Annotated in this window: 47 protein-coding genes and 1 pseudogene (1 of these 48 cut by a window edge); 33 read left to right on the top strand and 15 right to left on the bottom strand. The window is 73.3% G+C overall.

The window, feature by feature from the left end:
• The 3 genes from fxsB to fxsT form a co-directional block, all read left to right on the top strand.
• Positions 1–700, top strand: the 3' end of a protein-coding gene (gene fxsB / locus ABZZ38_RS18625; RefSeq protein WP_356740929.1) for a radical SAM/SPASM protein FxsB, inactivated metallohydrolase extension form. The gene continues 1,553 nt to the left of window position 1, outside the view; only the last 700 of its 2,253 coding nucleotides appear in the window; its start codon lies beyond the left edge, outside the window; the stop codon is at positions 698–700.
• 90 nt (positions 701–790) lie between these two features.
• Complete coding sequence (locus tag ABZZ38_RS18620) at positions 791–2,149, top strand: TIR-like protein FxsC (RefSeq protein ID WP_356740927.1); 1,359 nt, start codon at positions 791–793, stop codon at positions 2,147–2,149.
• Positions 2,133–6,065 (top strand): FxSxx-COOH system tetratricopeptide repeat protein, encoded by a 3,933-nt coding sequence (gene fxsT, locus ABZZ38_RS18615; protein WP_356740925.1) that lies wholly within the window; start codon positions 2,133–2,135, stop codon positions 6,063–6,065. The genes ABZZ38_RS18620 and fxsT overlap by 17 nt, the downstream gene beginning before the upstream one ends.
• 28 nt (positions 6,066–6,093) lie before the next feature.
• Here the strand turns inward: fxsT and ABZZ38_RS18610 are convergent, their stop codons facing one another.
• On the bottom strand, positions 6,094–6,960 hold the full coding sequence (locus ABZZ38_RS18610; RefSeq protein ID WP_356740923.1) for an alpha/beta fold hydrolase: 867 nt from the start codon (positions 6,958–6,960) through the stop codon (positions 6,094–6,096).
• A 245-nt stretch (positions 6,961–7,205) separates the two neighbouring features.
• Here ABZZ38_RS18610 and ABZZ38_RS18605 point away from each other — a divergent pair, with 245 nt between their 5' ends.
• Positions 7,206–8,291, top strand: a complete 1,086-nt coding sequence (locus ABZZ38_RS18605; RefSeq protein WP_356740921.1) for a S1 family peptidase — start codon at positions 7,206–7,208, stop codon at positions 8,289–8,291.
• Positions 8,292–8,339: 48 nt separating this feature from the next.
• Here the strand turns inward: ABZZ38_RS18605 and ABZZ38_RS18600 are convergent, their stop codons facing one another.
• Positions 8,340–9,341: a DUF3533 domain-containing protein gene (locus ABZZ38_RS18600; RefSeq protein WP_356740919.1), complete on the bottom strand. Its 1,002-nt coding sequence runs from the start codon at positions 9,339–9,341 to the stop codon at positions 8,340–8,342.
• Positions 9,342–9,525: 184 nt separating this feature from the next.
• On the opposite strand from ABZZ38_RS18600, the gene ABZZ38_RS18595 reads away from it, so the two are divergent.
• The 4 genes from ABZZ38_RS18595 to ABZZ38_RS18580 all read left to right on the top strand — a co-directional run bounded on the left by ABZZ38_RS18595 (position 9,526) and on the right by ABZZ38_RS18580 (position 15,235).
• Positions 9,526–12,963, top strand: a complete 3,438-nt coding sequence (locus ABZZ38_RS18595) for a DNA polymerase III subunit alpha (protein WP_356740917.1) — start codon at positions 9,526–9,528, stop codon at positions 12,961–12,963.
• On the top strand, positions 12,960–13,934 hold the full coding sequence (locus ABZZ38_RS18590) for a hypothetical protein (protein ID WP_356740916.1): 975 nt from the start codon (positions 12,960–12,962) through the stop codon (positions 13,932–13,934). The genes ABZZ38_RS18595 and ABZZ38_RS18590 overlap by 4 nt, the downstream gene beginning before the upstream one ends.
• 173 nt (positions 13,935–14,107) lie before the next feature.
• A complete protein-coding gene (locus ABZZ38_RS18585) occupies positions 14,108–15,010 on the top strand; it encodes an alpha/beta fold hydrolase (RefSeq protein WP_356740914.1) in 903 nt (300 codons plus the stop codon).
• Positions 15,011–15,109: 99 nt separating this feature from the next.
• Entirely contained in the window at positions 15,110–15,235 is a 126-nt protein-coding gene (locus ABZZ38_RS18580; RefSeq protein ID WP_356740912.1) for a hypothetical protein, read from the top strand.
• Positions 15,236–15,276: 41 nt separating this feature from the next.
• On the opposite strand, the gene ABZZ38_RS18575 is transcribed toward ABZZ38_RS18580, so the two are convergent.
• Positions 15,277–16,308: a lytic polysaccharide monooxygenase gene (locus tag ABZZ38_RS18575; protein WP_356740910.1), complete on the bottom strand. Its 1,032-nt coding sequence runs from the start codon at positions 16,306–16,308 to the stop codon at positions 15,277–15,279.
• 304 nt (positions 16,309–16,612) lie between these two features.
• Here ABZZ38_RS18575 and ABZZ38_RS18570 point away from each other — a divergent pair, with 304 nt between their 5' ends.
• Positions 16,613–17,044: an SMI1/KNR4 family protein gene (locus tag ABZZ38_RS18570; RefSeq protein WP_356740907.1), complete on the top strand. Its 432-nt coding sequence runs from the start codon at positions 16,613–16,615 to the stop codon at positions 17,042–17,044.
• A 121-nt stretch (positions 17,045–17,165) separates the two neighbouring features.
• Here ABZZ38_RS18570 and ABZZ38_RS18565 read toward each other — a convergent pair whose 3' ends face one another.
• A complete protein-coding gene (locus ABZZ38_RS18565) occupies positions 17,166–17,840 on the bottom strand; it encodes a response regulator (RefSeq protein WP_356740903.1) in 675 nt (224 codons plus the stop codon).
• A 121-nt stretch (positions 17,841–17,961) separates the two neighbouring features.
• On the opposite strand from ABZZ38_RS18565, the gene ABZZ38_RS18560 reads away from it, so the two are divergent.
• Genes ABZZ38_RS18560 through ABZZ38_RS18545 form a run of 4 tightly spaced genes read left to right on the top strand, consistent with a single transcriptional unit; the run spans position 17,962 to position 21,453 of the window.
• Positions 17,962–18,945 carry a tripartite tricarboxylate transporter substrate binding protein gene (locus tag ABZZ38_RS18560; RefSeq protein ID WP_356740901.1) on the top strand — a complete coding sequence of 328 codons (984 nt, stop codon included), beginning with the start codon at positions 17,962–17,964 and terminating at the stop codon, positions 18,943–18,945.
• Positions 18,942–19,511 carry a tripartite tricarboxylate transporter TctB family protein gene (locus ABZZ38_RS18555; RefSeq protein ID WP_356740899.1) on the top strand — a complete coding sequence of 190 codons (570 nt, stop codon included), beginning with the start codon at positions 18,942–18,944 and terminating at the stop codon, positions 19,509–19,511. The genes ABZZ38_RS18560 and ABZZ38_RS18555 overlap by 4 nt, the downstream gene beginning before the upstream one ends.
• Positions 19,511–21,007, top strand: coding sequence for a tripartite tricarboxylate transporter permease (locus ABZZ38_RS18550; RefSeq protein ID WP_356740897.1), 1,497 nt, complete (start codon positions 19,511–19,513; stop codon positions 21,005–21,007). The genes ABZZ38_RS18555 and ABZZ38_RS18550 overlap by 1 nt, the downstream gene beginning before the upstream one ends.
• Complete coding sequence (locus tag ABZZ38_RS18545) at positions 21,004–21,453, top strand: GNAT family N-acetyltransferase (RefSeq protein WP_356740895.1); 450 nt, start codon at positions 21,004–21,006, stop codon at positions 21,451–21,453. Before ABZZ38_RS18550 ends, ABZZ38_RS18545 begins: the two co-directional genes overlap by 4 nt.
• Here the strand turns inward: ABZZ38_RS18545 and ABZZ38_RS18540 are convergent.
• On the bottom strand, positions 21,432–21,929 hold the full coding sequence (locus ABZZ38_RS18540; protein ID WP_356740893.1) for a DUF402 domain-containing protein: 498 nt from the start codon (positions 21,927–21,929) through the stop codon (positions 21,432–21,434). The two genes, ABZZ38_RS18545 and ABZZ38_RS18540, sit on opposite strands and share 22 nt — an antisense overlap.
• Complete coding sequence (locus tag ABZZ38_RS18535) at positions 21,910–22,833, bottom strand: GNAT family N-acetyltransferase (protein ID WP_356740890.1); 924 nt, start codon at positions 22,831–22,833, stop codon at positions 21,910–21,912. The genes ABZZ38_RS18540 and ABZZ38_RS18535 overlap by 20 nt, the downstream gene beginning before the upstream one ends.
• Positions 22,834–22,905: 72 nt before the next feature.
• On the opposite strand from ABZZ38_RS18535, the gene ABZZ38_RS18530 reads away from it, so the two are divergent.
• Entirely contained in the window at positions 22,906–23,298 is a 393-nt protein-coding gene (locus tag ABZZ38_RS18530; protein ID WP_356740887.1) for a GntR family transcriptional regulator, read from the top strand.
• Between the two features lie 255 nt (positions 23,299–23,553).
• Positions 23,554–23,946 carry an SDR family oxidoreductase gene (locus tag ABZZ38_RS18525; RefSeq protein WP_356740885.1) on the top strand — a complete coding sequence of 131 codons (393 nt, stop codon included), beginning with the start codon at positions 23,554–23,556 and terminating at the stop codon, positions 23,944–23,946.
• A gap of 31 nt (positions 23,947–23,977) precedes the next feature.
• On the opposite strand, the gene ABZZ38_RS18520 is transcribed toward ABZZ38_RS18525, so the two are convergent.
• Positions 23,978–25,087, bottom strand: coding sequence for a DUF5925 domain-containing protein (locus ABZZ38_RS18520; protein ID WP_356740883.1), 1,110 nt, complete (start codon positions 25,085–25,087; stop codon positions 23,978–23,980).
• A 576-nt stretch (positions 25,088–25,663) separates the two neighbouring features.
• Between ABZZ38_RS18520 and ABZZ38_RS18515 the strand changes: the two genes are divergently transcribed.
• Positions 25,664–26,473 carry an SGNH/GDSL hydrolase family protein gene (locus ABZZ38_RS18515; RefSeq protein WP_356740881.1) on the top strand — a complete coding sequence of 270 codons (810 nt, stop codon included), beginning with the start codon at positions 25,664–25,666 and terminating at the stop codon, positions 26,471–26,473.
• On the opposite strand, the gene ABZZ38_RS18510 is transcribed toward ABZZ38_RS18515, so the two are convergent.
• Positions 26,457–28,064: a protein kinase gene (locus ABZZ38_RS18510; RefSeq protein ID WP_356740879.1), complete on the bottom strand. Its 1,608-nt coding sequence runs from the start codon at positions 28,062–28,064 to the stop codon at positions 26,457–26,459. The two genes, ABZZ38_RS18515 and ABZZ38_RS18510, sit on opposite strands and share 17 nt — an antisense overlap.
• A gap of 226 nt (positions 28,065–28,290) precedes the next feature.
• On the opposite strand from ABZZ38_RS18510, the gene ABZZ38_RS18505 reads away from it, so the two are divergent.
• Complete coding sequence (locus ABZZ38_RS18505; RefSeq protein WP_356740877.1) at positions 28,291–28,554, top strand: hypothetical protein; 264 nt, start codon at positions 28,291–28,293, stop codon at positions 28,552–28,554.
• A gap of 662 nt (positions 28,555–29,216) precedes the next feature.
• Here ABZZ38_RS18505 and ABZZ38_RS18500 read toward each other — a convergent pair.
• From ABZZ38_RS18500 to hmgA, 4 genes are all read right to left on the bottom strand, one after another.
• Entirely contained in the window at positions 29,217–30,413 is a 1,197-nt protein-coding gene (locus ABZZ38_RS18500) for a CaiB/BaiF CoA-transferase family protein (protein ID WP_356740875.1), read from the bottom strand.
• 82 nt (positions 30,414–30,495) lie between these two features.
• Positions 30,496–31,725 carry a type ISP restriction/modification enzyme gene (locus ABZZ38_RS18495; protein ID WP_356740873.1) on the bottom strand — a complete coding sequence of 410 codons (1,230 nt, stop codon included), beginning with the start codon at positions 31,723–31,725 and terminating at the stop codon, positions 30,496–30,498.
• 14 nt (positions 31,726–31,739) lie between these two features.
• On the bottom strand, positions 31,740–32,489 hold the full coding sequence (locus tag ABZZ38_RS18490; protein ID WP_356740871.1) for a GntR family transcriptional regulator: 750 nt from the start codon (positions 32,487–32,489) through the stop codon (positions 31,740–31,742).
• Between the two features lie 22 nt (positions 32,490–32,511).
• Positions 32,512–33,834: a homogentisate 1,2-dioxygenase gene (hmgA, locus tag ABZZ38_RS18485; protein WP_356740869.1), complete on the bottom strand. Its 1,323-nt coding sequence runs from the start codon at positions 33,832–33,834 to the stop codon at positions 32,512–32,514.
• A gap of 156 nt (positions 33,835–33,990) precedes the next feature.
• Between hmgA and ABZZ38_RS18480 the strand changes: the two are divergent.
• From ABZZ38_RS18480 to ABZZ38_RS18450, 7 genes and pseudogenes are all read left to right on the top strand, one after another.
• Positions 33,991–35,982, top strand: a pseudogene (locus tag ABZZ38_RS18480) (right-handed parallel beta-helix repeat-containing protein); the annotation flags it as partial.
• 342 nt (positions 35,983–36,324) lie between these two features.
• Entirely contained in the window at positions 36,325–37,104 is a 780-nt protein-coding gene (locus ABZZ38_RS18475) for a hypothetical protein (protein WP_356740993.1), read from the top strand.
• Positions 37,101–38,369 (top strand): hypothetical protein, encoded by a 1,269-nt coding sequence (locus ABZZ38_RS18470; protein ID WP_356740867.1) that lies wholly within the window; start codon positions 37,101–37,103, stop codon positions 38,367–38,369. Before ABZZ38_RS18475 ends, ABZZ38_RS18470 begins: the two co-directional genes overlap by 4 nt.
• A 42-nt stretch (positions 38,370–38,411) precedes the next feature.
• The gene (locus ABZZ38_RS18465; protein WP_356740991.1) at positions 38,412–39,032 is read left to right on the top strand and encodes a TetR/AcrR family transcriptional regulator; all 621 of its coding nucleotides are present in this window, start codon (positions 38,412–38,414) and stop codon (positions 39,030–39,032) included.
• A 250-nt stretch (positions 39,033–39,282) separates the two neighbouring features.
• Positions 39,283–41,496 carry a molybdopterin oxidoreductase family protein gene (locus ABZZ38_RS18460; RefSeq protein WP_356740865.1) on the top strand — a complete coding sequence of 738 codons (2,214 nt, stop codon included), beginning with the start codon at positions 39,283–39,285 and terminating at the stop codon, positions 41,494–41,496.
• 123 nt (positions 41,497–41,619) lie between these two features.
• A complete protein-coding gene (locus tag ABZZ38_RS18455) occupies positions 41,620–43,008 on the top strand; it encodes a CitMHS family transporter (protein ID WP_356740863.1) in 1,389 nt (462 codons plus the stop codon).
• A 1-nt stretch (position 43,009) separates the two neighbouring features.
• Positions 43,010–44,323 carry an MFS transporter gene (locus ABZZ38_RS18450; protein WP_356740860.1) on the top strand — a complete coding sequence of 438 codons (1,314 nt, stop codon included), beginning with the start codon at positions 43,010–43,012 and terminating at the stop codon, positions 44,321–44,323.
• Here ABZZ38_RS18450 and ABZZ38_RS18445 read toward each other — a convergent pair.
• Entirely contained in the window at positions 44,308–44,934 is a 627-nt protein-coding gene (locus ABZZ38_RS18445) for a TetR/AcrR family transcriptional regulator C-terminal domain-containing protein (protein ID WP_356740855.1), read from the bottom strand. The genes ABZZ38_RS18450 and ABZZ38_RS18445 overlap by 16 nt on opposite strands.
• A 136-nt stretch (positions 44,935–45,070) precedes the next feature.
• Here ABZZ38_RS18445 and ABZZ38_RS18440 point away from each other — a divergent pair, with 136 nt between their 5' ends.
• From ABZZ38_RS18440 to ABZZ38_RS18415, 6 genes are all read left to right on the top strand, one after another.
• A complete protein-coding gene (locus ABZZ38_RS18440; RefSeq protein WP_356740853.1) occupies positions 45,071–46,540 on the top strand; it encodes an APC family permease in 1,470 nt (489 codons plus the stop codon).
• A gap of 11 nt (positions 46,541–46,551) precedes the next feature.
• Positions 46,552–48,132: an amidohydrolase gene (locus ABZZ38_RS18435; RefSeq protein ID WP_356740849.1), complete on the top strand. Its 1,581-nt coding sequence runs from the start codon at positions 46,552–46,554 to the stop codon at positions 48,130–48,132.
• A gap of 141 nt (positions 48,133–48,273) precedes the next feature.
• On the top strand, positions 48,274–48,759 hold the full coding sequence (locus ABZZ38_RS18430; protein ID WP_356740847.1) for a DUF3574 domain-containing protein: 486 nt from the start codon (positions 48,274–48,276) through the stop codon (positions 48,757–48,759).
• Positions 48,760–48,932: 173 nt separating this feature from the next.
• Positions 48,933–50,330, top strand: coding sequence for an aldehyde dehydrogenase family protein (locus ABZZ38_RS18425; protein ID WP_356740845.1), 1,398 nt, complete (start codon positions 48,933–48,935; stop codon positions 50,328–50,330).
• A gap of 17 nt (positions 50,331–50,347) precedes the next feature.
• Positions 50,348–51,427 (top strand): Zn-dependent alcohol dehydrogenase, encoded by a 1,080-nt coding sequence (locus ABZZ38_RS18420; RefSeq protein ID WP_356740843.1) that lies wholly within the window; start codon positions 50,348–50,350, stop codon positions 51,425–51,427.
• Positions 51,428–51,670: 243 nt separating this feature from the next.
• Positions 51,671–53,011: an MFS transporter gene (locus tag ABZZ38_RS18415; RefSeq protein WP_356740841.1), complete on the top strand. Its 1,341-nt coding sequence runs from the start codon at positions 51,671–51,673 to the stop codon at positions 53,009–53,011.
• Here ABZZ38_RS18415 and ABZZ38_RS18410 read toward each other — a convergent pair.
• Both ABZZ38_RS18410 and ABZZ38_RS18405 read right to left on the bottom strand, forming a co-directional pair.
• Positions 52,977–53,945 (bottom strand): DMT family transporter, encoded by a 969-nt coding sequence (locus ABZZ38_RS18410; protein WP_356740839.1) that lies wholly within the window; start codon positions 53,943–53,945, stop codon positions 52,977–52,979. The two genes, ABZZ38_RS18415 and ABZZ38_RS18410, sit on opposite strands and share 35 nt — an antisense overlap.
• Positions 53,946–54,058: 113 nt before the next feature.
• Positions 54,059–54,727: a TetR/AcrR family transcriptional regulator gene (locus ABZZ38_RS18405; RefSeq protein ID WP_356740837.1), complete on the bottom strand. Its 669-nt coding sequence runs from the start codon at positions 54,725–54,727 to the stop codon at positions 54,059–54,061.
• 65 nt (positions 54,728–54,792) lie between these two features.
• On the opposite strand from ABZZ38_RS18405, the gene ABZZ38_RS18400 reads away from it, so the two are divergent.
• From ABZZ38_RS18400 to ABZZ38_RS18390, 3 genes are all read left to right on the top strand, one after another.
• Complete coding sequence (locus ABZZ38_RS18400; RefSeq protein ID WP_356740835.1) at positions 54,793–55,944, top strand: acyl-CoA dehydrogenase family protein; 1,152 nt, start codon at positions 54,793–54,795, stop codon at positions 55,942–55,944.
• A gap of 75 nt (positions 55,945–56,019) precedes the next feature.
• The gene (locus ABZZ38_RS18395) at positions 56,020–56,307 is read left to right on the top strand and encodes a YiaA/YiaB family inner membrane protein (protein ID WP_356740833.1); all 288 of its coding nucleotides are present in this window, start codon (positions 56,020–56,022) and stop codon (positions 56,305–56,307) included.
• Between the two features lie 81 nt (positions 56,308–56,388).
• Positions 56,389–57,015, top strand: a complete 627-nt coding sequence (locus ABZZ38_RS18390) for a TetR/AcrR family transcriptional regulator (protein WP_356740831.1) — start codon at positions 56,389–56,391, stop codon at positions 57,013–57,015.
• Positions 57,016–57,094: the final 79 nt, after the last annotated feature.

Raw genomic sequence — 57,094 nt, 5'->3', positions numbered from 1 at the left:
CGAAGGCGGCGAGCGGCGCGTCGAACGGCTCGACCAGGAGGGCCCCGGCTGGCGGCCCGTCCGCCGGCACACCCCGACCGGCTGGGCGCTCGACGACCTCGACCCGTACCGCGACCGCTTCCGCACCCCCGCCACCGGCCGGCTCGCCGGCGCCGACGCGGCCGACTGGACCGACCGCCTCGACCACGCCGGGCGGCTGCTGCGGCACGCCGTACCCGAGCAGGCCGCCGAGGCCGCCGCGCACCTGACCACCCTGACGCCGCTCACCGGGACGGCGCCCGGCGTGGGCCGGCACGGATACGGCGCGCTCGGCCTGCCGCTGCGGGGCGGCGCGGACGACCTGGCGCGGGCGCTGCTGCGCGGCTTCCGGCGCGCGAAGCTGCGGGCGCTGCTCGACGTGACGGACCTGTACGCGCAGGACGGCGCCTGGAGCCATCCCGCCCCCTGGCAGGACGCGCCGGTTCCGGTCTCGGAGCTGCTGGCCGGGGCGTACGAGCGCGTGGGGCTCGCGGCGTACGAAGCGGGCCGCGGCGCCCGCCACGACTCCCGCCATGACTCCTGCGCCGAGCACGCCGAGCGGGCCCTGCGGCGGCTCGAAGACGCCGCCGAACTGACCGTCACCGGCAAGCTGCTGGTCGCCCGATTGCGCGAGGAACTCTGCCGATCAAGGAAATCGTCCGCCATCCTGACGTATGGATGACCGAAAAGCGGCGTTGATTGACTGAACGCCATGGGGGCGGAGCGAACCTGCTCCGGAATGATTAATTCGCTCGTATCCTGCACATCCCTGATGCGAGTGTTCACACAGGACGGGGGTCGCGTGCACGCGTCACCGCACCAGCGAGACGATCGGCCGTACTTCTTCCTGAGTTACGCGCACACGCCGAGGTACGGAGCCGGCGGCCCGGATCCCGACATGTGGGTCGAGCGGTTGTTCCGCGATTTATGCGGCCACGTCATGGCCATGACCGACCTTCCCGCCGGTGCCGAGGCCGGCTTCATGGACCGGGAGATACGCTCCGGCGAAGGCTGGTCGGAGCGGCTGGGCGAAACCCTCGCCACCTGCCGGGTCTTCGTCCCGCTGTTCTCGCCGCGCTATTTCGCCAGCGAGATGTGCGGCAAGGAGTGGTACGCCTTCGAGCAGCGCGCGATCTACCACTACGCCAAACACAACAGACCCGCCGACGCCATCGTGCCCGCCCTGTGGGTCCCCGTCCCGCCCGAACAACTCCCCGGCCCCGCCGAGCGGCTGCAGTTCAACCACCGCGCCCTCGGCGACCGCTATGTCACCGACGGGCTGTACGGCCTGATCAAACTGCGGATATTCGCCGAGGAGTACGAGCGGGCCGTCTACGAACTCGCCAAGCGCATCGTCGCCGTCGCCGACGCCACCGCCATGGGCCCGGGCCGCCCCCTCGACTACCGCCAGGCCCCCAGCGCCTTCGGCCCCCCCGGCGCCGGTCCCCGCCCCATCCAGGTCACCGTCGCCGCGCCGACCCGGCACGACCTCCCCGAAGGCCGTTCCCCCGAGTACTACGGCGACATGCCGCAGGACTGGAACCCGTACCACCCCGACTCCGCCCGGCCCCTGGCCTACGTCGCCCAGGACCTGGTCCGCGCGCTCAACTACCAGGCCACGGTCGTCTCCTTCGACCACGACACCGGGCCGCTGGACGCCAAGCAGACCCCCACCCGGCCCGAGATACTCCTCGTCGACCGGTGGGCGCTGCGGGACGCGGACCGCCGGGAACGGCTCGCCGCCTTCGACGCCGAGCACCGGCCGTGGACCAGCATCGTCGTCCCGCGCAACCCGCTGGACCACCAGAGCCGCGCCGCCGACGTCGAGCTGGCCGAGACGCTGGAGGCGACCATGCCCGTCAAGATGGGCCAGAGCCGGCCCGCCGGCCGGGCCGCCGCCCGCGGCGTACCGAGCATGGAGGCGTTCGGCCAGATCCTGCCGCAGGTGATGGAGGCCGCCGCGCAGCAGTACCTCAAGCACGCCGCCGTGTACCCGCCGGCGGGCGGCCGGCACACCGAACGGCCGCGGCTGCGCGGCCCCATGGCCACCGAGTACGCCACCACGCACTTCATCCCCGAGACGCACGAGATCGCGCCCGATGCGGAGGACTTGGATGACCGCCAGTCGTGACGGACGCATCGTCACCTTCTACTCGTACAAGGGTGGTACGGGACGGACGATGGCCCTGGCCAACACGGCCTGGATTCTCGCCGCGAACGGCAAGCGGGTCCTGGCCGTCGACTGGGACCTGGAGGCCCCCGGCCTGCACCGCTTCTTCCACCCCTTCCTCGACCCCTCCACCCTCGGCGCCACCACCGGCGTCATCGACCTGATCACCGAGTACGCGTGGGCCGCGACCAGCCCCGTGCGGCGGCCCGACGACTGGCACCGCGACTACGCGCGCGTCCAGCCCCACGCCGTCTCCCTCACCCCCGAGACGCTCGGCTGGCAGTTCCCCGACGGCGGCACCCTCGACTTCGTCTCCGCGGGCCGGCAGAACCGCGAGTACTCGGCGACCGTCTCCACCTTCGACTGGGACAACTTCTACGACCGGCTCGGCGGCGGGCACTTCTTCGACGCCCTGCGCGACGACATGAAGGCCACCTACGACTACGTCCTCATCGACAGCCGCACCGGCCTCAGCGACATCGCCGACATCTGCACCGTCCACCTGCCCGACGCACTGGTCGACTGCTTCACCCTCAGCGACCAGTCCATGGACGGCGCCGCCGCCGTCGCCCGGCAGATCGACGAACGGTACGGTGGCCGGGGAATCCGGATCTTCCCCGTACCGATGCGGATCGACGAGGGCGAGAAGGAGAAGGCCGACGCCGGGCGGGCGCTGGCCCGGCTGAAGTTCGACGGCTTCCCCAGCGGGATGACGGGGGAGGAGCTGGTCGCGTACTGGGGGGCCGTGGAGATCCCCTACCGGCCGTACTACGCCTACGAGGAGACCCTCGCCACCTTCGGCGACGACGCCGGCATCGCCAACTCACTGCTGTCCGCCTTCGAACGGCTCACCGCCGTCATCACGGACGGGGACGTCACCGCCATGCCCGCGGTGAACGAGGACGTACGGCTGCGGATCCGCGACGCCTTCACCCGGCGCCGCCCCGCCCTGCCCGCCGACCTGTTCCTGTCGTACGTCGCCGAGAACCGCATGTGGGCCGACTGGATCGAGTCCGTCCTCACCCGGGCCGGCTTCCGCGTCGTACCGCGCGACGTCTCCGCCGACCCGGCGGGCTCCGGCGGCGACACGCTCCAGGCCGTCGAGAACGCCGCCCGCACGGTGGTCCTCCTCTCCAGCGCGTACCTCAAGTCGGCCCGCGCCGTCGACGTGTGGGAACGGGCCGCGGCCGAGGAGCCGGGCGGCGGGCGGCGCCACCTGCTGCCGGTGCGCGTCGGTGACGTACGGCTCACCACGCCGTACATCGACCGCAACCCCGTCGACCTCTTCCGGCTCGACGAGACGCACGCCACCTCCGCGCTGCTGCGCGCTCTGGACCGGCCGGTCAACCTCAACGAAGGGGTACCGCCCGGCCCCCGCTTCCCCGGCACCGTGCCCAGGATCTGGAACGCGCCGCCCCGCAACCCCGGCTTCACCGGCCGGTCCGTGGTGCTGGAGCGGATGCGCGACCAGCTCGGCGGCGGCATGGCCGTCGTGCTGCCCCAGCCGCAGACGCTGTACGGGCTGGGTGGCGTCGGCAAGACGCAGGTGGCGCTGGAGTACGTGCACCGCTTCATGGCCGACTACGACCTGGTGTGGTGGATGTCCGCCGAGCAGACCGACGACGTCATCGCCTCGCTGGCCGAGCTCGCCGTCCGGCTCGGCGCCCAGGGCGGCGAGGACATGGCCACCGCCTCGCAGGAGGCCGTCGACCTGCTGCGGCGCGGGGTGCCGTCCAACCGCTGGCTGCTCGTCTTCGACAACGCCGACGACCCCGACCAGCTGAAGCGGTTCTTCCCGACCGGCGGACACATCCTGGTCACCTCCAGGAACCAGACCTGGTCGCAGTACGGCGACTCCCTGCCCGTCGACGTCTTCCTGCGCGAGGAGTCCATCGAGCACCTCCAGCGCCGCGCCAAGGGCCTCAGCGCCCAGGACGCCGACCGGGTCGCCGACGCCGTCGGTGACCTGCCCCTGGCCGTCGAACAGGCGGCGGCCTGGATCGCCGAGACGGCCACGCCCGTCTCCGCCTACCTCGAACAGCTGGAGCAGGCCGCCGCGCGAACCCTGGCCCTCAACCAGCCCGCCGGATACCCCGAGCCGGTCGCCGCGACCTGGAACGTCTCCATCGAACGCCTCCAGGAACGCTCACCGGCCGCCGTGCGGCTGCTCCAGCTGTGCGCGTTCTTCGCCCCCGAGCCGATCCACGCCAACCTGCTCTACAGCAAGGAGATGATCGAGGCGCTCAAACCCTATGACGCCTCCCTCCAGGAGAAGCTGGTGCTGGGCCGCGTGATCCGGGAGATCGGCCGGTTCGCGCTGGCCAAGGTCGACCAGGTCTCCAACTCCATCCAGGTCCACCGGCTCGTGCAGGCCGTCATCCGCGCCCAGCTGACGGAGGAGGAACAGCGGGAGGCCCGGCACGCCGTCCACCGGATCCTGGCCGGCGCCCGCCCGGACGACGACGAGCCGATCGACAACCCGGAGACCTGGCCCCGGTTCGCCACGATCTGGCCGCACCTGGGTCCTTCCGAGGCGCGGTTCTGCAAGGAACCGGAGACCCGGCGCCTGCTGATCGACCGGGTGCGCTACCTGTGGAAGCGCGGCGACTGGCAGACCGCGTGGAGCCTGGGCGGCGACCTGCGCGAGGCGTGGAAGGAGACACTGGGCGACCACGACCTCCAGTACCTGTACCTGCGGTTCCACCTGTCGAACATCCTGCGCTCGCAGGGGCGTTACGTCGAGGCCAGGGAGCTCGACGAGGTCACGCTGGAGCGGCAGCGGGACGTGCTCGGCGCGTCCCACCCGCACACGTACATGACGACCAGCGGCCTGGCCATGGACCTCGGCACCCTCGGTGAGTACGGCAGGGCCATGGAGCTGGCGACCGAGGCCCACGAGGGCTTCAGCCAGATCTTCCACGAGGCCCACCCGCGGACCCTGGCCGCCGCCAACAACCTGGCGCTGAACATGCGCATGGTCGGGCAGTACGCGCGGGCCCGCGAGATCGACCAGGAGGTCTTCGACCGGCGCACCGAGGTCCTCGGCCCCGAGCACCCGTACACCCTGTCCTCCGCCACCTCCCTCGCCCGCGACCTGCGGGAGGTCGGGCGGTACGAGGACTCCGTGACGCTGCTCAGCCGCACGTACGACATCTACAAGAACACCCTCGGACGCGCCTTCCCCGGCACCCTCGCCGCCGCCAAGAGCCTCGCCGTGTCGCTGCGCAGGGCCGGGCAGCTGGAGGACGCGCGGCGCCTCACCACGGCCACCCGCAACCGGTACCGCGCCAAGTACACCTCGGCCAACCCCGACTCCCTCGCCTGCGACCTCAACCTGGCGGCGGACCTGTACGCGACCGGCGAGCCCGTCGCGGCCCGGGAACTGGCGCAGGAAGTCGTCGACCAGTACATGAAGGTGCCGGGGGAGCGGCACCCGTACACCCTCGCCGCGCTCAACAACCTCGGCATCTACCAGTGGGGCTGCGGGCTGCCGGAGAGCGCGGAGCAGACGCTGCGGGGCGCGCTACGGGTCCTGCGCGAGGTCCTCGGCGACCGCCATCCGCACGTGCTGTTCTGCACCGTCAACCTGGCCAACGCCAAGGCGGACCTGGGCGAACTGGAGGAGGCCCTCGCCATCGAACGGCGCGCGGTGGGCGCGCTGCGCGAGGTACTGGGCGGCCACCACCCGGAAATACTGGCCATCGCGTCCAACATGTCCGTCACGCTCGGCGCGCTCGGGCGCAAGGACGAGGCGGCCCAGCTGCGGGCGGAGACCGCCGAGGAGCTCGCGCGGCAACTGGGCGACGAGCACGCGCTGACCCGCCTGGCCCGCGACGAACGCCGCGTCCACCGGGACCTGGAGCCGCTGGCCGTGTGAGGTGCGGCCCGGTTCGCCCTGATTCGCTTCAGCTCTCCAGCAGCCAGGTCAGGGCGCGGGGCAGGGCGTGCAGGGCGTCGAAGTGCGCGGCGGACGGTTCCAGGACGGCCAGCGCGCCCGGGATGCGTTCGGCGAGCCAGCGGGAGTGGCCGACCGGCGAGAAGACGTCCTGCTCGCCGTGCCAGAGCAGCACCTCGCCCCGGATGTCCGCCGGGTCGAAGCCCCAGGGGCTGCAGAAGGCCAGCGCGTCGTCGATCCAGCCGTACGCGGATGTGCGCAGCGCCTCCTGGTAGTTGCGGAGCAGCATCGAGCGGACGCCCGCGTCCGCGACGACCATCCGGTCGGAGGCGGTCAGCTCCCGGCGCAGGTCGTCGAGGAGCCGTACCGGGTCCTTGCGGATCTCGTCGGCGCGCGGGGTGAGGCGGGCGGCGACGCCCTCGGGGTCGAGGGTCGCGGCCGTGTACTCGACGACGTTGGAGGCGGCCATGCCCTCGAACCAGTCCAGTCCGTCCGCGTCCCGCGGCGCCAGGGTCACCAGCGCCGCCGTACGCGTCACCCGCTCCGGCATCAGCGCCGCGCAGGCCAGTGCGTGCGGGGCGCCGCCGGAGCGGCCGACCACCGCGAAGCGCTCCAGCCCGAGGGCGTCGGCTATCGCCGTGACGTCCTGGACGACATCGGCCACGCTGCGGCCCGGCAACCGGTCCGAACCGCCGTAACCGGGGCGGTCGTACGCGATCAGCTGCATGCCGCGCTGGTAGAGCACCATGCCGCGAGGGGCCGGGCCGAGCCTGCTGCCGGGAGTGCCGTGCATCAGGAAGACCGGACGACCCTGCGGGTCCCCCAGGCGCTCCACCATCAGATGGCGCCCGTCCGCCGTACGCACGCGACGTCGCAAGCCCCCCGCCTCCTTCGCCGTATGCCGTGTGCCACCGGACTGATGATTACCCATCAGTGGGGGTGCGCAGGGGTCGGTTTGTCGTCTTACCGGCGTGCGAATCCCGGGGGCGCACGGTGAAGGTCGCGTGCGCGTCCCCAAGTCGACCTTGTGAGCTACCCGTCGGTAGCGGAATAGTGGTCGCACCATCCTCCGTATCAGGTCACCCCACTTGTCCTGGTACGGCCCCCCACAGGAGGTCCAAGTTGAAGCATCGGCGCATACCCAAAAGGCGTGCGGCACTCGCCGGCGGGGCAGCGGTCGCCCTGCTGGGCGCGGGAGTCACCCTTCAGACAGCCAATGCGAGCGACGACGTTCCGCGGTTCGAGGTGAAGGCGCTGTCGGCGACGGCGGCCGGTGACCTGGCCTCGACGCTCGGCGAGAAACTCGGCGGCGACGCGGCCGGCGCGTACTACGACGTGAAGTCCCGGACGCTCGTGGTCAACGTGGTGGACGAGGCCGCGGCCGACTCCGTACGCGAGGCCGGCGGCCGGGCCAGAGTCGTCGAGAACACCCTGGCGGAGCTGAGCGACGCCCGGCGCACGCTGAAGGAGCGGGCGACCATCCCGGGCACGTCCTGGGCCGTCGACCCGGTGACCAACAAGGTGGTCGTCACGGCCGACGGCACCGTCAAGGGTGCGGCGTGGGGTGAACTGACCGAGGTGGTGAAGGGGCTGGGATCGAAGGCGGAGCTGAAGCGCGCCTCGGGTGAGTTCCGGCCGTTCCTCGCCGGTGGCGACGCCATCCACAGCGGGGGCGGGCGCTGCTCGCTCGGCTTCAACGTGGTGAAGGACGGGCAGCCGCACTTCATCACCGCGGGCCACTGCGGCGAGGCGGGCAGCCAGTGGTCCGAGACCCGGGGCGGCCCGGCGGTCGGCGTGATGGTCGACTCGCGGTTCCCGGGCAACGACTTCGCGCTGGTCAAGTACGTGGCCGACACCCCGCATCCGAGCGAGGTCAACCTCTACGGCGGCGGCGCGCAGCCGATCACCAAGGCGGGCGAGGCCACCGTCGGCATGAAGGTGACCCGCAGCGGCTCGACGACCCGGGTCCACGACGGCGAGGTCACCGGCCTCGACGCCACCGTGAACTACGGCAACGGCCAGATCGTCGAGGGACTCATCCAGACGACGGTCTGCGCGGAGCCCGGTGACAGCGGCGGGTCGCTCTTCGCGGGTGACACCGCCATCGGTCTGACCTCGGGCGGCAGCGGCGACTGCACGTCGGGCGGTACGACCTTCTTCCAGCCGGTGCCGGAGGCGCTGACGGCCTTCGGGGCGCAGATCGGCTGAGGTTGCGGCAGGCCCCGGACCGCCTCCTGACGGTGGTCCGGGGCTTCGTCACGTCGTCTTCGGCTTCCGCGCCGAGGACGCCACCAGCGTGATCACGGTGCCGATCACCGCCCAGACGGAGAGCACCTGCATCGCTCCGGAGATCGCGTTCCCCCGGAAGTACGCGATCGACCGCGCCGCCCACGTGCCCGCGCCCGGCGGCAGGCCCGGCCCGATCGTCCGCCAGAAGTCGGGCAGCATCGGGCCGGGGAAGGCGCCGCCGGCGCTCGGGTTGCCCGCGATCACGATCAGCAGCACGGCCAGGCCGATGCCCACGACACCGGTGAGCGCCTGGAGGGCGAGCGTGGCCGCGCCGACCGCGAAGACCACCAGGGCGCCCAGGCCCCACAAGGCGGCGACGCTGCCCGGCAGGGCGCCGAGGACCGGACCGACGATGATCGCGCCGCCCAGCCCGCCGGCGATCCCGGAGAGCGCGATGACGCCGAGCCGGATGATCGCCCGCTGGGGGTTCGAGGGCCGCGAGCCCGCGCTGATCGCGAGGATCGACGCGCAGAGGTAGCCGCCCACGCACCATCCGACGACGAGGTAGAACGCGGACAGGCCGTTGAAGTCCCCGCGCGAGGCCGGGGCCACGTCCACCGTCCGCACCGTCCGCCGCTGGGCCCGCTCGACCTCGGCGGTGATCCTGGTCAGGGCGGTGGCGAGGGCGGTGCCGCCGCCGGAGGCGACCAGCAGGGTGTCGGTCGCGCCCCCGGGGTCGACGAGCAGGGCGCCGTCGATCTCCCGGTCCACGATCTGCCGCCGCGCCTCGGCCGCGTCGCGGACCACGCGTGGGTCGAACGGGTCGCCGGGCAGCTTCGCCAGCCGGTCGGCGGCCTGCGCGGCGGCCGGGCCGGGGGCCACCACGCCGAAGGGCACGTCCCGGGGTTTCGGATGGTGCAGGGCGCCCACATAGGAGGCGATGAACAGCAGTTGCAGGGCGAGGACGCCGATGACCAGCAGCGCGGCCCTGGGCGTGACGGCGTTCTTGACCTCGTCGGCGAACTTCATGCCCCCACGGTCCGGGGCGGCCCCTGGCGCCGCAGGTGGGGTGCGGCCGAATGGCGGACGCGGAAGGAGGCGGGCGGACGCGGGCGGACGCGCACCGTGTCGTACAGGCGTGTCGTACAGACGTTCGAACTTGGTCTATGGTGGGAGAGGGGGAGGTGAGACCGGATTGATCCAGGAGGTGCGGGTGCCAGGGTTCACGCATCTGCACACCGTTTCGGGCTTCTCCCTGCGGTACGGGGCCTCGCACCCGGAGCGGCTGGCGGCGCGCGCCGCCGAGCGCGGCATGGACGCCGTCGCCCTGACCGACCGCGACACCGTCGCGGGCGCGGTCCGCTTCGCCACGGCCTGCGCCGAGGAAGGCGTCCGCCCCCTGTTCGGCGTCGACCTCGCGGTCGGCGAGCGGGCACGCGGGGAAGCCCCCACGGAGCGGCGCCGCACCCCCGTGCGCGGCGGCGCCTTCGTCGACGAGTCCGCGCCCCGGGCGGTCTTCCTGGCCCGCTCCCGGGAGGGCTGGGCCACCCTGTGCCGGCTGATCACCGCCGCGCACGCGCAGGGGGCGCGGGGGAGCGGCGGCCCGCTGCTGCCCTGGACGGACAACCACGGTGACGGCGTGACCGTCCTCCTCGGGCCCGACTCCGAGATCGGCCGCGCCCTCGCCGCCGGCCGCCCCGACCGCGCCGCCCGGCTCCTCGCCCCCTGGCGCGAGACCCACGGCGACGCCCTGCGCCTGGAGGTCGTCCACCACGGCCGCACCGGCACCGGGCCCGGCTCCCTGCGGCACGCCGCCCGCACCCTCGGCTTCGCCGCCGAGCAGGGCGTACGCGCCGTGCTGACCAACGCCGTGCGGTACGCCGACCCCGGCCAGGGCCCGGTCGCCGACGTCCTCGACGCCGCCCGCCGCCTGGTCCCCATCGACCCGCGCAAGGGCCTCGACAGCGGTGAGCGCTGGCTCAAGGACCCGGCCGCGATGGTGGCCGGCGCCGAGCGGATCGCCGAGGCGGCCGGGTTCCGCCGCGACACCGCCCACCGGCTCCTCGCCATGACCGAGGAGACCGCCGCCGCGTGCCTCGTCGACCCCGAGGACGACCTGGGCATCGGCACCGTCCACTTCCCCGAGGCGCACCTGGTCGGCGCGGACCGGCGCACCGCCGAGCGGGTGCTGCGCTCGCGCTGCGCCGCCGGGATGGTGCTGCGCGGCCACGACCGCAAGCGGGCGTACTGGCTCCGCCTGGAGGACGAGCTGCGCACCATCGAGCGGCTCGGCTTCGCCACGTACTTCCTCACCGTCGCCCAGGTCGTCGACGACACCCGGGACATGGGCATCCGGGTCACCGCGCGCGGCTCCGGCGCCGGGTCCCTGGTCAACCACGTCCTCGGCATCGCCCACGCCGACCCCGTCGAGCAGGACCTGCTGATGGAGCGCTTCCTGTCGGTGCGGCGGCCCGCGCTGCCCGACATCGACATCGACGTGGAGTCCGCGCGCCGCCTGGAGGTCTACCGCGCGATCCTCGGCCGCTTCGGCCCCGAGCGGGTCGCCGCCGTCGCCATGCCCGAGACGTACCGGGTCCGCCACGCGGTGCGGGACGTGGGCGCCGCCCTGTCCATGGACCCGGCGGAGATCGACCGGATCGCCAAGTCCTTCCCGCACATCCGCGCCCGGGACGCCCGCGCGGCGCTCGACGAACTGCCCGAGCTGCGCGCGCTCGCGGGGGAGAAGGAGAGGTACGGGAAGCTGTGGGAGCTGGTCGAGGCGCTGGACGCGCTGCCGCGCGGCGTCGCCATGCACCCGTGCGGGGTGCTGCTCTCGGACTCCTCACTCCCGAGACGTACGCCGGTGGTGCCGACCAGCGGCGAGAGCTTCCCGATGTCCCAGTTCGACAAGGACGACGTGGAGGAGCTCGGGCTGCTCAAGCTGGATGTGCTCGGGGTGCGGATGCAGTCGGCGATGGCGCACGCGGTCGCCGAGATCGAGCGCGCGAGCGGCGAGGTCGTCGACATCGACGACCCGGAGCGGGTGCGGCCCGGTGACCCCGCCACGTACGCGCTCATCCGCTCCGCCGAGACGCTCGGCTGCTTCCAGATCGAGTCGCCGGGCCAGCGCGACCTGGTCGGGCGGCTCCAGCCGTCCACCTTCCACGATCTGGTCGTCGACATCTCGCTCTTCCGGCCGGGGCCGGTCGCGGCCGACATGGTCCGGCCGTTCATCGAGGCCCGCCACGGCCGGGCGCCCGTCCGCTACCCGCATCCCGACCTGGAGGACGCGCTGAGGGAGACGTACGGGGTCGTCGTCTTCCACGAGCAGATCATCAAGATCCTCGACATCATGACCGGCTGCGGCCGGGACGAGGCCGACGCGGTGCGGCGCGGACTGTCCGACCCGGAGTCGCAGGGCCGCATCAAGGTCTGGTTCGCGCTCCACGCGAAGGCGAAGGGGTACGCGGACGACGTGGTCGCGCGGACCTGGGAGATCGTCGAGGCGTTCGGCAGCTACGGCTTCTGCAAGGCGCACGCCGTGGCCTTCGCCGTACCGACGTACCAGTCGGCGTGGCTGAAGGCGCATCACCCGGCCGCCTTCTACGCCGGGTTGCTCACCCACGACCCCGGCATGTACCCGAAGCGGCTGCTGCTGGCGGACGCGCGGCGGCGCGGGGTGCCGGTGCTGCCGGTGGATGTGAACCGGTCGGCGGTCGCACACCGGATCGAACTGGTGTCCGGTTCCTTGGGGGAGTGGGGGCTGCGGCTCGCCCTCTCCGACGTCCACGGCATCAGCGAGGCCGAGGCGGCGCGGATCGAGGCGGGGCAGCCGTACGCCTCACTGCTGGACTTCTGGGAGCGGGCCCGCCCCAGTCGCCCCGTCGCCGAACGGCTCGCCCAGGTCGGCGCACTCGACGCGTTCGGCGGCAACCGGCGCGACCTGCTGCTGCACCTCGCCGAACTCCACCGCGTCCAGCGGGGGTCCGGCTCGTACGGCGACCAGCTGCCGCTCGCGGGCGGCCGGCGGGCGGCGCCCATCGGGCTGCCCGACCTCAACGACGCCGAACGGCTCAGCGCCGAGCTGGGCGTGCTGTCCATGGACGCCTCCCGCAACCTGATGAGCGATCACCACGCCTTCCTGGCCGAGCTGGGCGTGGTCTCCGCGCAGCGGCTGCGGGCCGCCCGGCACGGGCAGACCGTGCTGGTCGCGGGCGCCAAGGCGGCCACCCAGACCCCGCCCATCCGGTCCGGCAAGCGGGTCGTCTTCACCACGCTCGACGACGGCACCGGCCTGGTCGACCTGGCCTTCTTCGACGACAGCCACGAGCGGTGCGCGCACACCGTCTTCCACTCCTGGCTGCTGCTGGTGCGCGGTGTGGTGCAGCGGCGCGGACCGCGCAGCGTCAGCGTGGTCGGCTCGGCCGCCTGGAACCTCGCCGAGCTGGTGGAGCTGCGGCGCGAGGGCGGCCTGGACGCGGTGGCGGCACGGCTCGCGGAGCCGACGGCCGTCTCGTCGTCCGACAGCGGGCGCCGGATCACGATGCCCACCGGCTACGAGATGAACCCCTGGGCGGATCTGCGCCCGGCGGGTGAGGGAATGGCGGTGCCGAAGAAGTTGTGGCACCAAAGTCAGGGGAGCGCGGGATGATCCTCTACGTACGATTCCGGCTCGAACCCACTCCTGAAAGAGGAGGGGCTGAGGCGCTGCTTCCTCAACTCGTCGCCCTGCTCGGCGAGTTCACCCCGGTCGTCGAGGCGGCCCCACCGGACGCCGCACTCGTCGACGTACGCGGCGCCGTGCGGTACTTCGGGCGGGGCCCCGCCGAACTGGCCGCCGTGATCCGGGTCAGGGCGCTCGCCCTGTACGGCGTGGAGTGCGCCATCGGCGCCGGGCCCAACCCGATGCTCGCCCGCATGGCGGCGCGGGACGCGGCACCCGGCACGACCCTGGTGGTGGAGGACGCCGACGCGTTCCTGCGCGACAAGCCGGTCGCGGCCCTGTACGGCGTCGGCCCGGCCACCGCGCGCACCCTCTGCGCGTACGGCCTCGACTCCGTCGGGCGCCTCGCCGCCGCACCGCTCGCCGTGGTCCAGCGGATCGTGGGCGCGCGGGCGGGGCGCGAGCTGTGGGAGCGGGCGCGGGGCGTCGACCGTACGACCGTCGTGCCGAACGCCGCGTCCCGGTCGGTCGCCGCCGAACGGGCCTTCGACCGTGACGAGCTGGACCAGGACCGGCAGCGGCGCGCCCTGCTGTCGCTCGCCGGGGAGCTGGGCGCGCGGATGCGCGGCGAGCACCAGGTGTGCCGCTCGCTGACCCTCACCGTGCGGTACGCGGACCGGACCTCCACCATCCGGACCCGTACCCTGCGCGAACCGTCCGCCCACTCGGCCGACCTGGCCGCCCTCGCGTACGCCCTGCACGAGGCGCTCGGGTTGCAGCGCGCCCGGGTGCGGGGCGTCGGGCTGCGCGCGGAGGGGCTGATGCCCGCCGAACGGGCCGCGCACCAGCTCTCCCTGGACCCGGCGGACGAGAAGGCGCGGCGGCTGGAGGCGGTGGCGGACCGGGCACGGGCGAGGTTCGGCCCGGGGGTGATCGGCCCCGGCTCGCTGGCGGCATAGCGCCATTGACGCGACGTCAATTTTTACCGTCGCGTAACTTCCCTCCTCTCGATACCCGTGCGTAACTTGGCATGAACGCGGCAATTCTTGGCCGCGTCCCCCGCAGTGGTCCGGGCCACGGGGCGTCCACCGCCGGCGCCCACCCATTCCTTGAGCCGCAGGGAGACCACTCGATGCTGCCCTCACGTATACGGCGCGCGCTCAGAGCGACGGCCGTACTGCTCCTGACCGCCGCCGCGACCCTCGCCCCCGCCGGCACCGCCGCGGCCGGCTCCCCCGAGCGCCCGGCTTCGCTCGAACAGGGGGCACCCCCGACCAGCAGCGGCTGGAACGACTACTCCTGCAAGCCGTCCGCCGCCCACCCCCGCCCCGTCGTCCTCGTCCACGGAACCTTCGGCAATTCCGTCGACAACTGGCTCGCCCTCGCGCCCTACCTCGTCAGACGCGGCTACTGCGTCTTCTCCCTCGACTACGGGCAACTGCCCGGCGTGCCGTTCTTCCACGGCCTCGGCCCCCTCGCGAAGTCCGCCGAGCAACTCGACGCGTACGTCGACAAGGTCCTCGCCGCGACCGGCGCCCCCGAGGCCGACCTGGTCGGGCACTCCCAGGGCGGCATGATGCCCCGCCACTACCTCAAGTTCCTCGGCGGCGCCGACAAGGTGAACGCCCTCGTCGGCATCGCCCCCGACAACCACGGCACCACCCTGCTCGGCCTCACCAAGCTGCTGCCGTACTTCCCCGGAGCGGGCGACCTGCTGAACGAGAAGACCCCCGGCCTCGCCGACCAGGTGGCCGGCTCCCCGTTCCTGCGGAAGCTCAACGAGGGCGGCGACACCGTCCCCGGCGTGCGCTACACGGTCATCGCCACCAAGTACGACGAGGTCGTCACCCCGTACCGCTCGCAGTTCCTCGACGGCCCGGGCGTCCGAAACGTGCTCCTTCAGGACTTGTGCCCTCTGGACTTCTCCGAGCATGTGGGGATAGGCCTGTTCGACCGGATCGCGTACCACGAGGTGGTGAACGCGCTCGACCCGGCGCACGCGACGCCCACCACGTGCGCGTCGGTCGTCAACTGAGGGGTGCTGAGGGGTGAGCCCGTGAAGTCCAGCTCCCCGCTCCTCGCTGACACAAGGACATGTGGCTGCTCTTCGCTCGAACCGAGCGGGGTCGACCACATGATCCCGCGCGATCACGGACCGCGGCCCGGTGAGGTGTTCACCGGGCGGGACCTCGACGGCGTCGCGGACGTGGACACACGGCTACGGCTGATCCACGGCCGGATCATGCCGACCTCGACATGACGATGCCGGGGCCCGCCCGGCGGGCCCCGGCGTGCCGGTCGTCAGCGAGCGGACCTGCGGCGGGACGCGCCGAACAGCACCGCGGCGCCCAGGGCCAGGACGGCCGCGCCACCGACCGCGAGGTAGGGGGCCGTGCCGTCGCCGCCGGTCTCGGCGAGGTTGTCGCCACCCGCGGCCGACGCGGGCGACGGGGCGCCGTTCACCTCGGGCGCGTTGGCCTCGGAAACGGCGCCCTCCGCGGCCGGGGTCTCCGCGGCGGGGGCGTCGGAAGCGGGGGCCGCCGGCGCGGACCCCTCCGCGGCGGGCGGCTGCTCCGCGTGGTCATCGCCGCCGTGGCCGCCGTGGTCGACCGTCGACTCGTCCGCACCGTCCGCGATCTGCTGATCCGAGGGCGCCGACGCGACCGGGGCGGGGGCACCGCCACCCGCCGTACCGTTGTCCTTGCCGAACACCACGTCGGAGCAGGTGTAGAAGGCCTCGGGCGAGTCGGAGCGCTGCCAGATCGAGTAGATCAGGTGCCGGCCGGACCTGTCGGGCACGACCCCGTCGAAGACGTACTCACCGTTCCGCAGCTTCGGGTCGGTGACCTTCACGAACGGCTTCGCCTCCAGGTCCGACCACTTCAGCGGCTTGGACGGGTCGTAGCCGTCCTTGGTGATGTACAGCTCCCAGGAGCCCTTGTGCGGGGCGGTCGCCTTGTAGCGGAAGGTGTGGTTGCCGGACGCGAGCCGCGAGGACGGCCAGTCGCCGCGGGGCAGGTCGAGCCCCTTGTACTTGTCGCGGTTGGCGCTGCACAGCTTGCCGTCCGGGATCAGCCGCTGGTGCTTCCCGGCGGCGTTGGCGATGTTGACCTCGTTCCAGTCGTAGAACGCCTGCGGCCCGCTCGCCGCGACCGCCGCCTTGCAGGCCGCCGAGTCCGGGCTCTCCGGCCCCTCGGCGTAACAGGCGGACACCCGGCTGACCGGGTCCGTCATCGTCCCGTGCGCGGCGGCCGGAGCGGCGGCCAGTCCGGTCAGCGCGAGCGGCGCGATGCCCAGGGCGACGGCGGCGGCTGCCGTACGGCGAGCAGTCATCGTGACGTTCTCCTTCAAGGGGAAAAGCGGTGTGGGGGGTGGCTCCGGAACCCGGCCACGGACGGGCGGCGCAGCCCCCCGAGAGCTCGGCGCCGACAGCCCGGCCCGGTCCGGTGATCAGCAAACTAGCCTCTCGAAACCCCGAAATCCCCTGCTGGGAGCGGTCGATGGTGATCCTTATGCTCCCGTTAAGGAGGTCCTAAGAGGGGCCTCAGGAAGGGCGCCCCCGACTGGCTCCTGACTTCGCCGGCTCCGGGCGCCTGAGCTCCGGGGGCTGTCGGCCCCTGCCGCCCAAGCTGCCGTCATGTGGAAAGAAGCGGCTGCCGGAGCCTTGCCGGACGTGGAGTTCCGGCCACCCGTTGACGTGGCGGCGTTGGCTGAGGCGGAGCGGCGCCTGGGCCGATGCCTTCCCCCGCAGTTGACCGCGCTGCTGATGGAGACCGACGGGATGGCCGGTGAGTACGGGACCGGCGTCGTGTGGTCTCTGGACCGGGTCGTGGAGCAGAACCTGCTGTACCGGGCCCCCGGTACGTTCCGGGACCTGTACATGCCCTTTGATCCGCTGCTGTTCTTCGGCGACAACGGCGGCGGCGACCAGTTCGCCTTCGTGGTCACGCCCGAGCGTCCCGATGTCTTCGTCTGGGACCACGAGACCGACAGCCGGCTGTGGGTCGCCCGGGAGCTGGAGGACTACCTGCGTCGTTCCCTCGCGGGCGATGACGACTGGTGGCGGTAGCCGAGCGTGCCCGCAAGCCGGTCGGCCGGTCCGGGGACCTCGTACCGGTCGTGCGGGGTGCCGCCCGCGCGGGTTCGAAAGCCGTGACGTCCTGGACGCCGCCCTTTCGAAGGGGCCGCTCCTAACCAGCCCCCCGCACCCGGTAGCGGCGCTCCGGGCGGCCCGTGCCGCCGTAGCGCAGGGTCACCTCCGCGCGGCCCGTCGCCGCGAAGTACTCGAGGTAGCGGCGGGCGCTCACGCGTGAGAGGGAGCCGGCCTGCGCGCACTCCGTGGCCGACAGGCCCGAGGGGTGGGCCCGCAGGATGCGGTCGACCAGGTCGGCGGTGTGGGGCGCGAGGCCCTTGGGGAGGTCGCGGGAGCCCGGGGGGCGGGTGCCGAAGATCTGGTCGACGTCCTCCTGGCGCGCCTCCTCCAGCGCGTCGAGGCGGGTGCGCAGCGACGCCGCGTGCAGCAGTTGCTCCCGCAGCGCCGCCTGGTTGAACGGCTTGATCAGATAGTGCAGGGCGCCGGCGCGCAGCGCCGAGCGGACCGTGCCCGCGTCCCGGGCGGCCGTGATGAACAGCGCGTCGGCGCCGTGCCCCGCCTCGCGCAGGGCGCGCAGCACCCCGATCCCGTCCATGTCGGGCAGATAGATGTCCAGCAGCAGCAGATCGGGGCTCAGCGCCTCCGCCGCGCGCAGCGCTTCCGCGCCGCTGTGCGCCACCCCGACGACCGTGAAACCGTCCACCGCGGACACATAGCGGCTGTGCAGCTTGGCGACCATGAAGTCGTCGTCCACCACCAGCACTCTCGTCACGGCGACACGCTAGGTCGCGACCACAACGACCACAACGTCCGTTGATTGCGGAAGGGAGACAGCTTCTTAACGCACGGGCAACATGTGGGCCACTTCACAGTCCGTACGAAAGGCGGCACACGTGCGAGTGCGCACACCCCTCGCCCTGCTCGGGGCGGCGCTGCTGGTGCTCGTGGGGCCACCGCTGCTCACCCCGGGCAGCGGCTCCGAGGCCGGCACCCGGATCCCCGGTCTGCGCTTCATGGTGCCCAACACCCCCGGTGGCGGGTACGACATCACGGCCCGCACCGCGGCCAGGAACGCCGAGGACGCGGGCCTCACCCACTCCATCGAGGTCTTCAACCTGCCCGGCGCCGGCGGCACCGTCGGCCTGACCCGGCTCGTCGGCGAGCACGGCAACGGCAAGCTGGCCATGTCGATGGGCCTCGGCGTCGTCGGAGCCGTACACACCAACAAGACCCCCAAGACCCTCGCCGACACCACCCCGATCGCCCGGCTCACCGAGGAGCAGGACATCGTCGTCGTCGCCGAGGACTCCCCGTACAGAACCATCCAGGACCTGCTGGCGGCCTGGCGGAAGAACCCCGCCAAGCTGCCGGTCGGCGGCGGATCGTCACCCGGCGGGCCCGACCACCTGGCGCCCATGCTCATGGCGCAGGCCGCCGGCATCGCCCCGAAATCGGTGAACTACATTCCGTTCGACGGCGGCGGCGAACTGCTCGCCTCCATCCTCGGCAACAAGGTCGCCTTCGGCGTCTCCGGCGTCGGCGAGTACCTCGACCAGATCAAGGCGGGCGAGCTGCGGCTCCTCGCCGTCACCGGCCCGAAGCGCGTACCGGGACTGGACGCACCGACCCTCCGTGAGGCCGGCCTGGACACCGACTTCACCAACTGGCGCGGCATCGTCGCCCCGCCCGGCCTCTCCGCCGCCGAACGCGACAAGCTCATCGGCCTCGTCGAGCGGTTGCACGAGTCGAAGCAGTGGCGGGACTCCCTGAGGAGGAACGGCTGGGACGACGCCTTCCTCTCCGGCGAGGCGTTCGGGGACTTCCTCGACGAGCAGGACCGGCGTGTCGAGTCCGTACTGAAGGAGCTGGGACTGTGAACACCCCCACGCCCTCGAAGGATTCGGCCTCCTCGAAGGGTCCCGCCGCCTCGGATCGTTCCGCACCCTTCACGCGTTCCCGGCCGCGCGACCACTCCGAACTCGGCGTCAGCCTCCTGCTGCTCGTCATCGGCGTGCTGGTCCTCACGGACGCCCTGACGATGACCGTCGAGATCACCCAGCGCGGACCCGTCGGCCCGAGGACCGTCCCGGTCGTCGTCGGCGCCGGGCTCCTGCTCGTCGCCGCCCTCCTCGCCGTCGACGTCCTGCGCGGCGGCCGTGGCGAAGCCGAGGGCGGCGAGGACGTCGACCTGTCCGAGCCGGCCGACTGGCGCACGGTACTGCTGCTCGCCGGAGTCTTCCTCGCCAACGCGGTCCTCATCGGCCCGCTCGGCTTCCCGGTCTCCGGCGCGCTGCTCTTCTGGGGCTCCGCGTACGCGCTCGGCAGCCGCCGCGCCGACCGCGACCCGCTGATCGCGGCAGTCCTCTCCCTCGTCACCTACGTCGTCTTCAACAACCTGCTCGGTGTCCCGCTCCCCGGTGGCCCGCTGATGGGAGTGCTCTGATGGATGCCTTCACCTCCCTCCTCGACGGCTTCGGCACCGCCCTCACCCCCATCAACCTCCTGTGGGCGGCGATAGGCGTCCTGCTCGGCACGGCCATCGGCGTGCTGCCCGGCATCGGGCCGGCCATGGCGGTCGCGCTGCTGCTGCCGGTGACGTACGGGCTGGAGCCGACCGGTGCGTTCATCATGTTCGCGGGCATCTACTACGGCGCGATGTTCGGCGGCTCCACCACCTCGATCCTCCTCAACACCCCGGGGGAGAGCGCGGCCGTCGTCGCCGCCATCGAGGGCAACCCGATGGCCAGGACCGGGCGCGGCGCGCAGGCGCTCGCCGCCGCGGCCGGCGGCCACTTCGTGGGCGGCGTGATCGGCACGGTCCTGCTGGTGGCGCTCGCCCCGACCGTCGCCGCCCTCGCGGTGGACATCGGAGCGCCCGACTACTTCGCCCTCATGGTGCTGGCCTTCATCGCGGTGACCTCGGTGCTGGGTTCGTCCAGGATCCGGGGACTGGCCTCGCTGCTGATCGGCCTCACCCTGGGCCTGGTCGGCCTGGACGGCATGACCGGCCGGCAGCGGCTCACCTTCGGCTCGCTCCAGCTCGCCGACGGCATCGACGTCGTCATCGTCGCCGTCGGCCTCTTCGCCATCGGTGAGGCGTTGTGGGTCGCCGCCCACCTGCGGCGCGCGAGCGGGGACGCGATCCCCGTCGGGCGGCCCTGGCTCGGCAGGGACGACCTCAGGCGCGCCTGGAAGCCGTGGCTGCGCGGCCCCCTCGTCGGCTTCCCGTTCGGCGCGATCCCGGCCGGCGGCGCGGAGATCCCCACGTTCCTGTCGTACGTCATGGAGAAGCGGCTCTCCCGGCACAAGGACCAGTTCGGGCGCGGCGCCATCGAGGGCGTCGCCGGGCCCGAGTCGGCCGCCTCCGCCTCCGCGGCCGGCACCCTCGTCTCGATGCTCACCCTGGGCCTGCCCACGACGGCCGTCGCCGCCGTGATGCTCGCCGCCTTCCAGCAGTATGGCATCCAGCCGGGACCGCTGCTCTTCGCACGCGAACCCGACCTGGTGTGGGGCCTGATCGCCTCCCTCTTCGTCGGCATGGTGCTGCTCCTGGCGCTGAACCTGCCGCTGGCACCCCTGTGGGCGAAGCTGCTGCGCGTCCCACGGCCGTACCTCTACGCGGGAATCCTGTTCTTCGCGGCGGTCGGCGCGTACGCGGTCGGCGGCGACCCCCTCGACCTGGTCATCCTGCTGATCATCGGCCTCATCGGGTTCGGCATGCGGCGCTACGGCCTGCCGGTGCTGCCCGCCGTCATCGGGGTCATCCTCGGCCCGGCCGCCGAGCAGCAACTGCGCCGCGCGCTGCAGATCAGCGACGGCAGCCCGACGGGGCTCGTCAACACCCCGTTCAGCTTGAGCGTGTACGCCGTGGTCGCGCTCCTGCTGGCCTGGCCCCTGCTGAGGAAGGTGATCGTCCGCCGCCGTAACGTGTCGGCATGACAGACGATCCGATCCGCCTCGCCACCGCCGATGACGTCCCCCGGGTGAAGACCGTGGTCGACGCGGCCTACCACCGCTACATCGCGCGGATGGGCCGCGTACCGGGCCCGATGAGGGCCGACCACGCGGCGGACGTGGCGGCGGGGAAGGTGTTCGTGACAGGCGACCCGGTGGTCGGCCTCGTGGTCCTCAGGACCGAGGCCGACCACCTGTACCTCGACAACATCGCCGTCCACCCGGACGCCCAGGGCGCGGGCGTGGGCCGCCGCCTGCTCTCCTTCGTGGAGGAGCGGGCCCACGAGCTCGGCCTGCCCGAGGTGCGGCTGCTGACGCACGCGCTGATGCGCGAGAACCGAGCGATGTACGCACGGTACGGCTACGAGGTCGACGAGCGGCGCACGGCGGACGACGGCGAGCGCGTCCACTACCGCAAGGCGGTCTGCTGATCCGCACCCGGCAGGCGCCTCTCGCGGGCGAGGGCCTCCAAAGCGTCCAGCGCCTCGCGGGCCGCCGCCGCGGCCGCCGGGTCCCGTTGCGCGAGCCCGCTCGCCTCGAACTCGTCCTCGTCCAGGCGGAGTACCTCCCGGCCGTCCGCCGACACCCACAGGTCGAGATCCAGGTCCTCCACGACGACCTCGGAACCCTCCACGGACGCGGGCCGGGTGACGTCGCAGTACCAGCCCTTGAGCACGCCGTCCCCGGTCCGGACCTCCTTCACCGCGTACCACCGGTCACGCCAGTAGTGCTCCGTGAGGACATCACCCGGCTCGAAGCGCACGAACCCGAAGTCCCGCACTCCGTCCGCCGCCCAGGGCGCGCGCACGGTCAGGCGCGTCCCGTCGTCCGTGACCACCACGGCCGGGTAACGGATCTTCGTACGCCCCGCCTTGACGAGGCGGATGTCAACCGAGCGTCCGGACATGCCGTACCTCCGTCGCGCACACCTGGTACCCGAACCACGCGTTGATCGCCAGCATCGGGCCGTTCTCCGCGTCGTTGTTGGTGAACGCGTCCGTGTAACCGGCGGCGCGGGCCCGGCGCAGCGAGTCCGTCTTGGCCAGCTTCGCCAGGCCCCGGCCCCGGTACGCGCGCAGGGTGCCGGTCATGCCCGACAGATAGCGCGTCCCGCCGTCCGTGTGGGCGGCGGTGAAGGCCGCCACCCGGCCGTCGACCGTCACGACCGTGGTCAGGTCACGGTCGAGGAGCGGGTTGTTCCAGGTGTTGGCCAGCCAGTCCCCGTAGTCGTCCAGCGCGGCACCGATGTCGCTCGGCTCGTCCGCCGTCACCTCCGCGTCCGCCTCGAACATCGGCCTCGGATCGGCGGCGTAGTCGGCGGCGGTGCGCAGTGCGACGCCCGGCGGGAGGGTCCCGGGCGGCTCCGGCAGGGTGCCACCGGCCAGGTCGAGCCGCTGGAAGTGCGCGGAGCGGGTGGGCCGGTAGCCGCGCTTGACCGCGAAGGCCCGGAAATCCGGCTCGTCCAGCACCCAGGCGTACACGCTCTTCGCGCCCCCGGCCGCGAGGTGCTCCTCGGCGGTACGCAGCAGCAGGCCGCCCGCGCCGTGCCCGCGGTGGTCGGGGTGGACCTGCGGGTTGGCGTACGACCGCCCGGGTGTCTCGGACTCGTGGGCGATGCCCACATGGGCCGTACCGACGATCTCGCCGTCCTTCTCGGCTATCAACAGCCGGTACTTCGCGGCCGGGTTGGCCGATGCGACACGGGAGAGGACGGCCCGCTCCGTCGTCACCTCGAAGGGCAGCGCGGCGCGCCGTGCCCGGGTCACGGCCTCGGCGTCCTCGGGACGGAAGTCACGCACCATCACAGTCATGGGGACGTACGGTACGCGCGGACCGCCGTGACCGCCTCCCCATTTCTCCGCGGCGTGCGGGACAATCGGCCCGTGACCTTGAAGATCTCCATCGACGCGGGGTCGTCGACCGCTCCGTACGAACAACTGCGCGCCCAGATCTCGGAGCAGGCCCGCTCCGGCCGGCTCCCGGTCGGTCAGAAGCTGCCGACCGTCCGCGGCCTCGCGGAGGAACTGGGCCTCGCCGCCAACACGGTCGCGAAGGCGTACCGGGTGCTGGAGGCGGACGGAGTGATCGAAACCCGCGGCCGGGCCGGTACGTTCGTCGCCGCCGCCGGTGACGCCGCCGCCCGTCAGGCGGCCACGGCCGCCACCGCGTACGCGACGGAGGCCCACCGCCTGGGCCTCACCCGCGCCGACGCCCTCGCGGCGGTGACGGACGCACTGCGCGCGGCGTACGGCGACGGCGACCGCGACACCCCCTAGCCGACGTCGACCCTGCTCTCCCCCGACCGGAACCGGCGGCACACGGTCCCGCCCGCGGCCGTTCCCGCGCGGGCGGCCCGGAAGCATCCGAGTGACCCACCGTGTGTCACCGCTCCCCGTATGCCGCTTTTGGCCAAGCTGTCCCGATAGCGGGCGGCGCACCACGGGGGCCGATTCCGCGGCGGGCACGGCCCGGCCCGGTGCGCGCCCCGCGCTGTCCCGGACCCGTCGAGACGCAGAAGAGAGGCCGTCGGCATGGAGACGATCGCGCTGTCGGGAACCACGGGCTTCCTGGGGTGTCACCTCCTGGCCCGGCTGCTGTCCCGGGGGCACGCGATCATCGCCCTGGTGCGCGACGCCCCCGACCTGGCGGCCGGACGCCTTCAGCGGGTGCCGGACTTCGCGGGCCTCACCGGCGCAGAGACGTATCTGCGCAGCGGGCAGTTGCGGACCGCGCGGGTGAGTCTCGACCAGCCGCGTCTGGGGCTGGAGCCCGCCGCGTTCCGGCGGCTGGCCGACGAGGTGGACGCGGTGTGGCACTGCGCGGCGTCCACCAACCTGGAGGCCCCGCTGGAGACGGTCAGCCGGGTGAACGTCGAGGGCACCCGGCACATGCTGGACCTCGCCGCCGCCGGCCGCCGGCCCTGACCGGCACCGGCACCGGCCGTGGGGCGGAGCGCTACAGGTACAGCCCGGCGTCCCGGCCCTTCGGCTGGTCCGGGACCGCCGCCGGGCCGGTGCCTCGCCGCAGGGCGTAGAGCTCGGCCAGGGTCGCGCCGTCACGGCCGACGGCCTCGTCCCGCCCGGGAACCTCCCGGCCGAGCCAGGCCATGGCCTCCGGCCGGGTCAGCGGGCCCACCTCGATGCGGGCCAGGCAGCGGCCGGGGCGGACCACCGCGGGGTGGAGGCGTTCCAGGTCCTCGTTGGTGGTGACGCCGACCAGGACGTTGCGGCCCTGCCCGAGCAGACCGTCCGTCAGGTTCAGCAGCCTTGAAAGGGCCTGTCCGGCCGTGTGCTTCGCCTCGCCGCGGATCAGCTCGTCGCAGTCCTCCAGGAGCAGCAGCCGCCAGCGGCCCTTCGCGGTTCCCTCGTCCTCGCCGATCGCGATGTCCATCAGATAGCCGACGTCGTTGAAGAGCCGCTCGGGGTCCAGGACGCAGTCCACCTGGCACCAGTCGCGCCACGACCGGGCCAGCGTGCGCAGCGCGGACGTCTTGCCCGTACCCGGCGGCCCGTGGAGGAGGAGCAGGCGGCCGGCGATGTCGTCGGGGGTGACCTTCATCAGCCGGTCCATCGCGTCCGCCACCGGCGCCGAGTAGTTGGCCCGCACGTCGTCCCACGCCCCGGCCGCGATCCGGCGCGTGGTGCGGTGCGGGCCGCGGCGCGGTGACACGTACCAGAAGCCCATGGTGACGTTGTCGGGCTGCGGTTCCGGCTCGTCCCGCACTCCCTCCGTGGCCTGCTTCAGGACCCGCTCGGCCAGCTCGGCGCCGACCGCCGTGACGGTCACGTCGGCGCCCCGGTTCCAGCGGGAGATCAGCAGCGTCCAGCCGTCGCCCTCGGCGAGCGTCGCGCTCCGGTCGTCGTCGCGGGCGGCGCGCAGCACCGTGGCGCCGGGTGGGAGCAGGGTCGCGCCCGGCTTGAGACGGTCGATGGTGGCGCTGTACGAGTACGGCTGCTCGCCCGTCGCGAAGCGTCCGAGGAACAGCGCGTCGACGACGTCGGAAGGGGAATCGCTGTCGTCGAGCATGAGCCGGATCGGGAGCGCGTCCTGGGGGTTGGCAGACATGCGCCCATGATCCGGCACACGCGCGTCCCACGCACCGTGTTTACGTGGGCGGTTCACCGCCGCGTCTCATGGGACCGGTTCACGGGGGCGGCCCACGTTCGCCCGGTGGCCGCCCACCGATCCGGAGAAGGGGAACCCGGGGACTGCCGTCACGCCGTCGCGCGGGGGACGCACGGGACCTCAGCGGCGCCTCCCCGCCGGCGGATCGACGCTGATGGCTCCCGCTGCGGCGGCGAGGCGCGGGGCGGGGGCGGCGAAGTCGGGGAAGAGGCCGAATGGAGTAGGCGACGGCGCGTCGCTTTTCGCCGGTGACGGCACGGAACCGGCGTCGCGGCGGCCGGCCTCCGCCCGCAGGCGCTGGGAAGGGGTTGTCGCCGTCAACTCAGCGCGCGCGCCGACGACTTACCCCTCGGAGGGGCCGAACACCGGTCGACGGCCTCCGTGTCCGGCGCGGGGGCGACGGGCCGTCAGTCCCCGTGCATCGGTGCGCCGTACGCCGTTCGCCCGCAGGTATTGGCATGGACACCGCAAGCTGATACGACAACTCCGGGCAGAAATACTGCTATGGGAGGTTCCATGAAACTGTCCCGAGCCGCGGCATTGTCCTCCTCACTCCTCCTGAGCGCCGTCCTCGCCCTCACCGGGGCGGGGGCGGCGCAGGCCGACTCATCGGCCGCAGCCCTCGACTACGCAGCCCTCGGCGACTCGTACTCCTCCGGAGTCGGCGCCGGGTACTACGACAGCGCGAGCGGCAACTGCAAGCGCACCACCCGCGCCTACCCCGCCCTCTGGGCGGCCGCCAACGCCCCCTCGTCGTTCGCGTTCACGGCCTGCTCCGGAGCCCGTACGACGGATGTGACGGCCACCCAGCTCGGCCCGCTCTCCGCCGCCACCGACCTCGTCTCCCTCACCGTCGGCGGCAACGACGCAGGCTTCGCCGACGTCATGACCACCTGCGTCACGCAGTCCGAAGCCACCTGTATCGCCCGCGTCAACGAGGCGAAGCGCTATGTCGACACCACCCTGCCCGGACGCCTCGACACCGTGTACTCGGCCATCAGGAACAAGGCCCCCTCGGCGCACGTCGTCGTCCTCGGCTACCCCCGCTTCTACCAGCTCGGCGGCGGCTGCGTCGCCGGCCTGACCGAGAACGAACGCCGCGCCATCAACGGCGGGGCCGACCACCTCAACGCGGCGACCGCCAAGCGCGCCGCCGACCACGGCTTCACCTTCGCCGACGTCGTCCCCGCCTTCACCGGCCACGAGATCTGCTCGGGCGCCTCCTGGCTGCACAGCGTGAACTGGCTCAACATCGGCGAGTCGTACCACCCCACCGCCTCCGGGCAGTCCGGCGGCTACCTGCCGGTCTTCAGGGCCGCGGCGTGACCGTGGGCGGCTGATCCGACGGGGACGTCCCGTCGGTGGGGCGCTCGTCGTGGCACGTGACCGAGAACCCCACCCAGTTCGACCGTGTCGTGACCGGGCTCCGGACCTCCAGCCGGACCCGGTCGCGGTGCGTCCCACCCCCGCCGTACGTCAGCTCCGTGTGGCGAACCTGCTGCTCCCTGCCCCCGTCCGCCCGGAACTCCACCGTCCGCCACTCCGACTCCGAACTCTCGCCGCTCTCGGTCACCCAGCGGTAGCCGACGGAGGCGGGCGTACGGCCCACCGTGATCGTCCCGGTGAAGGCCGGGGCCTCTTCGGCGGGCGGCGGGCACATCCCGCTGTAACTCCCGCGCACCGCCCTGGCGTACACCAGCACCGACTCCCGGGGCGGGGGACCGCTCACGGCGTCCGTGGGCGTGGAGCCGGTGCGCGTCGGGGTGGGGGTGACGGTCTCCGGCGGGACGCCGCTGCTCACCGAACCGCCCTGTGGGCCGGACGCACCGGGCGACACGGCGCCGGCGCCTGCGGTGTCCCGGCCCTCCGGGCGCAGCAGCGCGTACGTGAGGCCGCCGACCGCCAGGAGCAGGACGGCGACCCCTGCTACGAGCACGGCCACCGCCCGCCGCGGCGGACGGTCCGGCACCGGTGCCGTCGGCGCGGTGTCACCCGGAACACGCCCCCGGCCCGTCGGCCCGCCGGACGGCACCCCGGCGACCACCGGCACGTACCCGTCCGGCGACGCCGGCGGAGCCGTACGCGCGGTGCCGCCCGCCCCCACGGCCCGCAGCTGCCGCGCCGCCTCCTCCGCCGTGAGCCGCTCGGCCGGATCCTTGCGCAGCAGCCCCTCGATGACCGGCGCCAGCGGGCCCGCCCGGCGCGGCGTCGGCAGCTCCTCGTCGACCACGGCGCGCAACGTGCCGAGCGGGGTGTTCTGGCGGAACGGCGAGTTGCCCTCCACCGCCGCGTACAGCAGGACGCCCAGCGACCACAGATCGGACGCCGGCCCGGGCGTCCGCCCGAGCGCCCGCTCCGGCGCCAGGAACTCCGGCGAACCGATCAGCTCACCGGTCATGGTGAGGTTCGACGTGCCCTCCACCATCGCGATCCCGAAGTCCGTCAGCACGACCCGGCCGTCGTTCCCCAGCAGGACGTTGCTCGGCTTCACATCCCGGTGCAGCACCCCGGCCTCATGCGCGGCGCGCAGGGCCGCGAGCACCTCCGCCCCGATGTGCGCCGCCCGCCGGGGCGGCATCGGGCCCTCGGCGTCGAGCGTTTCGGAGAGCGTCACCCCGCGCACCAGCTCCATCACGATCCAGGGCCGGCCGTCCTCGGTCGCCACGTCGTGGACGGTGACCACATTGCGGTGCGAGACCCGCGCCGCCGCCCACGCCTCCCGCTCCAGCCGCGCGTACAGCCGCCGCTCGTCCGTGACGCCGAGCCCGGCGGGCGCGCGCACCTCCTTGACGGCGACCTCGCGGCCCAGCACCTCGTCGCGGGCGCGCCACACGACGCCCATGCCGCCTTCGCCGAGCGGGCCGAGGAGTCGGTAACGCCCCGCGACCAGCCGTTCCCCGCCGGGCGTCTCGGTCACGGGCAACCCCCTTCAGGCGATGCGGCGAAAACCACTCCATGCCGGCCGAACACGTCCCCGCTGGGAACGTGTCCAACTCGCCCTGGAATCATGCGTATTCGGAGAGTAATCGTCAACACCCGTATGTGCGTGGTGAATCACTCCGCCGGGATACACGCAAGGGACGCGGGGACGATAGGGTTAACCTGCCCCGGGCAGGGTGTCTTTCGTACGGGTGGGGAGTGACATGGAACGGATAACTGTGCGCAGCAGGGCACGCGTGCCTGCGATCACCTGCAGGACCAGCGCGACGAGTTCGCGGCTCGACCGCCATCTCGCGGTTCTCGGCGGCCCGGCCGTCCCGCAGCGCGAGACGGTCGAGGCGACGCTGCTGATGCGGGAACTGACGACCCGCGACGTGGCGCACACCCGCACGAGCAAGAGCGCCCGCGTCAAGCTCTTCGCGCCGCTGCGCCGCCTGCGCCGCTCGCTCTTCGGCAACCACGGCTGACCGGGGCGGAGGGCACCCGACCGGTCCTCGCGGCTCGCGTCGCCCCTCCCGCGCCCCCGCCCCGCTCACGCCCGCGGCCGGCCCTCCCCTCCGGCCCTGCCCCACCCGTCACCGGGGCCTGCGCCCCGGACCCCTGCCGGGGGAGGGCTGTGCGGGGGCCGGCGCCCCCGGCGCCCCTCGCCGCGGCGGCTTTGCGCCGCCCCCGGCGGAAGCCCTTGGCAGGGCGAACAGTGAGGAGTCACCCAAGGTGGTCCGCACGCGGCAGGCGGCGCAGGGGTGGAGCCGAGCAGGGTCGTCCTCGCAGCGGGACGGCGGCACAGCCGGGGCACTCAACACGAAGGGCCCAAGGCAGCCGGCCCCGTGAGGGTGCCCCCTCCGGGGGAGAGTCGAGCCCGGAAGGCCCCGCCCCCCGCCGAGGGCCGCCACCCCGAGGAACGGCAATGCACCGAGACCGTCCACCCGGTGGTGGCCGCACCCGGGGCGCCGCCCGGCAAGGCACCGCGCCCGCCCCCGCCGGGGGCCGCCGCCCCGAGGAACGGCAACGCATCGAGACCGTCCACCCGGTGGTGGCCGCACCCGGGGCGCCGCCCGGCAAGGCACCGCGCCCGCCCCGCCCACCTGCGGGGGCCGCCGCCCCGAGGAACGGCAACGCACCCCACCCGTCAGGCGATCACGCCCGCCCGGCGTAGCTCAGCCCGGGTTTCCTCCGGGACGCCCAGCTCCGTCAGGACCGCCTCCGTGTGCGCGCCGAGCGACGGGACCGCGCCCATCCGCGGCTCCGGGCCACCCGGCAGCGTGATCGGCGGGAGCATCGCCCGCAGCGGCCCCGCCGCCGTGTCGACCTCCCGCCACCGGTCCCGCGCCGCGAGCTGCGGATGGGCCGCCACGTCCGCGACCGTGTTGAGCCGGGCGCACGCGATCCCCGCCGCCTCCAGCCGCTCGATCGCCTCCGCCGTCCCCAGCGCGGCCAGCGTCTCCGCCACCACCGCGTCCGTCTTGTCGCGGTGCGCCACCCGCGCCGTGTTCGTCGCGAACGTCGGGTCGTCGCCCAGTTCCGGCCGCCCCAGCACCTGTTCGGCCAGCCGCCGCCACTCGCGGTCGTTCTGCACCGACAGCAGCACCTGCCCCCCGTCCGCCGTGGGGTACGCGTCGTACGGCGCGATGACGGCGTGCGCGACCCCCGTCCGCGGCGGGGCCTCGCCCCCGTGCATCCCGTGGTGCAGCGGATGCCCCATCCACTCGGCGAGCGACTCCAGCATGGAGATCTCCACCGGCCCGCCCCGCCCGGTGGTCGCCCGCCGCAGGAGCGCCGCCAGCACCCCCGAGAAGGCGTACATCGCCGCCGCGATGTCGGCCGCCGGGATCCCCGCCTTGACGGGCTGCTCCGGTGTCCCGGTCACGGAGACGAGCCCCGCCTCGCACTGCACGAGCATGTCGTACGCCCGCTTGTGCGCGTACGGCCCGCCCGCCCCGTACCCCGAGATGTCCACCGCGATCAGCCGGGGGTGTGCCGCGCACAGGGTGGCCGCGTCCAGACCCAGCCGCGCCGCCGCGCCCTGTGCGAGGTTCTGCACGAACACGTCCGCGCCCGCGACCAGCCGGCGTACCACCTCGATGCCGCGCGGGTCCTTCAGGTCGACGGCGAGGGACTCCTTGCCCCGGTTGCACCAGACGAAGTGCGAGGCCAGGCCGGCGGCCGCCGTGTCGTAGCCGCGGGCGAAGTCCCCGCCGTCCGGGCGCTCGATCTTGATGACGCGGGCGCCCAGGTCGGCGAGCTGGCGCGTGGCGAACGGCGCGGAGACGGCCTGCTCGACGGCGACGACGGTGATTCCCTCAAGAGGGAGCGACGGAGTGCTCATGACGCCGTACCTATCGTGTACGTACCACCTTTGTCACCCCCGGCGACGTCCGCCGGCCGGTCCACCGCCACCACGTACACCGCTACAGGAGCGCCAGCTGTCCCTCCGGGCCCTCTTCCTCCCGGTCCAGCACGGAGGCGGGGCGGCGGGCCGCGTCCGGTGCCGGAAGCACGCCGGCCGCGCGCAGGTCGGTACGCGTGATCAGCGGCGCGTCGGACAGCTCCGGCCTCCGCGACTCCAGTTGGGACTGGAGGGCCAGGATTGTGATCAGCTCCAGCAGTTCGGACGTCCACTCCTGGGGCCAGGCGGCGGGCCGGATCGCCTCCAGGGTGCCCGGCTCGGCGGGAGCGGTGCGGTCCCCGAACCAGAGCTCCAGCATCCGGACCCCGCCCACCCGGTACTCCCAGGCCCCGGCCGGCACGGGCGAGACGCGGCCGGTGCCCACGTGCAGGGTCTCCCCGTCCGCGTCGTACGTGAGCTCCTCGGGGCGCGCGGGGATCGCCGCGCGGACGTAGGGGCGGCGTCCGCCGGGCAGGCGGGGGCGCTCGCCACCGCGCGCGCCGCGCAGCTGGACGTCCGTCATGCGGCGCCCCAGGACCACCCCCGCCGCCCAGAGCCCGGGCTCGGCGGGCAGCGGGACGGCGCACCCGGCGGGGGAGGGGCGGGCGGCGGCCACCGCCCAGGCCAGCACGTCCTCGGCGGTGACCTCGGAGCCGTACCGCTTGCTCAACAGCTCCGGTACCCCCGGTGTGACGTTCGGCGCCCGCCCGCCCGGCCGCCGGTACAGCGGGCGGATGCGGCCCGGGCGGCCCGCCGGGGAACGGCCGTCCGGCAGCGCGGCCGTCACCAGCAGCGCGGGGCCCGGCGCCTGCGGCACGCGCCCCCGCCCCCGCGGCACGTGCCCGTGCGCGTACCCCTGCTCGACGGCGAAGATCTGCCGCTCGTCCGCCACCCGCCACAGCTCGGGGCGGGCCACGTCGATCAGCCGGTGGTCGGGCAGCAGCCACTGCTCGTCGAACGGCCCATGGGCCAGCCGTACCGGCTCGGGGCACGGCCCGGCCTCCCGCGCCAGCCTCACCGTGCCGGTCCGCTGCCCGGGCAGCGCGGCGACCGAGCTGGTGAGCGTGCGCACCCGGGTCGGCCCGAACAGCGCCTCCCGCTCACCGCCCGCGGCCCGCAGCAGCGCGTCCCAGCGGGCACGCAGCGTCCGCGCGTCCGGGGCGACGACCCAGGAACGCCCGAGCCGCAGCGGCGCCACGGACCACGGCATGAGGTCGTCGAGCAGGGGCAGGTCTTCCGTCACGGCCTGCATGCTAGTGACGGCGCTCAGTCCGCCTCCACCGTGACCGTGAAGGAGAACCGGTCACCCCGGTACCGGATCCGCGCCACGTCCACCACCCGGCCGGACTCGTCGTAGGTGACGCCCGTGTAGTGCAGGATCGGCGACAGCAGCGGGACCTGGAGCAGCTCGGCCGTCTCCGGGTCCGCGAGCCGTGCCTCCACGGTGTCGGTGATCCGGCTGATCCGCACCCCGACCGTGTCCCGCAGCACCTTCGTCATCGGCCAGCGCTCAAGGTCGGCGAGGTCGATCCCGGCCGCGACCTCGGGGCGTACCGCGTTCTCGGCCCAGTTGGTCGGCTCGCCGGTCTCGCCGTCGCGGCGCAGCCGCTTGTACGCGACGACCTCCGCCGTGTCCGGGAAGTGCTCGGCGAGCTCACCGGGAACCGCCCGGGTGCCGTGGCCGAGGATCGTCGTCCGCTCGCCCGACTGCTGGGCGACGATCGCGTCGATCGAGCCGAGCAGCCTGCGCGGTGTGGAGCGCCGGGCGCCCGGCTCGATGAAGGTGCCGCGCCGCCGGTGCCGGCTGATCAGGCCCTCGGCCTCCAGCTCCTTGAGCGCCTGGCGCATGGTCAGCACGCTGACGCCGTAGTGCGCGGCGAGCTGCTCCTCGGTGGGCAGGCGCAGGGACGCGTCCGGCGTCCGGCCCAGTATGGAGGCGCGCAGGGACTGCGAGACCTGGTACCAGAGCGGCAGCTTCCGGTTCAGGACCAGCGAGTCGGGGGCGAAGGCGGTCACGGCATCTCCGTACTACGACGTACTACGGCCGAAAGTGGCGCTCAAGACCCTGCCATACGTCGTCGTAGCCCTGCTGCAGGTGGTCGGCGTTCGCCGCCTGGGCGGTGGTCGTCATCGGCCAGCGGGTCTCGAACATGAAGGCCAGCCCGTCGTCGATCTTCTGCGGCTTCAGCTCGGCGGCGCTCGCCCTGTCGAACGTCTCGCGGTCCGGGCCGTGCGCCGACATCATGTTGTGCAGCGAGCCCCCGCCGGGCACGAACCCCTCCGCCTTGGCGTCGTACGCGCCCTCGATCAGGCCCATGTACTCGCTCATCACGTTGCGGTGGAAGTACGGCGGGCGGAAGGTGTCCTCGCCGACCAGCCAGCGCGGCGCGAAGACGACGAAGTCGACGCCCGCGAGACCGGGGGTGTCGGACGGCGAGGTGAGCACCGTGAAGATCGACGGGTCGGGGTGGTCGTACGAGATCGTCCCCAGGACGTTGAAGGTGCGCAGGTCGTAGACGTACGGGACGTGGTTGCCGTGCCAGGCGACGACGTCCAGCGGGGAGTGGCCGTACGTCGCGGACCACAGGTTGCCGCAGTACTTGTTCACCACCTCCACCGGGCCGTCGACGTCCTCGTACGCGGCGACCGGCGCGCGGAAGTCGCGGGGGTTGGCCAGGCCGTTGGCGCCGATCGGGCCGAGGTCGGGGAGCTCGAACGGCCGGCCGTAGTTCTCGCACACGTAGCCGCGCGCCGTCTCGTCGAGGAGGTCGACGCGGAAGCGCACCCCGCGCGGGATGAGCGCGACCTCGCCGGGGCGGGCGGCGAGCAGGCCGAACTCGGTGCGGAGCAGCAGGCCACCGCGCTCGGGGACGATCAGCAGCTCGCCGTCGGCGTTGCTGAAGACCCGGTCCATGGGCGCGTCGGCGTGGTACAGGTGCACGGCCATGCCGGTGCGCTGGGTGGCGTCGCCGTTGCCGCCGAGCGTCCACAGGCCGGCCAGCCAGTCGGTGCCGGGTGCCGGGTCGGGGAGCGGGTTCCAGCGCAGCCGGTTCGGGTCGGGAACGGTCTCGGTGAAGGGAGCGGTGCGCAGAGCGCCGTTGTCGGTGCGCACGAAGGCGGGGTGCGCGGCCGACGGGCGGATCCGGTAGAGCCACGAGCGGCGGTTGTGGGCGCGCGGCTCGGTGAACGCGGAGCCGCTCAGCTGCTCGGCGTACAGGCCCAGCGGGGCGCGCTGCGGGGAGTTCCGGCCGAGCGGCAGAGCCCCGGGAACAGCCTCCGAGCTGTGCTCATTGCCGAAGCCGGAGGCGTACTCCAGCCCCTCGGCGATCTTCTGTGCCTGCTCCCGCGCCTGTTCCGTCATGGCGTGCTCCTGCCGCTCAAGGAATCCCACAGTGAATCCTATGTATGACCGTAGGATTCCGTGTCCCTCGCGTCAACGGGGCACGGCTTCGACGAATCCCGCGCCGGAGGGGTTCCCAAAGATGAACAAAGCTCTACTCTCACCGGCATGGCCCGCATGTCATGGACAGCCAGGCTCCTCTCCGTACTTTCCGTCCTCTGCGCCGCCCTGCTGCTCCTCGTGGGCGCGCCCCCCGCCCGGGCACACGAGGAACGGCCCGTCACCTTCCCCGATGGCTCCGGCAGCGTGCCCGTCCTGCGGACGGGGGAGCCGGACCTGCTGGTCTGCAAGACGGACCGGGCCGACTTCGCCCGCCGTATCGCCCGCTTCCCGGCGCCGCTGCGGGAGCGCAACGAGCGGCTCTTCGCGCGCTGCGCGAAGGACGGGTACCGGCACGTGCAGCAGGCCGTCGACGCGGTCGACCGGCCCGGCATGACCATCGCGATCCTGCCCGGGCTGTACGAGGAGGAGCCCTCCCTGCCGGCGCCCACGGGCGCGTGCGCCACGCTGGACGCCCCCGACTCGGCGTTCGGCTACCAGGTCCTGTCGTACGCGCAGCAGAAGCAGTGCCCCCACAACCAGAACCTGGTCGCCATCCTCGGGAAGACGAACCTCCAGATCGAGGGCACCGGCGCGGCGCGGACGGACGTCGTCATCGACGCCAAGTACCGCAAACTGAACGCCATCCGGGCCGACGGCTCCGACGGCGTCTACTTCCGCAACTTCACCGCCCAGCGCACCACCTTCAACTCGCTGTACGTCCTGGCCGCCGACGGCTTCGTCATCGACGACGTCCTGACCCGGTGGAACGACGAATACGGCTTCCTGACCTTCGCCAGCGACCACGGCCTGTACAAGAACTGCGAGTCCTACGGCAACGGCGACTCCGGCATCTACCCCGGCAGCGCCTCCGACATCAACGAGGGCCGGGGCTACGACGTCCCCCGCTACTCGATCGAGATCACCGGCTGCCGCAGCCACCACAACATGGTCGGTTACTCGGGCACCGCCGGGGACTCCGTGTACGTCCACGACAACGAGTTCGACCACAACATGGGCGGCGCCTCCATGGACAGCGCCTTCCCCGGACACCCCGGACTGCCGCAGAACCACGCCCGGTTCGAGCGGAACGTCATCCACGACAACAACCAGGACTACTACCGCCACGTCGCCGACGGAACCTGCGCCCGGCCGCCCGCCGCACGCGGCTACGAACAGGGAGTCGTGTGCCCGCAAATCTCCATGCCGCCCGGCTCCGGCATCATCACCGCCGGCGGCAACTGGAACCTGTACGAGGACAACTGGATCTACGGTCACCGGCGCACCGCCTTCTACCTGAGCGCCGTCCCCGCCTTCATCCGGGGGGAGAACGCCTGGTCCAAGCAGGCCGACACCTCCCACCACAACCGGTACGCGGGCAACCACCTCGGCAAGGACAAGGCGGGCAACACCCGGCCCAACCGCACCGACGTGTGGTGGGACGGCCAGGGCGGCGGCAACTGCTGGCAGCCCGGCACCGGCGCCTCGTCGCCCCGCACCCTGCCCGAGTGCGGCGCGCGGCGCGGGGACGTGTCGGGCGGGTCGGACCGGCTCGTCGGTGAGCCGGCCAAGCTGATCCAGCTGCTCGTGTGCGCCGACTACGACGTGGGCGCGCGGCGGCTCCCGGCCGGCTGCGACTGGTACGGCGCGCGGGGCGTCGAGCGCGTCGAGACCCAGGTGGCACTGGGCGTCGCCGCCGTCCTCGCACTGGTCGGCGGCGCCCTGTGGTGGCGCGGGGCGCGCACGAGCCGGCTCGCCGGGGCCGCGACCCTGCTGGGCGCGGCGGGGTTCGTCCTCGACGTCGCCGGGTCGACGACCGGCCTGGCCGCCGGGTACGTCCCGGCGCTCGCCCTGCTCCTCATGGGCGCCTGGTGGACCGGACTGGGATTCGCCCTGCGCCGCGCGGGTCGGGTCTCCCTGGGGTGGGTCACGGTGGTACTGGGCGCCCTGACGCTGCTGGACGCCTTCGACAAGGCGGTGCTCATGATCCCCTGGGTGCCGCTGAGCCCCGCCTGGCTGCGGGGTCCGGTGGCCGTGGTGTGGGTCCTCTGGGCGGTGGCCGCCGCCTCCGCTCCGGGCGGGGCGGGCGGGCCGGGCCGTGCGGGGACGGTCCCCGCCGAGGACCCGGACCCGGGGCCGGGTCCTCGGCCGGGGCCGGAATCGGACCCGCACGTACGGGGCGCGGCTCCCGGCGTGGGTCGCCGCTCACGGCGGTCGCCGTCGCGGCGGGTCGTCGGTCCGGCTGTGCCATCGTCCGTGCGGTGGCCGTTGGGGGCCGTTCCCCCGGCACCCGGACCGGAATCCACGACCCAAGCCCCGCGCAGCGGCACCGCACCCGGACCGGGACCCACGGCCCAGGGCCCGCGCAGCGGTACGCACCGCGCCCGGCCGTGGCCGGCGGCGGCCTTCCTCGTGGTCGCCGTCCTCCTCGTGGTCGCCGCCGGTTGCGCGCGCCCCACGACCCACCACAAGCCCGGCACCAGCCACGAGGAGGCGACCGGCTCCACGGGCACGCTGCTGGCCGCGGAGGACGGGACCGGCCACCGGCTGCGGCAGGTACCGGCCAAGGGCGCGCCGGAGGCACGGCTCACCGTCCGGCCCGACTCCGAGGACGGCTGGAACGTCCACCTGGACGTGCGGAACTTCCGCTTCACGCCGGAGAGCACCGGCGGCGCCGCCCTCCCCGGCCGGGGCCACGCGCGCCTGCTCCTCGACGGCCGCGAACTCGCCCGCGTCCACGGCCCCTGGCACCACCTGCCCACCAGCGCACTACCCCCGGGAGCCCGTACGCTCACCGCCCGCCTGTACGCCGACGACCACACCGCCTGGGCCGTACGGGGCAAGCCGGTCGAGGCAACGGCGACCCTCGGTTCCGGTTCCGGTTCCGGTTCCGGCTCCGGCTCCGGTTCCGGTTCCGGAGCACGCGACGCGGACCGGACCCTGGACATCACCGTCATGGGCGACGCGGTGCAACCGCCGCCGGGCCGCCTGGAGTTGCGGCGCGGGCAGCGGCTCGCCCTGACCGTCACCAGCGACCGTGACGACACCCTGCACGTCCACGGCTACGACAAGGAGGCACCCCTGCCCGCCGGGCGACCGGTCACCCTCACGCTCACCGTCGACCGCACCGGGCTGTTCGAGGTCGAGACGCACGAGTCCCGCCTGGTCCTCACCCAGCTCGCCGTACGATGACGCTGCTCCTGGCCCACGGGGTCGGCGCCCGGCACGACCTCCCGGTCCCGCCCTTCTACGCCTTCGCCGGTGCCTTCACCGCGCTGTTCGTCTCCTTCCTCGGGCTGGGCCTGCTCTGGTCCGCGTCCCGCTTCCACGGCGAGCGCTCCGGCCGCCCCCTGCCCCCGTGGGCGCAGCGGCTCGCCGACGCCCGCCCCGTCCGGGGCGCGCTGCGCGGAGTGGGCCTGGCCGCCTCCCTGTTCGTGGTGCTCCACCTCCTCCTCGGACCCGCCGAGCCGGAACGCAACCCTGCCCCGGGCGCCGTCCACGTCCTGTTCTGGGTGGGCCTCGTCCCCGCCTCCTTGCTGTTCGGTCCCGTCTGGCGCCTCCTCAACCCCCTGCGCACCCTGCACGCCCTCCTCCCCTCGCTCCGCTCCGCCCGCCCCCTGCCGCCCCGCCTCGGCATGCGGCCCGCCGCCGCCGGCCTGCTCGCCTACACCTGGCTCGAACTCGCCTCGCCCGACCCCGCGTCGCCCACGGCCCTCCTCGTCTTCCTCACCCTGTACGCCGCCGTCCACCTCGCCTGCGCCGCCCGCTACGGCGCACGCTGGTTCACGCACGCCGACGCCTTCGAGGCGTACTCCACGCTCCTCGCCCGGCTCTCCCCGCTCGGCCGCCGCTCCGACGGCCGGCTCGTGCTGCGCCACCCCCTCCACGGCCTCGACTCCACCCCGCCGGTCCCCGGACTCGTCGCCACCGTCTGCGTCCTGCTCGGCTCCACCGCCTACGACGGCTTCTCCGACAGCCCCGCCTGGATCACCACGCTCCAGACCTCACCCCTCGGCCGCACGGCCACCGCCACGGCCGGCCTGCTCGCCGCCGTCGCCCTCGTCGCCGCCCTCTACGGCCTCTGCGCCGGTGCCACGCGGCTCATCTCCGGACGCATCACCCACCCTCTCGCCGCCTTCGCCCACTCCCTCCTCCCCGTCGCCCTCGGCTATCTCGTCGCGCACTACTTCAGCCTCTTCGTCACCGAAGGACCACGCACCGTCATGATGGCGGCCGGCACCGACAATCCACCTCCACCGGCCCCGCCCCTGACCCCCGGGGGTCTCGCCGCCCTCCAGATCGGCGCCGTCGTGGCCGGTCACGTGCTCGGCGTCGTCGCCGCCCACGACCGCTCCGTCCGCCTCTTCCCGCCCGCCCGGGCCGTCGCGGGCCAACTGCCGCTGCTCGTGCTGATGATCGCGTACACCCTCGGTGGCATCGGCCTCCTCATCGCCTGAACCCGGCCCGGAGCGCAGACCCCGGCACCCGGGACGGGCATGATGGAGCCCGTGCCCGAGTCCAGCTCCCTCCGCCGCACACCGGTCCAGCAGCGCAGCGCCGAGCGCCTGGCCCGGATTCTCGACGCCTGCGCCGAACTCCTCGACGAAACCGGCTACGAGGACCTGAGCACCCGCGCCGTGGCCCTCCGCGCGGGCGTCCCGATCGGCTCGGTCTACCGCTTCTTCTCCAACAAGCGCGCCATGGCCGCCGCGCTCGCCCACCGCAACCTCGACAGCTACGCCGAGCGCGTCGGCGCCCGCCTCGCCCACCTGCCCGGCGCCGACGGGTACGCCGCCATCGACGCCGTCCTCGACGAGTACCTCGCCATGAAGCGCACCGTCCCCGGCTTCGCGCTCGTCGACTTCGGCGTGCCGGCGCCCGCCGAGCCCGCGGAGAGCGACCCCAACCACCTGGTCGCCGAGCGGCTCTGCGGCCTGCTCGCCACCCACCTCGGCCGCACCCCGGACGCCACGCTGCACCGCAAGGTCCTCGTCGGCGTCGAGGCCACCGACGCGCTCCTCCAGCTCGCCTTCCGCACCCGCCCGACGGGCGACCCCGGCCTCATCGCCGAGACCCGGGAACTGCTCCACGCCTATCTCGCGCCCGTCCTGGCCCGCTGAGCCCCCGACCCCGCCCCGCCGGACCCGCTCGGGCCCGGCCGGAACCGCCGAGCGCCCGACGAGCCCCGCAGAACCATCGCCACCGTGCCTACCGGTCGGTATGCTCGGCCGTGCCCCTGCCCGTGCCGTACCTCCGTCGTACCCGAGCCGTACCCGCGTCACCACCTGTGCGCGTACCCGTGGCCGTACCGCCCGGGCCCGTGCACCTGCCCCGCGTCACCGTCGCTGCCGCCGCCCCCGGGGAGGCCCCATGTCCACCGCCCTGCGTATCTGCCCGCTCTGCGAAGCCACCTGCGGACTGACCCTGACTCTCGACGGACCCCGCGTCACCGGTGCCCGGGGAGACCGGGACGACGTGTTCAGCGAAGGGTTCATCTGCCCCAAGGGCGCGTCGTTCGGCGAGGTCGACGCCGACCCCGACCGGCTGCGCACGCCGCTCGTCCGTGAGGACGGCGAACTCCGTGAGGCGAGCTGGGAGGAGGCGTTCGACCTCGTCGCCCGCCGCCTGCCGCCGCTGGTCGAGGAGTACGGCCCGAACGCCCTGGGTGTCGTCCTCGGCAACCCGAACGTCCACACCATGGCCGGCGCCCTCTACCCGCCCGTCCTCCTCGGCGCGCTGCGCACCCGCAACCTCTTCACCGCGTCCACGCTCGACCAGATGCCCAAGCACGTCTCCAGCGGGCTCCTCTTCGGTGATCCCTTCGCCATCCCGGTCCCCGACCTCGACCGCACCGCCCACCTGCTGATGCTCGGCGCCAACCCGCTGGAGTCCAACGGCAGCCTGTGCACCGCGCCCGACTTCCCCGGCAGGCTCAAGGCCCTGCGCAAGCGGGGCGGCACCCTGACCGTCGTCGACCCGCGCCGTACGCGGACCGCGCGCCTCGCCGACCGGCACGTTGCCATCCGCCCCGGTGCGGACGCCCTCCTGCTCGCCGCCCTCGCCCAGGTGCTCTTCGCGGAGGGCCTCACCGATCCCGGAGCGCTCGCGGCCCACGTGGAGGGCGTCGAGGACGTCGAGGCGGCGGTACGGGAGTTCACGCCCGAGGCCGTGGCCGCCGCCTGCGACGTGGACGCCGACACCATCCGTACGCTCGCCCGGGAGCTGGCGGCGGCGCCGTCGGCCGCCGTGTACGGGCGCATCGGTGGCAGCACCGTCGCGTACGGCACCCTCACCAACTGGCTCGTCGACGTCCTCAACATCCTCACCGGCAACCTCGACCGGCCCGGCGGCGCCCTCTTCCCGCTCTCCGCCACCGCCCCCGCGCCCCGCCCCGCGGGCCCCGGCAAGGGGTTCGCGCTCGGCCGCTGGGCGAGCCGGGTCTCCGGTCACCCCGAGGCCAAGGGCGAGCTGCCCATGGCCGCCCTCGCCGAGGAGATCGAGACCCCGGGCGACGGCCGTATCCGCGCGCTCGTCTCCATCGCCGCCAACCCGGTGCTGTCCGCTCCCGACGGCGAACGCCTCGACCGGGCACTGGCCGGCCTCGACTTCATGGTCAGCGTCGATCCGTACCTCAACGAGACGTCCCGGCACGCCGACGTGATCCTGCCCCCGCCGCCGCCCTCCCAGAGCGCCCACTTCGACTTCGCCTTCAACGGCTTCGCCGTGCGCAACCAGGCCCGCTACACGCCCGCCGCCGTGCCCCTGGAGGCGGGTCGGATGGACGAGTGCGAGATCCACGCCCGGCTGATTCTCGCCGCGACCGGCATGCACGGCGCCGAACCGGACGCCGTCGACACCATGGTCATCGAGAACACCCTCGCCAAGGCCGTCACCGAGCCGCATTCCCCCGCCCACGGCCGGGATCCCGAGGAGTACGCCGCCGGGCTCTCCGGACGCACGGGCCCGGAGCGGCGCCTGGACCTGATGCTGCGCCTCGGCCCGTACGCCCTGACCCTCGACGTCCTCCGCGCGCATCCGCACGGCGTCGACCTCGGCCCGCTGAGGCCCCGCGTCCCGCAGGTCCTGAAGACCCGCAGCGGGCGCGTCGAGCTCCTGCCCGCACCCATCGCCGCCGACCTGCCCCGGCTGCGCGGCGCCCTGGACGACATCCCTCCGGACGACGGGCTCGTCCTCGTGGGCCGCCGCCATCTGCGCTCCAACAACAGCTGGCTGCACAACATCCCCGCCCTCAACGGCGGCACCAACACCTGCACCCTCCAGGTCCACCCCGAGGACGCCGCCCGCCTCGGACTGGCCGACGGCGCCCCCGCCCGTATCAAGGCGGAGGGGGGAGAGCTGGAGGTCCCGGTGGAGATCACCGACGGCGTCCGCAGGGGAGTGGTGAGCCTTCCGCACGGCTGGGGGCACGACCGGCCCGGCACGCGCATGGCGGTGGCCGCCGGCCGCCCCGGCGTCAACGTCAACCAGCTGCTCGACGGGACCAGGCTCGACCCCCTGTCCGGCACCGCGGTGCTCAACGGTTTTCCGGTCCATGTCACGCCGTCCTTGGTCACACCGCGATGACCTGGGGTTTTGCTCGTATTGCTCACGCGTCAACATCTTGTTAACAGCTGAACGAGGCACCTAACGTCATCCGGACCGCCGCTCCCCCCGGTGGAGTTCAACGGTGAACGTTAGGTGTCCTCCATGATGACCATCCTCGGCTTCGCCATGATCGCGACCTTCCTGGTCCTGATCATGACGAAGAAGATGTCGCCGATCGCGGCGCTCGTCCTCATCCCCGCCCTCTTCTGCGTCCTCGTCGGACAAGGAGCGCAGCTCGGCGACTACGTCATCGAAGGCGTCGGCAACCTCGCGCCCACCGCCGCGATGCTGATGTTCGCCATCGTCTACTTCGGCGTGATGATCGACGTCGGCCTGTTCGACCCGATCGTCCGCGGCATCCTGCGGTTCTGCAAGGCCGACCCCATGAGGGTCGTCGTCGGTACGGCGGTGCTCGCCGCCATCGTCTCGCTGGACGGCGACGGCTCGACCACCTTCATGATCACCGTCTCGGCGATGTACCCGCTGTACAAGCGCCTGAAGATGAGCCCGGTCGTGATGACCGGTGTCGCCGCCACGGCCAACGGCGTCATGAACACCCTCCCCTGGGGCGGCCCCACCGCCCGCGCGGCCACCGCCCTCAAGCTGGACGCCGGCGACATCTTCGTACCGATGATCCCGGCCCTCGGGGTCGGCCTCCTCTTCGTCTTCGTCCTGGCGTACGCGCTGGGGCGGCGGGAGCGCAAGCGCCTGGGTTACCTGACCCTGGACGAGGTCCTGGAGCCGCGGACCGAGACCCTGCTCGTGACGGCCGGCGGTGGTGGCGGCGGCGAGGAGCGCCCCGTGGCCACGGGCGGCTCCTCCGACGCCGTCCCCGGCGCCGAGGAGGGCTTCCAGGGGCTCGACCCGAACCGGCCCACCCTCCGCCCCGGGCTGTACTGGTTCAACGCGGCCCTCACGGTGGCCCTGCTCACCTCCATGATCATGGAGGTGCTGCCGATCCCGGTGCTCTTCCTGATCGGCGCCGCCCTCGCCCTCACGGTCAACTTCCCGCACATGCCCGACCAGAAGGCCCGGATCGCCGCCCACGCCGACAACGTCCTCAACGTCGCCGGCATGGTCTTCGCCGCCGCCGTCTTCACCGGGGTCCTGACCGGCACCGGCATGGTCAAGCACATGGCCGACTGGCTCGTCGGCGCCATCCCCGAGGGCATGGGCCCGCACATGGCGCTCGTCACCGGCCTGCTGAGCCTGCCGCTCACGTACTTCATGTCGAACGACGGCTTCTACTTCGGCGTCCTGCCCGTCCTCGCCGAGGCCGGCGCCGCCCACGGCGTCTCCCCGCTGGAGATCGCCCGCGCCTCGCTCGTCGGCCAGGCCCTGCACATGTCCAGCCCGCTCGTCCCCGCCGTGTACGTGCTGGTCGGCATGGCGAAGGTCGAGTTCGGCGACCACACCCGGTTCACCGTGAAATGGGCGGCGCTGACGTCCCTGGTGGTCCTGGGCGCCGGAATACTCTTCGGGATCATCTGACGTGCGCAGGGGCTGGCTGCTGCGCCTCGTCATCGCCTTCGGCTTCGCGCAGGCGGCGGTGTCGATGGCGCGGCCCGCCGTCTCGTACCGCGCCCTCTCGCTGGGCGCGGACGAACGCGCCATCGGTGTCATCGCCGGGGTGTACGCGCTGCTGCCGCTGTTCGCCGCCGTACCGCTGGGACGCAGGACCGACCGGGGGCGGTGCGCGCCCCTCCTGCCCGTCGGCGTCGTGCTGATAGCGGGCGGCTGCCTGCTCAGCGGTACGGCGGGCTCCCTGGGGTGGATGGCGGCCTGGAGCGGCGTCATGGGGCTCGGCCACCTGTGCTTCGTGATCGGCGCCCAGTCCCTCGTCGCCCGCCGGTCCGCGCCCGCCGAACAGGACCGGGACTTCGGCCACTTCACCATCGGCGCCTCGCTCGGCCAGCTCGTCGGCCCGGTCGCGGCCGGCCTGCTCATCGGTGACGACATGGCCCGTACGAGCGCCCTCGCGCTGGTCGTGTCGGCCGCCGTCGCCGCCGTCTCCCTCACCTCGCTGTGGCGTGTCGAGCACCGCTCGGACCCGGTCCACGCGCGCGTGCGCCGGGACAAGGTCCCGGTACGGCGCATCCTGCGCACGCCCGGAGTGCCGGCCGGCATCCTCATCAGCCTGGCCGTGCTGTCGACGACCGACATCCTCACCGCCTACCTGCCGGTCATCGGCGAACACCGCTCCATCGCGCCCGCCACCATCGGTGTGCTGCTGAGCCTGCGTGCCGCCGCCACCATCGCCTGCCGCCTGGTCATGACACCGATGATCCGGCTGCTGGGCCGCCCGGCGCTGCTGACGGGCACCTGTCTGCTCGGCGGGCTGGTGTGCGCGGGCATCGCGCTGCCGGTCCCGGTCCCGGTGCTCGCGCTCATGCTGGTCGTCCTCGGCTTCTGCCTCGGTGCCGGCCAGCCCCTGTCGATGACGACCGTGGTGCGGGCCGCCCCCGCCGGGGCCCGCTCCACGGCCCTCGCCCTGCGCCTGACCGGCAACCGCCTCGGCCAGGTCGCGGCACCCGCCTCCGCGGGCCTGATCGCCGGACTCGTGGGCACGGCCGCCCCGTTCGTGATGCTCGGCGCCCTGTTGCTGGCGGCGGCGGCCCTCGGGGTACGGGTCGGGCGGCTCCCCACCGCGCACGGTCCCGGCGCGCCCGGGCGGGCGGACGTCGCGGGGCGGGGCGCGCTCGCGGGGCGCGGCGACGTCGGACGCGGGCGCACGGGAGCGGGAGGAGCCGGGGGCGCCGACCACCCCGCCGAAGAGCGTCGGCGGGAGCCTCAGCGGGACGGCTGATCCCCGGTCGCGGTCAGGACCGACCTGCAGTGCGCGATCAGCCCCTCCAGGGCCACCTCGAAGGCCGCGTCCGCGCGGCCCGCGCCGACGGCGGCCAAGGCGCGGGCCAGGTGCGGGGTGCTGTTCTCGTCGGGCAGCTCCCACATCGTCGCGGGGGCCGCCAGGTCCAGGGCCGAGCCGAGGACCAGGTTCTCCAGCCCGGTGAGGGCCGGCATGACGTCCTCCGCGGCGAAGCCGACGGCGAGCAGCAGGCCGACCGCCCGCTCGTACTGCTCCAGGACCTTGGGCGCGCGCACGGGTGACGTCATGAGCAGCGGGATGACGCGCGGGTGGGCGGCGAACGCTGCGCGGTAGGAACGGGCCCACGCGGCCAGGGCCGCGTCCCAGGGTTCCAGGGTCAGGGTGGCCGTGTCGATCGCCTCGCAGATCCGCTCGCGCATCAGCTCGACGATGCCGTCCCTGCCGTCCACATGGTGGTACACGGAGGCCGTCTGCGCGCCGAGCCGCCGGGCGATCTGCGGCACACTGAACTCGCCTTTTTCGGCGACGAGTTGGAGTGCCGTCGTGGTGATGCGTGCCCGGTCGAGCAGCGGTGTGCGCGGCCGTCCCATGCGCCGGCTCCCGTCGTCAGGGTCTTCCCGTATTCCCTGACGGAGGCTACATTGCCGCAACCGAAAGCCTTTAGGTTTTCGTTCTCCGCCAGCCCGTAGCCCGGTCCTCCGCACGCAGAAGGGCGCACCCACACCCATGTCCGTGACCTCCCAGGCGTCCCCGGAGAGAGCCGAGCGGCCCGCGCCGGCCCGGCTCCGCACCGGCACCCTCGGCACCGCCGACATCGCCTTCTTCGTCGTCTCCGCCGCCGCCCCGCTCACGGTCATGGCGGGGGTCGCGCCCATCGCCATCGTGCTCGGCGGCATCGGCGCCCCCGTCGCCTACCTGATCGCGGGCGTCACCCTCACCGTCTTCGCCGTCGGGTTCACCACCATGAGCCGCCACGTGCGCAGCGGCGGCGCCTTCTACGCGTACATCACACGGGGTCTCGGCAAGCCCGTCGGCATCGGTGCCGCGCTCCTCGCCGTGGTGGGCTACAACGGCATGGAGATCGGCGTGTACGGGCTGCTCGGCAGCGCCACCGCCGACACCGCCCACGCCCTGTGGGGCGTCGACATCCCGTGGCCGCCCGTCGCGCTCGCCGGGCTGGCGCTCATCTGGTACGGCGGCCACCGCTCCGTCGACTTCGGCGCCAAGGTCCTCGGCGTCCTCCTCGTCGCCGAGACCGGCATACTCGTCCTCCTGGCGGGCGGCGTGCTCCTCAGGGGCGGCGCCGACGGACTGTCCGCGGCCTCGTTCGCCCCCGGCAACGTCCTCGTCCCCGGCACCGCGGCCGTCCTCGCGTTCGCGTTCATCGCCTTCACCGGCTTCGAGTCCACGGTCATCTACCGGCGCGAGGCCCGCCACCCGGGCCGCACGGTCCCGCGCGCCACCTACATCGCCGTCTGCTTCCTGGGCGTCTTCTACGCCTTCATCGTCTGGGCCGTGATCCAGGCGTTCGGCGACGCCCAGGTCGTCAAGGCGGCGGGCGACGACCCCGGGGGGCTGTTCTTCGCCGCCATCACCACCTATGTGGGCGCCTGGGCCGCCGACCTGATGCACGTCTTCATCGTGACCAGCATCCTCGCCTCGCTGCTGGCCTTCCACAACGCCATCAACCGCTACGGCCTCGCCCTCGCCGAAGAGGGCATCCTGCCCAGGGGCCTCGCCAGGGTCCACCCGCGCCACGGCTCCCCGTACGTGGCCGCAGCCGCCCAGACGCTCCTGGGACTGGTCGTCGTGCTCGCCTTCGCGCTCGCCGGAGCCGATCCGTACACACAGCTGCTGCTCTGGACGAACACCCCCGGCGGCATCGGGCTGATGGTGCTCCAGCTGCTCGCCGCGGTGGCCATCCCCTGCTACTTCCGCCGCGTCCGGCACGACGAGGGGATCGTGCGCACGGTCGTCGCGCCCGTGACGGCCGCCGTGCTGCTCACCGCCGCGATCGGACTGGTCGTGTCGAAGATCGACCTCTTCACCGGCGCCTCGGCCACCGTCAACACCGTCCTGGTCGCCGTCGTCCCCGGGGTCTTCCTGCTCGGCCTGCTGCTCGCCCTCCTGCTGCGCCGCGACCGCCCCGAGGTGTACGCGCGGTTCGCCGAGGAACCCACCGAGACCGCCGTATAAGGAGCGTGCACGTGCCCGCAGCCGACCTCGTCCTCACCGGCGCCACGGTCCGCACCCTCGACCCCGCCCGGCCGCACGCCACCGCCGTGGCCGTACGGGACGGGCTGATCGCGGCCGTCGGCGAGGCGTCCGACGTACGCGACTGGACCGGACCCGGTACCGAGACCGTCGACCTCGCCGGCGCCACCCTCACGCCCGGCCTCACCGACTCCCACAGCCACCCGGTCTGGGGGCTGGAGATGGCCACCGGACTCGACCTGTCGGCCGTCACCGACCTGGACGGGCTGCGGACGGCGCTGCGCGGCGCCGCCCGCACCGGCGACTGGGTCGTCGCCCACGGCCTGGACCACAACGCCTTCGGCGGCCGTCCCGTCCACCGCGCCCTCGTCGAGGAGGCGCTGCCCGGCGTCCCCGTCTTCATCCGGCTGTACGACGGGCACTCCGCCCTCGTCAGCGGGGCCGCGCTGAAGGCCGCGGGGATCGACGGCCCGCGCACCTTCGCCCAGCGTTCCGAGGTGGTGTGCGACACGGCCGGCCGGCCCACCGGCCACCTGGTCGAACACGCGGCCATGGCCCTGGTGAGCGCAGTGGTGCCGAAACCGTCCCACGCCGAGCGGCGCGCCCGCCTCGTGGAGCTCCTGTCGGCCATGGCCGCCACCGGGCTGACCGGCGCGCACGTCATGGACCTCGGCGACGGCGACGTACCCGAGCTGCTGACGGCCGTCGAGGAGACGGCCGACCTGCCGCTGCGGCTGCGCCTGGCCCCCTGGTGCATGCCGGGGGCCGACCAGGCGGCCCTCGACGAGCTGGTCGCCCTGCAGCGCGTACACGGCCGTGACTGGCTGGTCGGAGGCGTGAAGTTCTTCATGGACGGCACGGTCGAGGGCGGCACCGCCTGGCTGGAGCAGGCCGACTGCCACGGGCAGGGCACCGAGGCGTTCTGGCCGGACCCCGGCGCGTACTCCGCCGCCGTCCGCCACCTGCACGCGGCCGGCGTACGGACCGCCACCCACGCGATCGGCGACGCCGCCGTCCGGCACGTCCTCGACACCGTTCGGTCCCTGGGGGAGAGCGGCCGGCTCGCGCACCGCGTCGAGCACATCGAGACCCTGCCCGGCGACCAGGCCGGCCGCTTCGCCGAGCTCGGCGTCATCGCGTCCATGCAGCCGCCGCACACCGCGTACACCCGCGCGGACCACACCGACGAGTGGTCCCGGCGGCTCGGTGACGAGCGCGCCTCGCGGGCCTGGCGCTGCCGTGACCTGCGGGACGCCGGTGCGTACGTCGCGCTCGGCTCGGACTGGCCGATCGCCCACTACGACGCGCGGCAGGTCCTCGCCACCGGCCGGGCGCCGCGCGGGGCCGCCGCCGCGGGCCGGTCCCTCACCGGGCTGATGGCCCTGGAGGGGTGCACCACGCACGCGGCGGTCGCGGCGGGCGAGCAGGCCGTGACCGGCCGGATCGCGCCGGGCCTGCGCGCCGACCTCACCGCCTTCGCGGTCGACCCGGTGGACGCGCCGGCCGACGAGGTGGCGGACGGGCCGATCCTTCTCACGGTGTCCGGGGGCCGGGTGACGCACCGGGCGCCGTGACCGACCGCGGCCACCGGAGGACCCGGCGCGCGGTGACGGGCGGGATTCCGGACCGATCCGGTGTTTCGGCCGCAGTGCGCGGCGCGGGACTGCCACAGTGATCGGCGCCCAGGAGGCAGCCGTAGCGAAGGGACCGCGTCCATGGCTTTTCCGCGCACCGCCCGTACCCGTCTCACCAGCCGGACCCGTCTCACGCTCGGGGCGGCGGCCGTGCTGCTCGCGGCCGGTGCCCCCGCCGCGTACGCCGCGCTCGGCGAGGAGACGGCCCCCGTGGCGTCGACGAGCACCGTCCGCGGCACGGCGTACCTGGAGACGCGGCTGTTCTTCGGGACGGAACGGCCGGACGGCGGCCCGGACGTCACGGACGAGCAGTTCATGGCGTTCGTCGACCGCGAGGTCACGCCCCGCTTCCCGGAAGGGCTCACCGTGCAGGACGGGCGCGGGCAGTGGCGGGACGCGGGCGGCACGATCGAACGGGAGCGGTCGTACGAGCTGATCCTGCTGTATCCGGCGGCGGAGGCGAGAACACGCGACCCGCACATCGAATGGATCAGGGAGGCGTACGAGCGGACCTTCGGCCAGGAGTCGGTGGCCCGGCTGGACGAACCGACCCTGGCCGACTTCTGAGGTCCGCTTCTGAGGCCGACGTCCCATGAGGCGCCGGTCGCCTTCCGGGCCGGCGACGTCATCTGATGTGATGCGGTCCGTCCCGATGCCTCTGGCGCCGAAAAACTAACGCCGCTAGTTTGGGTGGTGGACGACCGAGGAGCCATGCCGGAAGGCCGAAGGAGAAGAAGCGGATGAAGGCGCACGACGGGATGTACATCGGCGGCGCGTGGGTGCCCCCCGCCGGGGACGCCGGCACCATCGCGGTGGTGAACCCGGCCGATGAGGAGATCATCGCCCACGTCCCGGCCGGTACGGCGCAGGACGTGGACGCGGCTGTCCGCGCCGCCCGCGCGGCCCTGCCGGGCTGGGCCGCCACCGCGCCCGCCGAGCGGGCCGCCGCGATCGCCGCCCTGCGCGACGTGCTGGCGGCACGCAGTGACGAGATCGCGGAGACGGTCACGGCGGAGCTCGGCGCCCCGCTCGCACTCTCGCGGAAGGTCCACGTGGGCATGCCGATCGTGGTCGCCGGCTCGTACGCCGAACTGGCCGCCACGTACTCCTTCGAGGAGAAGGCCGGCAACTCCACCATCCTGCTCGAACCGGTCGGGGTCGTCGGCGCGATCACGCCGTGGAACTACCCGCTGCACCAGGTCGTCGCCAAGGTGGCCCCCGCCCTGGCCGCGGGTTGCACGGTCGTCCTCAAGCCCGCCGAGGACACCCCGCTCACCGCCCAGCTCTTCGCCGAGGCCGCGCACGAAGCCGGGCTGCCCGCCGGGGTGTTCAACCTGGTGACGGGGCTCGGGCCGGTCGCGGGTCAGGCCCTCGCCGAGCACGAGGGCGTGGACCTCGTCTCCTTCACCGGCTCGACCGCCGTCGGCCGGAAGATCGGCGCCCTGGCCGGCGGCGCGGTCAAGCGCGTCGCGCTGGAGCTCGGCGGCAAGTCCGCCAACGTCATCCTGGAGAGCGCCGACCTCGCCAAGGCGGTCGGCGTCGGCGTGGCCAACGTCATGTCCAACTCCGGCCAGACGTGCAGCGCCTGGACCCGGATGCTCGTCCACCGCGACCGCTACGACGAGGCCGTCTCCCTCGCCGCGCAGGCCGTCGCCGCGTACGTGCCGGGCGAGCGCGTCGGCCCCCTCGTCAACGCCAAGCAGCAGGAGCGTGTGCGCGGCTACATCGAGCAGGGCGTCGCCGAGGGCGCCCGGATCGTCGCGGGCGGCCCCGAAGTGCCCCTCGACAAGGGCTACTACGTCCGGCCGACCGTGTTCGCGGACGTCACGCCCGGGATGACCATCGCCCAGGAGGAGATCTTCGGCCCGGTCCTCTCGATCCTGCGGTACGAGGACGAGGACGACGCCCTGCGGATCGCCAACGGCACCGTGTACGGCCTGGCCGGCGCGGTGTGGGCCGGTGACGAGGCGGAGGCCGTCGCCTTCGCGCGGCGCATGGACACCGGCCAGGTCGACATCAACGGCGGCCGGTTCAACCCGCTCGCCCCCTTCGGCGGCTACAAGCAGTCCGGTGTGGGGCGCGAGCTGGGCGAGCACGGGCTCGCCGAGTACCTCCAGACCAAGTCCCTCCAGTTCTGAGCCGGGAGAAAATGATCGTGGTCCGCGCCGCAGTCCTGCCCGCCATTGGCGCTCCGCTGGAGATCACCGGCATCGAGCTGCCCGAACCCGGCCCCGGCGAGGTGAGGGTCCGCCTGGCCGCCGCCGGTGTCTGCCACTCCGACCTGTCCCTGTCCAACGGCACCATGCGCCTGCCCGTACCCGCCGTACTCGGCCACGAGGGCGCCGGCACCGTCGTCGCCGTCGGCGAGGGCGTCACCCGTGTCGCCGCCGGCGACGGCGTCGTCCTCAACTGGGCGCCGTCCTGCGGCACCTGCCACCACTGCTCCATCGGCGAGGTGTGGCTGTGCGCCGACGCCCTGTCCGGTGCGGGCCGGGTGCACGCCGTCGCCGAGGACGGCACGGAGCTGCACCCGGGCCTGAACGTCGCCGCGTTCGCCGAGGAGACCGTCGTCCCCGAGCGCTGCGTCCTGCCCGTACCGGACGGTGTGCCGCTCACCGACGCCGCGCTGCTGGGCTGCGCGGTCCTCACCGGCTGGGGCGCCGTCCACCACTCCGCCCGGGTCCGCGAGGGCGAGTCGGTCGTCGTGTTCGGCGTCGGCGGGGTGGGCCTCGCCACCCTCCAGGCCGCCCGGATCGCGGGCGCCGGCCCCGTCATCGCCGTCGACGTCTCGCCGGAGAAGGAGGAGCTCGCCCGCCGGGCCGGGGCCACCGAGTACGTCGTCGCCTCCGACACCACCGCGAGGGAGATCCGCAAGCTCACCGGCGGCCACGGCGCCGACGTGGCCGTGGAGTGCGTCGGCCGCGCCGCCACCATCCGTACCGCCTGGGACTCCACCCGGCGCGGCGGACGCACCACGGTCGTCGGCATCGGCGGCAAGGACCAGCAGGTGACCTTCAACGCCCTGGAGATCTTCCACTGGGGCCGCACCCTCTCCGGCTGCGTCTACGGCAACTCCAACCCCGCCGAGGATCTGCCCGTCCTGGCCGGGCACATCCGTTCCGGCCGCCTGGACCTCGGCACCCTGGTGACCGAGCGGATCGCGCTGGACGGTATCCCCGCGGCCTTCGACAACATGATCGCGGGCAAGGGCGGGCGCGCCCTGGTCGTCTTCTAGAACCGCTTCCGCACCGCTCCCGGTTCCGGAACGGCACGCATTCCGCCCCCCGAACGACCCCGGCCGCCTCCCGCGCGGCCGGGGTCGTCGTGCTGCCCGTCCGCGGCCCCACCGGGAGCGGAGGGGAAGCGGAATCGTTGCCGTTCAACCCGTTGACCGCCATACCAGCCGGTCGGTACGGTCCCGGTCAATCAAGGCGCCGCCCCCCTTCTCGTCCCCCGCACCCATCGGAGCGTGCACCGCATGGACACGGCCCCCTCCCCTTCCTCCCCCTCTCCCGCCTCCGCTCCCACCGCCCCCGCGCCCTCCGACCGCCACCGGCGCAGGGTGGCCACCGCGGCCGCGCTCGCCTCGGCCGTCGAGTGGTACGACTACTTCGTCTTCGGGATCGCCGCCGCCCTCGTCCTCGGCGATCTCTACTTCCCGGCGGGCAGCGCCTCGGCCGGCGTCCTCGCCGCCTTCGCCACCTTCGCCGTCGGCTTCCTCGCCCGCCCCATCGGCGGCGTCATCGCGGGCCAGCTCGGCGACAAGCGGGGCCGCAAGCCCATGCTGGTCCTCGCGCTGACCCTGATGGGCGTCGCCACCGCCGGCATCGGCCTCCTCCCCACCTACGAGACGATCGGCGTCGCCGCTCCGCTGCTGCTCGTCCTGCTCCGCGTCCTCCAGGGCATCGCCGTCGGCGCCCAGTGGGGCGGGGCGATGCTCATGGCCACGGAGTACGCCCCCGAGGGGAAGCGCGGCCTGTACGGCAGCCTGGTCCAGCTGGGCGTCCCGATCGGCGTGGTGACCGCCAACACCGTCTTCCTGGTGGCCGGTTCCGTCACCAGCGACGCCACGTTCGCCTCGTGGGGCTGGCGGGTGCCGTTCCTCGTCGGCTTCCTGGTCCTCGGCCTCGCCTGGTACATCCACGCGCGCGTGGAGGAGACCCCCGCGTTCAAGGAGGCCGAACGGGCCCTGGCGGACAAGGAGAAGGGCGAGAGCCGCTCGCCCCTGAGGGAGATCTTCCGGCACCACCTGGGCACGGTGTTCCTCGCCGGCGGTTCCTTCGCCGTCAACACCGCCACCTTCTACATCATCATCACCGGCGTCCTGGACTACGCGACCCGCGAACTGGACATGGAACGCAGCGCCGTCCTGATGGTGTCCCTCTGCGTCAGCCTGACCCAGCTGGTGCTGATCCCCGCGTCGGCCGCCCTGTCCGACCGCGTCGGACGCCTGCGCGTCTACGCGCTCGGCGCGGTCGGCCTGCTGGTGTGGGCGGTCCCCATGTTCCTGCTCATCGACACCAAGTCGCTGCTGTGGCTGGCCGTCGGCACCTTCGTGACCAGCTGCTTCCTCAGCATCATGTACGGGCCGCAGGCGGCGCTCTTCGCGGAGCTGTTCACCGCGGAGATGCGGTACACCGGGGCCTCGCTCGGCTACCAGATCGCCGCCGTGTTCGGCGGCGGCCTGGCGCCCTTCGTGATGGTGCTGCTGCTGGAGGCGACGGGTACCTCGATGGCCGTCTCCGGCTACATCATCGGCCTCGCGGTGATCGCCCTGGTCTCCATCAGGATCCTGGCTTCACGGGCCGCTTCCCGCTGACCTGTGCGGTGCTCCCGGCCCCGTCCGCCGACCGCGGCGGCCGGGGCCGGGAGCGCGAGACCGCCACGCCCGCCAGACACAGCGCGCCACCGGCGAGCGTCAGCGGCCCCGGCAGCTCGCCGAGGAACAGCCACGACATCAGCACCACCAGCGCCGGCACGGCGTACGTCGTGGCCCCCATCCGCCCCGCCGTCGTACGGGCCAGCGCGTACGCCCACGTCGTGAACGCCAGGGCCGTCGGGAAGACACCCAGGTACACCATGTTCAGCGTGGCCGACACCGGAGCCCGCCCCGCCTGGTCGACCAGCTGACCGGTGAACGGCAGGCACAGCACCGCGCCCACCAGGCACCCGAAGGTCGTCGCCTGCAGCGCGCTCGCGTGCGCCAGCGCCGGCTTCTGGGCGACGGCCCCGGCCGCGTACGCCACGGCCGCCACCAGGCACAGCAGCACCCCCAGTACCGAGGCGCGCCCCGCGCCGTCCCCGCCGGACAGCGACAGCCCCACGGCGACGGCTCCCGCGAACGACACCCCCATCCCGCCCAGCAGCCTGCGCGGCAGCGACTCACCCAGCAGCCGGGCGCCGAGCAGCGCCATCAGGAGCGGCCCCACGTTCACGATCATCGCGGCGGTGCCCGCGTCGACCTCCTGCTCGCCCCAGTTGAGCACCACCATGTAGACGCCGAACCAGAGGAGCCCGGACACCGCGATCCCGGGCCAGGCGGCGCGCGGCGGCAGCCCTTCGCGCCGTATCAGCAGGACACAGCCGAGGGTGAGCGCCCCGGCCAGCAACCGGCCCAGGGCGAGGGCGCCGGGGGAGTAGGCCGCGCCCGCGCTGCGGATCGACACGAAGGCCGAGGCCCACAGCACGACGGTGACACCGGCGGCGATGAGGGGGAGGGCCCGGGAGGCGGGGGAGGTGGGGGAATCGGTCATGGTGTGACCGTACGGCCGGGACCGTGCGATGTTCACCGCAATATCGCCGGCCGACCCCCGTTTCCCCGCCGCTCCGGCGTCACCGGGGCGGGACCCGCCCGGCGCCGGCGCCGCTACGAGCCGCTCGTCGCGTCCCCCGTCGCCCGCGCCCCCGCGTCGTACCGCACCGCCAGCCCGTCCAGCAGGGCGCGCAGGCCCGTCTCGAAGGCGCCCTCGTCGACCTGCTCCTGGCGTTCCGCCAGCAGGTGGGCCTGGCCCAGGTGCGGGTAGTCGGCGGGGTCGTACGCCGTCTCGTCGTCGACGAAGCCGCGCGCGAAGGAGCCGAGCGCCGAGCCCGTGATGAAGTACCGCATCAGGGCGCCGATGTGGGTCGCCTGGGCCGGGGGCCAGCCCGCGCGGACCATCGCGCCGAAGACGGCGTCGGCGACGCGCAGGCCGGCCGGGCGGCGGCCGGGGCCACGGGCGAGCACCGGGACGATGTTGGGGTGGTCCGTGAGCGCGGCGCGGTAGGAGACGGCCCAGTCGTGCAGCGCCGTACGCCAGTCGCGGCCGTCGCCCTCGTCGAACATCGACAGGTCGACCTGGGCGCTGACGGAGTCGGCGACCGCGTCCAGGATCTCGTCCTTGTTGCGGAAGTGGTTGTAGAGGGAGGGCCCGCTGACGCCCAGCTCGGCGGCGAGGCGGCGGGTCGACACCGCGCCCAGGCCTTCCGCGTCCACGAGCGCCGCCGCCGCGGCGACGATGCGTTCTCTGCTGAGGAGGGGCTTGCGCGGTCGGGCCATGCGGCACATAGTAGGGCCTGCCAGTAGGAAACTAGCAGTGATAGTTAAAGGGTGGGTGTCGCGCCATGAACCTGAAGCTGAGCGAGGAGCAGGCAGCCGTCCGGCAGCTCGCCGAGGACTTCGTCCGGCGTGAGGTGGCCCCGCACGTCGTGGACTGGGACCGTGGCGAGAACGTCGACAGGTCGATCGTGAAGAAGCTCGGCGCGCTCGGCTTCCTCGGCCTCACCGTCCCCGAGGAGTACGGCGGTTCCGGCGGCGACCACCTCGCGTACTGCCTTGTCACCGAGGAGCTCGGCCGCGGCGACTCGTCCGTGCGCGGCATCGTCTCCGTCTCCCTCGGCCTGGTCACCAAGACCATCGCCGCCTGGGGCGGCGAGGAACAGAAGCGGCACTGGCTGCCCCGGCTCACCGCGGGCGACGCGCTCGGCTGCTTCGGCCTCACCGAGCCCGGCACGGGCTCCGACGCCGGAAACCTCACCACGCGCGCCGTGCGGGACGGCGACGACTACGTGATCAACGGCACCAAGATGTTCATCACCAACGGCACCTGGGCCGATGTGGTGCTCCTCTTCGCCCGCACCAACGATCGCCCCGGTCACCGCGGTGTCTCCGCCTTCCTCGTACCGACCGACACGCCCGGCCTGACCCGCCGCACCATCCACGGCAAGCTGGGCCTGCGCGGCCAGCCCACCGCCGAGCTGATCCTGGAGGACGTCCGCGTACCCGCCTCCGCCCTGCTGGGCCCGGAGGGCAAGGGCTTCTCCATCGCCATGTCCGCCCTCGCCAAGGGCCGCATGTCTGTCGCGGCGGGCTGCGTCGGTATCGCGCAGGCGGCCCTGGACGCCGCCGTGCGCTACGCGGGGGAGCGCGAGCAGTTCGGCAAGCCGATCGCCTCCTACCAGCTCGTGCAGGAGCTGATCAGCGACATCTCCGTCGACGTGGACGCGGCGCGCCTGCTGACGTGGCGGGTCGCCGATCTGATCGACCGGGGCGAGGACTTCGCCACCGCCGCGTCCAAGGCGAAGCTGTTCGCCTCCGAGGCCGCCGTGCGCTCCGCCAACAACGCCCTCCAGGTCTTCGGCGGGTACGGCTACATCGACGAGTACCCCGTCGGCAAACTGCTGCGCGACGCGCGCGTGATGACGCTCTACGAAGGCACCAGCCAGATTCAGAAGCTCATCATCGGACGCGCGCTGACGGGCGTCTCCGCCTTCTGACCGGGTGCCGCCCTGAGTACGTCGTGAGTAGGTGTACGGATGTGTCCCGCGCGGCGGCGTTCCATGCTGTGCGGTATGAGCGACACTCCGGTCAAGCAGCAGAACACGGCCGCCTACTACGGTCAGGCCGTCGCGTCCTTCGCCATCGCCCTGGGGGCGGTCGCGCTCGGCATCCTCTCGATGGAGGCCGACGTCTGGGTGCGCGCCTTCCTGGGCATCGCCGTCCTCTACCTGACGACCTCCGCGTTCACCCTCGCCAAGGTCGTCCGCGACCGGCAGGAGGCGGGGCAGATCGTCAGCCGGGTCGACCAGGCCCGGCTGGAGAAGCTGCTCGCCGAGCACGACCCGTTCCAGAAGCTCTGAGCGGCATACCCGAGCGCTTTCTCTAAGCGCTTGCTCACCGTCGGGGTATGGTGTTCGTCCTTGGAACGGAAGGGGCGCACGATGAGTACGGCGGAGGAGACGGCCGGCGGCGAGGACACGCCGTGGGACGAGGTCACGCCCGAGGCGGCCAGGAGACTGCTCGTCGCCGCCGTCGACGCCTTCGCCGAGCGCGGCTACCACGCCACCACCACCCGTGACATCGCCGGCCGCGCCGGCATGAGCCCGGCCGCGCTCTACATCCACTACAAGACGAAGGAAGAGCTGCTCCACCGGATCAGCCGGATCGGCCACGTCAAGGCCCTGGAGATACTGGAAACCGCCGAGAACGGTCCGGGAACGGCGGCGGAGCGGCTCGCCGACGCCGTACGCTCCTTCGTCCGCTGGCACGCCGGGCGGCGCACCACCGCGCGCGTGGTCCAGTACGAACTGGACTCGCTCAGCGAGGAGCACCGCGACGAGATCTTCGAGCTCCGCCGCAAGAGCGACGCCGTGGTGCGCCGCATCATCAACCAAGGCGTGTCGGCGGGGGAGTTCGACGTACCGGACGTGTCGGGGACGACCCTCGCCGTGCTGTCGCTCTGCATCGACGTGGCCCGCTGGTTCAACACCGCGGGGCGCCGCACGCCCGACGAGGTCGGCGCGCTCTACGCCGACCTCGTCCTGCGCATGGTGGGTGCCCGGACGTAACGGACCGGGCCCGGTCCCTAACGTCCCGGCCCCGAGTGAACGCCCGGGCTCAGAACTAGGAGCGGGACCCACATCGGAC

The sequence above is a fragment of the Streptomyces sp. NPDC006368 genome (assembly GCF_040612535.1).
Classification (GTDB): Bacteria; Actinomycetota; Actinomycetes; order Streptomycetales; family Streptomycetaceae; genus Streptomyces.
This window is presented reverse-complemented; position numbering and strand designations above follow the sequence as displayed.

What these genes read in the sequence shown, in the direction of transcription:
- ABZZ38_RS18620 (WP_356740927.1), top strand. Translation starts at nt 791, where the DNA reads ATGCGAGTGTTCACACAGGACGGGGGTCGCGTGCACGCGTCACCGCAC.
- fxsT (WP_356740925.1), top strand. Translation starts at nt 2,133, where the DNA reads ATGACCGCCAGTCGTGACGGACGCATCGTCACCTTCTACTCGTACAAG.
- ABZZ38_RS18600 (WP_356740919.1), bottom strand. Translation starts at nt 9,341, where the DNA reads ATGAAGTTCGCCGACGAGGTCAAGAACGCCGTCACGCCCAGGGCCGCG.
- ABZZ38_RS18590 (WP_356740916.1), top strand. Translation starts at nt 12,960, where the DNA reads ATGATCCTCTACGTACGATTCCGGCTCGAACCCACTCCTGAAAGAGGA.
- ABZZ38_RS18585 (WP_356740914.1), top strand. Translation starts at nt 14,108, where the DNA reads ATGCTGCCCTCACGTATACGGCGCGCGCTCAGAGCGACGGCCGTACTG.
- ABZZ38_RS18580 (WP_356740912.1), top strand. Translation starts at nt 15,110, where the DNA reads ATGATCCCGCGCGATCACGGACCGCGGCCCGGTGAGGTGTTCACCGGG.
- ABZZ38_RS18575 (WP_356740910.1), bottom strand. Translation starts at nt 16,308, where the DNA reads ATGACTGCTCGCCGTACGGCAGCCGCCGCCGTCGCCCTGGGCATCGCG.
- ABZZ38_RS18570 (WP_356740907.1), top strand. Translation starts at nt 16,613, where the DNA reads ATGTGGAAAGAAGCGGCTGCCGGAGCCTTGCCGGACGTGGAGTTCCGG.
- ABZZ38_RS18550 (WP_356740897.1), top strand. Translation starts at nt 19,511, where the DNA reads ATGGATGCCTTCACCTCCCTCCTCGACGGCTTCGGCACCGCCCTCACC.
- ABZZ38_RS18545 (WP_356740895.1), top strand. Translation starts at nt 21,004, where the DNA reads ATGACAGACGATCCGATCCGCCTCGCCACCGCCGATGACGTCCCCCGG.
- ABZZ38_RS18540 (WP_356740893.1), bottom strand. Translation starts at nt 21,929, where the DNA reads ATGTCCGGACGCTCGGTTGACATCCGCCTCGTCAAGGCGGGGCGTACG.
- ABZZ38_RS18535 (WP_356740890.1), bottom strand. Translation starts at nt 22,833, where the DNA reads ATGACTGTGATGGTGCGTGACTTCCGTCCCGAGGACGCCGAGGCCGTG.
- ABZZ38_RS18525 (WP_356740885.1), top strand. Translation starts at nt 23,554, where the DNA reads ATGGAGACGATCGCGCTGTCGGGAACCACGGGCTTCCTGGGGTGTCAC.
- ABZZ38_RS18520 (WP_356740883.1), bottom strand. Translation starts at nt 25,087, where the DNA reads ATGTCTGCCAACCCCCAGGACGCGCTCCCGATCCGGCTCATGCTCGAC.
- ABZZ38_RS18515 (WP_356740881.1), top strand. Translation starts at nt 25,664, where the DNA reads ATGAAACTGTCCCGAGCCGCGGCATTGTCCTCCTCACTCCTCCTGAGC.
- ABZZ38_RS18505 (WP_356740877.1), top strand. Translation starts at nt 28,291, where the DNA reads ATGGAACGGATAACTGTGCGCAGCAGGGCACGCGTGCCTGCGATCACC.
- ABZZ38_RS18500 (WP_356740875.1), bottom strand. Translation starts at nt 30,413, where the DNA reads ATGAGCACTCCGTCGCTCCCTCTTGAGGGAATCACCGTCGTCGCCGTC.
- ABZZ38_RS18495 (WP_356740873.1), bottom strand. Translation starts at nt 31,725, where the DNA reads ATGCAGGCCGTGACGGAAGACCTGCCCCTGCTCGACGACCTCATGCCG.
- hmgA (WP_356740869.1), bottom strand. Translation starts at nt 33,834, where the DNA reads ATGACGGAACAGGCGCGGGAGCAGGCACAGAAGATCGCCGAGGGGCTG.
- ABZZ38_RS18470 (WP_356740867.1), top strand. Translation starts at nt 37,101, where the DNA reads ATGACGCTGCTCCTGGCCCACGGGGTCGGCGCCCGGCACGACCTCCCG.
- ABZZ38_RS18465 (WP_356740991.1), top strand. Translation starts at nt 38,412, where the DNA reads ATGGAGCCCGTGCCCGAGTCCAGCTCCCTCCGCCGCACACCGGTCCAG.
- ABZZ38_RS18460 (WP_356740865.1), top strand. Translation starts at nt 39,283, where the DNA reads ATGTCCACCGCCCTGCGTATCTGCCCGCTCTGCGAAGCCACCTGCGGA.
- ABZZ38_RS18455 (WP_356740863.1), top strand. Translation starts at nt 41,620, where the DNA reads ATGATGACCATCCTCGGCTTCGCCATGATCGCGACCTTCCTGGTCCTG.
- ABZZ38_RS18445 (WP_356740855.1), bottom strand. Translation starts at nt 44,934, where the DNA reads ATGGGACGGCCGCGCACACCGCTGCTCGACCGGGCACGCATCACCACG.
- ABZZ38_RS18440 (WP_356740853.1), top strand. Translation starts at nt 45,071, where the DNA reads ATGTCCGTGACCTCCCAGGCGTCCCCGGAGAGAGCCGAGCGGCCCGCG.
- ABZZ38_RS18430 (WP_356740847.1), top strand. Translation starts at nt 48,274, where the DNA reads ATGGCTTTTCCGCGCACCGCCCGTACCCGTCTCACCAGCCGGACCCGT.
- ABZZ38_RS18425 (WP_356740845.1), top strand. Translation starts at nt 48,933, where the DNA reads ATGAAGGCGCACGACGGGATGTACATCGGCGGCGCGTGGGTGCCCCCC.
- ABZZ38_RS18415 (WP_356740841.1), top strand. Translation starts at nt 51,671, where the DNA reads ATGGACACGGCCCCCTCCCCTTCCTCCCCCTCTCCCGCCTCCGCTCCC.
- ABZZ38_RS18410 (WP_356740839.1), bottom strand. Translation starts at nt 53,945, where the DNA reads ATGACCGATTCCCCCACCTCCCCCGCCTCCCGGGCCCTCCCCCTCATC.
- ABZZ38_RS18405 (WP_356740837.1), bottom strand. Translation starts at nt 54,727, where the DNA reads ATGGCCCGACCGCGCAAGCCCCTCCTCAGCAGAGAACGCATCGTCGCC.
- ABZZ38_RS18400 (WP_356740835.1), top strand. Translation starts at nt 54,793, where the DNA reads ATGAACCTGAAGCTGAGCGAGGAGCAGGCAGCCGTCCGGCAGCTCGCC.
- ABZZ38_RS18395 (WP_356740833.1), top strand. Translation starts at nt 56,020, where the DNA reads ATGAGCGACACTCCGGTCAAGCAGCAGAACACGGCCGCCTACTACGGT.
- ABZZ38_RS18390 (WP_356740831.1), top strand. Translation starts at nt 56,389, where the DNA reads ATGAGTACGGCGGAGGAGACGGCCGGCGGCGAGGACACGCCGTGGGAC.